The sequence below is a fragment of the Trinickia symbiotica genome (assembly GCF_003028655.1).
In the GTDB taxonomy this organism is placed as follows: Bacteria; Pseudomonadota; Gammaproteobacteria; order Burkholderiales; family Burkholderiaceae; genus Trinickia; species Trinickia symbiotica_A.
In genome coordinates this window covers 114,549-169,761 of record NZ_PYUC01000015.1, presented here as the reverse complement: position 1 = coordinate 169,761, position 55,213 = coordinate 114,549, and the positions used below count along the sequence as shown (strand labels likewise).

The 55,213-nt window shown below is 61.0% G+C and carries 58 protein-coding genes and 2 pseudogenes (2 of these 60 only partly in view); 30 read left to right on the top strand and 30 right to left on the bottom strand.

The window, feature by feature from the left end; genetic code table 11:
- Window positions 1–312, bottom strand: the start of a protein-coding gene (locus C9I57_RS26045; protein WP_107153468.1) for an MFS transporter. Its footprint begins 1,080 nt before the window's first position; only the first 312 of its 1,392 coding nucleotides appear in the window; it begins with the start codon at window positions 310–312; its stop codon lies beyond the left edge, outside the window.
- A gap of 127 nt (window positions 313–439) precedes the next feature.
- On the opposite strand from C9I57_RS26045, the gene C9I57_RS26040 reads away from it, so the two are divergent.
- From C9I57_RS26040 to C9I57_RS33375, 5 genes and pseudogenes are all read left to right on the top strand, one after another.
- Complete coding sequence (locus C9I57_RS26040; RefSeq protein ID WP_107153467.1) at window positions 440–1,360, top strand: LysR family transcriptional regulator; 921 nt, start codon at window positions 440–442, stop codon at window positions 1,358–1,360.
- A 73-nt stretch (window positions 1,361–1,433) separates the two neighbouring features.
- The gene (locus C9I57_RS26035) at window positions 1,434–2,018 is read left to right on the top strand and encodes an RNA polymerase sigma factor (protein ID WP_181321955.1); all 585 of its coding nucleotides are present in this window, start codon (window positions 1,434–1,436) and stop codon (window positions 2,016–2,018) included.
- A 12-nt stretch (window positions 2,019–2,030) separates the two neighbouring features.
- Complete coding sequence (locus tag C9I57_RS26030) at window positions 2,031–2,345, top strand: hypothetical protein (RefSeq protein WP_107153465.1); 315 nt, start codon at window positions 2,031–2,033, stop codon at window positions 2,343–2,345.
- A gap of 1 nt (window position 2,346) precedes the next feature.
- Window positions 2,347–2,643: a 4Fe-4S dicluster domain-containing protein gene (locus tag C9I57_RS26025; protein ID WP_107153464.1), complete on the top strand. Its 297-nt coding sequence runs from the start codon at window positions 2,347–2,349 to the stop codon at window positions 2,641–2,643.
- 22 nt (window positions 2,644–2,665) lie between these two features.
- Window positions 2,666–2,776 (top strand): annotated as a pseudogene (locus C9I57_RS33375) (transcriptional regulator); the annotation flags it as partial.
- A gap of 36 nt (window positions 2,777–2,812) precedes the next feature.
- Here C9I57_RS33375 and C9I57_RS26015 read toward each other — a convergent pair.
- A complete protein-coding gene (locus tag C9I57_RS26015; protein ID WP_107153463.1) occupies window positions 2,813–3,727 on the bottom strand; it encodes a LysR family transcriptional regulator in 915 nt (304 codons plus the stop codon).
- A 207-nt stretch (window positions 3,728–3,934) separates the two neighbouring features.
- Here C9I57_RS26015 and C9I57_RS26010 point away from each other — a divergent pair, with 207 nt between their 5' ends.
- The 3 genes from C9I57_RS26010 to C9I57_RS26000 all read left to right on the top strand — a co-directional run bounded on the left by C9I57_RS26010 (window position 3,935) and on the right by C9I57_RS26000 (window position 5,895).
- Window positions 3,935–4,813, top strand: coding sequence for an NmrA family NAD(P)-binding protein (locus C9I57_RS26010; RefSeq protein ID WP_107153462.1), 879 nt, complete (start codon window positions 3,935–3,937; stop codon window positions 4,811–4,813).
- 174 nt (window positions 4,814–4,987) lie between these two features.
- Complete coding sequence (locus C9I57_RS26005; RefSeq protein ID WP_219909912.1) at window positions 4,988–5,416, top strand: amino acid-binding protein; 429 nt, start codon at window positions 4,988–4,990, stop codon at window positions 5,414–5,416.
- The gene (locus C9I57_RS26000; RefSeq protein WP_107153461.1) at window positions 5,413–5,895 is read left to right on the top strand and encodes an OsmC family protein; all 483 of its coding nucleotides are present in this window, start codon (window positions 5,413–5,415) and stop codon (window positions 5,893–5,895) included. Before C9I57_RS26005 ends, C9I57_RS26000 begins: the two co-directional genes overlap by 4 nt.
- 70 nt (window positions 5,896–5,965) lie before the next feature.
- Here C9I57_RS26000 and C9I57_RS25995 read toward each other — a convergent pair whose 3' ends face one another.
- Window positions 5,966–6,655: a glutathione S-transferase gene (locus C9I57_RS25995; protein WP_107153485.1), complete on the bottom strand. Its 690-nt coding sequence runs from the start codon at window positions 6,653–6,655 to the stop codon at window positions 5,966–5,968.
- A 145-nt stretch (window positions 6,656–6,800) separates the two neighbouring features.
- Here C9I57_RS25995 and C9I57_RS25990 point away from each other — a divergent pair, with 145 nt between their 5' ends.
- The gene (locus C9I57_RS25990) at window positions 6,801–7,376 is read left to right on the top strand and encodes a TetR/AcrR family transcriptional regulator (RefSeq protein ID WP_107153460.1); all 576 of its coding nucleotides are present in this window, start codon (window positions 6,801–6,803) and stop codon (window positions 7,374–7,376) included.
- 95 nt (window positions 7,377–7,471) lie between these two features.
- Here C9I57_RS25990 and C9I57_RS25985 read toward each other — a convergent pair whose 3' ends face one another.
- From C9I57_RS25985 to C9I57_RS25975, 3 genes are all read right to left on the bottom strand, one after another.
- Entirely contained in the window at window positions 7,472–8,242 is a 771-nt protein-coding gene (locus C9I57_RS25985) for an ATP-binding cassette domain-containing protein (RefSeq protein WP_107153459.1), read from the bottom strand.
- 2 nt (window positions 8,243–8,244) lie between these two features.
- Entirely contained in the window at window positions 8,245–9,075 is an 831-nt protein-coding gene (locus C9I57_RS25980; protein WP_258187820.1) for an ABC transporter permease subunit, read from the bottom strand.
- 251 nt (window positions 9,076–9,326) lie between these two features.
- Complete coding sequence (locus tag C9I57_RS25975; RefSeq protein WP_107153457.1) at window positions 9,327–10,343, bottom strand: ABC transporter substrate-binding protein; 1,017 nt, start codon at window positions 10,341–10,343, stop codon at window positions 9,327–9,329.
- Between the two features lie 296 nt (window positions 10,344–10,639).
- Between C9I57_RS25975 and C9I57_RS25970 the strand changes: the two genes are divergently transcribed.
- Genes C9I57_RS25970 through C9I57_RS25960 form a run of 3 tightly spaced genes read left to right on the top strand, consistent with a single transcriptional unit; the run spans window position 10,640 to window position 13,698 of the window.
- The gene (locus tag C9I57_RS25970) at window positions 10,640–11,512 is read left to right on the top strand and encodes a phytanoyl-CoA dioxygenase family protein (protein WP_107153456.1); all 873 of its coding nucleotides are present in this window, start codon (window positions 10,640–10,642) and stop codon (window positions 11,510–11,512) included.
- A gap of 42 nt (window positions 11,513–11,554) precedes the next feature.
- Window positions 11,555–12,688 (top strand): LacI family DNA-binding transcriptional regulator, encoded by a 1,134-nt coding sequence (locus C9I57_RS25965; protein WP_107153455.1) that lies wholly within the window; start codon window positions 11,555–11,557, stop codon window positions 12,686–12,688.
- Entirely contained in the window at window positions 12,688–13,698 is a 1,011-nt protein-coding gene (locus tag C9I57_RS25960) for an aldo/keto reductase (RefSeq protein ID WP_308836375.1), read from the top strand. Before C9I57_RS25965 ends, C9I57_RS25960 begins: the two co-directional genes overlap by 1 nt.
- 183 nt (window positions 13,699–13,881) lie before the next feature.
- Here C9I57_RS25960 and C9I57_RS25955 read toward each other — a convergent pair whose 3' ends face one another.
- On the bottom strand, window positions 13,882–14,766 hold the full coding sequence (locus tag C9I57_RS25955; RefSeq protein WP_107153454.1) for an SDR family oxidoreductase: 885 nt from the start codon (window positions 14,764–14,766) through the stop codon (window positions 13,882–13,884).
- Between the two features lie 188 nt (window positions 14,767–14,954).
- Between C9I57_RS25955 and C9I57_RS25950 the strand changes: the two genes are divergently transcribed.
- Both C9I57_RS25950 and C9I57_RS25945 read left to right on the top strand, forming a co-directional pair.
- Window positions 14,955–15,806: a helix-turn-helix transcriptional regulator gene (locus C9I57_RS25950; protein WP_107153453.1), complete on the top strand. Its 852-nt coding sequence runs from the start codon at window positions 14,955–14,957 to the stop codon at window positions 15,804–15,806.
- Window positions 15,807–16,140: 334 nt separating this feature from the next.
- On the top strand, window positions 16,141–16,974 hold the full coding sequence (locus C9I57_RS25945) for an MFS transporter (protein ID WP_107153452.1): 834 nt from the start codon (window positions 16,141–16,143) through the stop codon (window positions 16,972–16,974).
- 243 nt (window positions 16,975–17,217) lie between these two features.
- On the opposite strand, the gene C9I57_RS25940 is transcribed toward C9I57_RS25945, so the two are convergent.
- Window positions 17,218–18,258 carry a GlxA family transcriptional regulator gene (locus tag C9I57_RS25940; RefSeq protein ID WP_107153451.1) on the bottom strand — a complete coding sequence of 347 codons (1,041 nt, stop codon included), beginning with the start codon at window positions 18,256–18,258 and terminating at the stop codon, window positions 17,218–17,220.
- A gap of 128 nt (window positions 18,259–18,386) precedes the next feature.
- Here C9I57_RS25940 and C9I57_RS25935 point away from each other — a divergent pair, with 128 nt between their 5' ends.
- The 3 genes from C9I57_RS25935 (at window position 18,387) to C9I57_RS25925 (ending at window position 20,351) form a co-directional block, all read left to right on the top strand.
- The gene (locus C9I57_RS25935) at window positions 18,387–18,806 is read left to right on the top strand and encodes a hypothetical protein (RefSeq protein ID WP_107153450.1); all 420 of its coding nucleotides are present in this window, start codon (window positions 18,387–18,389) and stop codon (window positions 18,804–18,806) included.
- A 59-nt stretch (window positions 18,807–18,865) separates the two neighbouring features.
- Complete coding sequence (locus C9I57_RS25930; protein ID WP_107153483.1) at window positions 18,866–19,204, top strand: hypothetical protein; 339 nt, start codon at window positions 18,866–18,868, stop codon at window positions 19,202–19,204.
- 172 nt (window positions 19,205–19,376) lie between these two features.
- Window positions 19,377–20,351, top strand: a complete 975-nt coding sequence (locus C9I57_RS25925; RefSeq protein WP_107153449.1) for an alpha/beta fold hydrolase — start codon at window positions 19,377–19,379, stop codon at window positions 20,349–20,351.
- Window positions 20,352–20,681: 330 nt separating this feature from the next.
- Here C9I57_RS25925 and C9I57_RS25915 read toward each other — a convergent pair whose 3' ends face one another.
- From C9I57_RS25915 to C9I57_RS25885, 7 genes are all read right to left on the bottom strand, one after another.
- Window positions 20,682–21,500: an acetoacetate decarboxylase gene (locus C9I57_RS25915; RefSeq protein ID WP_107153447.1), complete on the bottom strand. Its 819-nt coding sequence runs from the start codon at window positions 21,498–21,500 to the stop codon at window positions 20,682–20,684.
- A gap of 51 nt (window positions 21,501–21,551) precedes the next feature.
- On the bottom strand, window positions 21,552–22,967 hold the full coding sequence (locus C9I57_RS25910) for an NAD(P)/FAD-dependent oxidoreductase (RefSeq protein ID WP_107153446.1): 1,416 nt from the start codon (window positions 22,965–22,967) through the stop codon (window positions 21,552–21,554).
- 105 nt (window positions 22,968–23,072) lie between these two features.
- Window positions 23,073–24,416 (bottom strand): adenylate/guanylate cyclase domain-containing protein, encoded by a 1,344-nt coding sequence (locus C9I57_RS25905; RefSeq protein ID WP_107153445.1) that lies wholly within the window; start codon window positions 24,414–24,416, stop codon window positions 23,073–23,075.
- Between the two features lie 23 nt (window positions 24,417–24,439).
- Window positions 24,440–24,721 (bottom strand): BufA1 family periplasmic bufferin-type metallophore, encoded by a 282-nt coding sequence (gene bufA1, locus C9I57_RS25900; protein WP_107153444.1) that lies wholly within the window; start codon window positions 24,719–24,721, stop codon window positions 24,440–24,442.
- Between the two features lie 26 nt (window positions 24,722–24,747).
- Window positions 24,748–25,800, bottom strand: a complete 1,053-nt coding sequence (locus tag C9I57_RS25895) for a patatin-like phospholipase family protein (protein WP_107153443.1) — start codon at window positions 25,798–25,800, stop codon at window positions 24,748–24,750.
- 107 nt (window positions 25,801–25,907) lie between these two features.
- A complete protein-coding gene (locus tag C9I57_RS25890; RefSeq protein WP_107153442.1) occupies window positions 25,908–26,417 on the bottom strand; it encodes a DoxX family protein in 510 nt (169 codons plus the stop codon).
- A gap of 79 nt (window positions 26,418–26,496) precedes the next feature.
- On the bottom strand, window positions 26,497–26,784 hold the full coding sequence (locus C9I57_RS25885) for a BufA1 family periplasmic bufferin-type metallophore (RefSeq protein WP_107153441.1): 288 nt from the start codon (window positions 26,782–26,784) through the stop codon (window positions 26,497–26,499).
- A gap of 252 nt (window positions 26,785–27,036) precedes the next feature.
- Between C9I57_RS25885 and C9I57_RS25880 the strand changes: the two genes are divergently transcribed.
- A complete protein-coding gene (locus C9I57_RS25880; RefSeq protein WP_107153440.1) occupies window positions 27,037–27,744 on the top strand; it encodes a response regulator transcription factor in 708 nt (235 codons plus the stop codon).
- A gap of 7 nt (window positions 27,745–27,751) precedes the next feature.
- Window positions 27,752–28,822 carry a sensor histidine kinase gene (locus C9I57_RS25875; protein WP_107153439.1) on the top strand — a complete coding sequence of 357 codons (1,071 nt, stop codon included), beginning with the start codon at window positions 27,752–27,754 and terminating at the stop codon, window positions 28,820–28,822.
- A 46-nt stretch (window positions 28,823–28,868) separates the two neighbouring features.
- On the opposite strand, the gene C9I57_RS25870 is transcribed toward C9I57_RS25875, so the two are convergent.
- Together C9I57_RS25870 and bufB are read right to left on the bottom strand one after the other, a co-directional pair.
- Window positions 28,869–29,693 (bottom strand): HvfC/BufC N-terminal domain-containing protein, encoded by an 825-nt coding sequence (locus C9I57_RS25870; RefSeq protein ID WP_107153438.1) that lies wholly within the window; start codon window positions 29,691–29,693, stop codon window positions 28,869–28,871.
- On the bottom strand, window positions 29,677–30,537 hold the full coding sequence (bufB, locus tag C9I57_RS25865; RefSeq protein WP_107153437.1) for an MNIO family bufferin maturase: 861 nt from the start codon (window positions 30,535–30,537) through the stop codon (window positions 29,677–29,679). Before bufB ends, C9I57_RS25870 begins: the two co-directional genes overlap by 17 nt.
- A 305-nt stretch (window positions 30,538–30,842) precedes the next feature.
- On the opposite strand from bufB, the gene C9I57_RS25860 reads away from it, so the two are divergent.
- Both C9I57_RS25860 and C9I57_RS25855 read left to right on the top strand, forming a co-directional pair.
- A complete protein-coding gene (locus C9I57_RS25860) occupies window positions 30,843–32,030 on the top strand; it encodes a PAS domain-containing protein (RefSeq protein WP_258187819.1) in 1,188 nt (395 codons plus the stop codon).
- A gap of 162 nt (window positions 32,031–32,192) precedes the next feature.
- Window positions 32,193–32,498 (top strand): hypothetical protein, encoded by a 306-nt coding sequence (locus C9I57_RS25855; RefSeq protein WP_146166264.1) that lies wholly within the window; start codon window positions 32,193–32,195, stop codon window positions 32,496–32,498.
- 332 nt (window positions 32,499–32,830) lie between these two features.
- Here C9I57_RS25855 and C9I57_RS25850 read toward each other — a convergent pair whose 3' ends face one another.
- From C9I57_RS25850 to C9I57_RS25830, 5 genes and pseudogenes are all read right to left on the bottom strand, one after another.
- Window positions 32,831–33,883, bottom strand: a complete 1,053-nt coding sequence (locus tag C9I57_RS25850; protein ID WP_107153482.1) for a sensor domain-containing diguanylate cyclase — start codon at window positions 33,881–33,883, stop codon at window positions 32,831–32,833.
- 348 nt (window positions 33,884–34,231) lie between these two features.
- Window positions 34,232–34,771, bottom strand: coding sequence for a Cache 3/Cache 2 fusion domain-containing protein (locus C9I57_RS25845; protein ID WP_258187818.1), 540 nt, complete (start codon window positions 34,769–34,771; stop codon window positions 34,232–34,234).
- A 133-nt stretch (window positions 34,772–34,904) separates the two neighbouring features.
- Window positions 34,905–35,099: pseudogene (locus C9I57_RS25840) on the bottom strand (diguanylate cyclase); the annotation flags it as partial.
- Between the two features lie 157 nt (window positions 35,100–35,256).
- On the bottom strand, window positions 35,257–36,423 hold the full coding sequence (locus tag C9I57_RS25835) for a GGDEF domain-containing protein (protein ID WP_107153434.1): 1,167 nt from the start codon (window positions 36,421–36,423) through the stop codon (window positions 35,257–35,259).
- 208 nt (window positions 36,424–36,631) lie between these two features.
- Window positions 36,632–36,847, bottom strand: coding sequence for a DUF3820 family protein (locus C9I57_RS25830; protein WP_107153480.1), 216 nt, complete (start codon window positions 36,845–36,847; stop codon window positions 36,632–36,634).
- A gap of 150 nt (window positions 36,848–36,997) precedes the next feature.
- On the opposite strand from C9I57_RS25830, the gene C9I57_RS25825 reads away from it, so the two are divergent.
- Complete coding sequence (locus tag C9I57_RS25825; RefSeq protein ID WP_107153433.1) at window positions 36,998–37,396, top strand: polyketide cyclase; 399 nt, start codon at window positions 36,998–37,000, stop codon at window positions 37,394–37,396.
- Window positions 37,397–37,465: 69 nt separating this feature from the next.
- On the opposite strand, the gene C9I57_RS25820 is transcribed toward C9I57_RS25825, so the two are convergent.
- The 7 genes from C9I57_RS25820 to C9I57_RS25790 all read right to left on the bottom strand — a co-directional run bounded on the left by C9I57_RS25820 (window position 37,466) and on the right by C9I57_RS25790 (window position 46,244).
- Window positions 37,466–38,323 carry an IclR family transcriptional regulator gene (locus tag C9I57_RS25820; RefSeq protein WP_107153432.1) on the bottom strand — a complete coding sequence of 286 codons (858 nt, stop codon included), beginning with the start codon at window positions 38,321–38,323 and terminating at the stop codon, window positions 37,466–37,468.
- A 124-nt stretch (window positions 38,324–38,447) separates the two neighbouring features.
- Complete coding sequence (locus C9I57_RS25815) at window positions 38,448–39,983, bottom strand: AMP-binding protein (protein WP_107153431.1); 1,536 nt, start codon at window positions 39,981–39,983, stop codon at window positions 38,448–38,450.
- A 28-nt stretch (window positions 39,984–40,011) separates the two neighbouring features.
- A complete protein-coding gene (locus tag C9I57_RS25810; RefSeq protein WP_107153430.1) occupies window positions 40,012–41,784 on the bottom strand; it encodes an ABC transporter permease subunit in 1,773 nt (590 codons plus the stop codon).
- 9 nt (window positions 41,785–41,793) lie between these two features.
- Window positions 41,794–42,870 (bottom strand): ABC transporter ATP-binding protein, encoded by a 1,077-nt coding sequence (locus tag C9I57_RS25805; RefSeq protein WP_107153429.1) that lies wholly within the window; start codon window positions 42,868–42,870, stop codon window positions 41,794–41,796.
- Window positions 42,871–42,889: 19 nt separating this feature from the next.
- Entirely contained in the window at window positions 42,890–43,951 is a 1,062-nt protein-coding gene (locus tag C9I57_RS25800) for an ABC transporter substrate-binding protein (protein WP_107153428.1), read from the bottom strand.
- 55 nt (window positions 43,952–44,006) lie between these two features.
- On the bottom strand, window positions 44,007–44,768 hold the full coding sequence (locus tag C9I57_RS25795; protein ID WP_107153427.1) for an enoyl-CoA hydratase/isomerase family protein: 762 nt from the start codon (window positions 44,766–44,768) through the stop codon (window positions 44,007–44,009).
- 264 nt (window positions 44,769–45,032) lie between these two features.
- Window positions 45,033–46,244 (bottom strand): MFS transporter, encoded by a 1,212-nt coding sequence (locus C9I57_RS25790; RefSeq protein ID WP_107153426.1) that lies wholly within the window; start codon window positions 46,242–46,244, stop codon window positions 45,033–45,035.
- A 91-nt stretch (window positions 46,245–46,335) separates the two neighbouring features.
- Between C9I57_RS25790 and C9I57_RS25785 the strand changes: the two genes are divergently transcribed.
- Entirely contained in the window at window positions 46,336–46,740 is a 405-nt protein-coding gene (locus tag C9I57_RS25785; RefSeq protein ID WP_107153425.1) for a VOC family protein, read from the top strand.
- Window positions 46,741–46,782: 42 nt separating this feature from the next.
- Here the strand turns inward: C9I57_RS25785 and tam are convergent, their stop codons facing one another.
- On the bottom strand, window positions 46,783–47,562 hold the full coding sequence (gene tam, locus C9I57_RS25780) for a trans-aconitate 2-methyltransferase (protein WP_107153424.1): 780 nt from the start codon (window positions 47,560–47,562) through the stop codon (window positions 46,783–46,785).
- Window positions 47,563–47,733: 171 nt separating this feature from the next.
- Here tam and C9I57_RS25775 point away from each other — a divergent pair, with 171 nt between their 5' ends.
- The 7 genes from C9I57_RS25775 to C9I57_RS25745 form a co-directional block, all read left to right on the top strand.
- A complete protein-coding gene (locus C9I57_RS25775; RefSeq protein WP_107153423.1) occupies window positions 47,734–48,639 on the top strand; it encodes a LysR family transcriptional regulator in 906 nt (301 codons plus the stop codon).
- Between the two features lie 204 nt (window positions 48,640–48,843).
- Window positions 48,844–49,323: a carboxymuconolactone decarboxylase family protein gene (locus C9I57_RS25770; protein ID WP_107153422.1), complete on the top strand. Its 480-nt coding sequence runs from the start codon at window positions 48,844–48,846 to the stop codon at window positions 49,321–49,323.
- A 295-nt stretch (window positions 49,324–49,618) separates the two neighbouring features.
- Window positions 49,619–50,710 carry a LacI family DNA-binding transcriptional regulator gene (locus C9I57_RS25765; protein WP_107153421.1) on the top strand — a complete coding sequence of 364 codons (1,092 nt, stop codon included), beginning with the start codon at window positions 49,619–49,621 and terminating at the stop codon, window positions 50,708–50,710.
- Window positions 50,711–50,815: 105 nt separating this feature from the next.
- A complete protein-coding gene (locus tag C9I57_RS25760; protein ID WP_107153420.1) occupies window positions 50,816–51,796 on the top strand; it encodes a substrate-binding domain-containing protein in 981 nt (326 codons plus the stop codon).
- Between the two features lie 80 nt (window positions 51,797–51,876).
- Complete coding sequence (locus C9I57_RS25755; protein ID WP_107153419.1) at window positions 51,877–53,397, top strand: sugar ABC transporter ATP-binding protein; 1,521 nt, start codon at window positions 51,877–51,879, stop codon at window positions 53,395–53,397.
- A gap of 69 nt (window positions 53,398–53,466) precedes the next feature.
- Complete coding sequence (locus tag C9I57_RS25750) at window positions 53,467–54,711, top strand: ABC transporter permease (RefSeq protein WP_107153418.1); 1,245 nt, start codon at window positions 53,467–53,469, stop codon at window positions 54,709–54,711.
- Window positions 54,712–54,796: 85 nt separating this feature from the next.
- Window positions 54,797–55,213, top strand: partial view of a SulP family inorganic anion transporter gene (locus C9I57_RS25745; RefSeq protein ID WP_107153417.1) — the beginning only. 1,302 nt of this gene lie beyond the right edge of the window; 417 of the gene's 1,719 nt are visible here — the first part of the coding sequence; it begins with the start codon at window positions 54,797–54,799; its stop codon lies beyond the right edge, outside the window.

Below are 55,213 nucleotides of genomic sequence, written 5' to 3'. Positions count from 1 at the left end.
CAGCGCGCTCGCGTTGGGCGCGAAACCGCATGCTATCGATGCCAGCGTAAACAACGCAAAACCGCCGACGAAGACGCGCCGCGCACCGAGCCGATCTCCGAGCGCGCCCGCGCTGAGCAGAAGACTGGCGAAGGCGAGGGTGTAGGCGTTGAGTATCCACTCGAGCTCCGTGGCGCCGACGGATAAGGTTTCCTGGATGCGTTCGAGCGCGACGTTCACGACTGTGACGTCGAGACAAATGATCACGAAGCCAAGGCTGGCGGCAAGCAAGGCGAGGCGAGGCGATCGCGCGGATGCGAATTGTCTTTCCATGATGAGCCGTTTCGATTTGGCGCGATGCGAACGGGGCGTTCGATCGTTGGCCACGGCACAATTTAATTCCCCCGTTCTAATTGATAAAGCGGGTGCCGATTGGCGCAGAACCAACTATTATTGGGAAATGGACCTTCTTAAAGCAATGACCGCCTACGTGCAGGTAGTCGAGACCGGTAGCCTGACAGCCGCTGCACTTGCCTGCGACCTGTCGCCGACGATGGTCGGCAATTATCTGCAGGCGCTTGAAGCTCGGCTCGGCACCCGGCTCATACACCGCACGACGCGCAAGCAGCAGATCAGCGCATTCGGGCAGGTCTATTACGAGCGTTGTGTCGAAATTCTCAATCTCGTCAGCGACGCCGACAGGCTAGCTCTCGATCATCATGCGACGCCTCGCGGGCGTTTGCGCATCACTGCGCCGGTGATTTTCAACAACGAGTGCCTTGTTCCCGCCATCGCGGACTATTGCCAGCGCTACCCGGAGGTTCAGCTGGATGTCGTCGCGGCCGACGCCTTGTCGGATCTGATGGAGGATGGTTTCGAAGCAGCGATCAGGATCGGTACGCCCGGCAGCCCTGATCTGGTTGCACGCCCTTTACGGCCGTATCGCCTCGTTCTATGTGCGTCGCCTGCATACCTCGCCTCAGAGGGCCTACCGGCGACGCCGGAGGAACTTCAAGCTCACGAATGTCTCAGCTACGCCTATCCGCTGCGTTCCGAAATGCGCTCGTCGCAAGCGGAATGGGCGCTGTCCGGGCCAAACGGTCGCGTGAGCGTTCCGATTGCCGGACGCTTGAAGATCGACAATGCGGACGCGCTGCGCAGGGCCGCGCTCGCCGGCATGGGTATCGCGATGTTGCCGAGCCTACTTGTCGATGCGGATTTCAAGGCGGAGCGGCTTGTCAAGGTGCTCCCGGACTACGCGCCGCCTTCGCGGCCGCTCAACCTGCTTTATTTGCGCGATCGGCAGATGACGCCGAAGCTTCGGAGCTTCGTCGAGTTCGTCGTGGAGCGTTTTGGAGATTCGGTAAAGGCAGAGGAGTGAGCGCAACGACATCTCCAGAAAAAATTCCTCTCACCGTCCACAATATCCGCGCGCCCCATTCGTCTTCAAGCGCATGGACCCTCCATTCACTTCGGACGCGATGAACGAACGAGACCGCGACATGACCGCGACCATCGTGCGCGAGCGCACGAGGCTCGGGAATTTCATCCGGCGCCGTGTACGCGACCCGAGCGACGCCGAAGACATCCTGCAAGACGTGTTCCACGAGTTCGTGCAAGCCTACCGTTTGCCCGCGCCGATCGAGCAGGCAAGCGCATGGCTCTTTCGCGTCGCCCGCAATCGCATCATCGACGCTTTCCGCAAGAAGAAGGAACAGCCGCTCGTCGAGCTGTCCGACGGCGACGCCACCGCGGACGAAGACGACTACCGGCTGGATCTGGCGCTGCCCGCTCACGATGCCGGCCCCGAAGCGCTCTACGCACGCAGCGTCTTGCTGGAGGCGCTGCAAGCAGCGCTCGACGAGTTGCCCGCAAATCAGCGCGAGGTGTTTATCGCGCACGAGCTGGAAGGGCGAACTTTCAAGGACATGGCGGCGCAAAGCGGCGTGGCGATCAACACGCTGCTCGCACGCAAGCGCTACGCGGTGCTGCACCTGCGCGCGCGATTACAGGACACCTATGAGGAACTCGATATCTAACGGAGTCGATCGATGAATTACCGCAAAATCAGATGTGTCGGCAAGGCCGCGCTTGTACTCGTGGCGATCGGCGCGCTCGGATGGGGGGTCACGCTCCTTTGGAACTGGGTTATGCCCGCGCTCTTCGTCGGCGCGCGCACGATCGATTTTGCGCATGCGCTCGGCTTGCTCGTGCTGAGCCGGATTCTGTTCGGCGGATTTCGCGGCCACGGTGGCGGCTGGCGCCACAAGCGCCATTGGCGCAAGTGGGAAGCGATGACGCCCGAGGAGCGCGAGCGCTTCCGCTCGGCATGGCATGCGCGGCGCGAAGCGCCGAAAGGGGAATGAGATGCGCGATTCATCGACTACTGCCTGCAAGCAGCCGCCGGGCGTGATCGTGCCGGCTGTCGATCTGCGCCGATGTGAGGGTAAGGGCGATTGCCTCATAGTTTGCCCCGAGAACGTATTCGAGATCCGGCGCATCGACGAGGCCGATTACCGCGGCCTCGGCGTGCTTCATCGTTTCAAGCTGCGCGTGCACGGCATGCAGGTCGCCTACACGCCGAACGCCGACGCATGCCGTTCGTGCGGACTGTGCGTGACGGCCTGCCCCGAGCGCGCGATCAAGCTGACTCGGGCGAGCTGAACGCGCCTTCACGGAGGATTGCGGTCCTCGGCTCCCGTCGCGCAGCTATTGCACTTATGTCGCCGACGCGAAGGCTGGCGATCAACTCGTCGTGATGTTCCGTTCTTGGCTCGAGCGCGAGGGTATTGCCTCGCCAGTCCGCCGCGACAGCGCTAGCCTGCGCGAGGCGCTAGTGATTGCCCGTCAGTTCGACCATAAAGTTGACAAAAGCTCGGGTTTTTGCCGGCACATGATGCCGGGATGGGTAGTAGAGATATAAGGGATACCGTTCGTCTGCCCATTCGGGCAAGAGATTGATCAATCGGCCGTCAGCGATCAGTGGCGCGGCACCGAGCAGCAACATCTGCGCAATTCCGGAACCGGCAAGGCAGGCGTTGAGCAGGGCACCCGGATCATTGACCGTGAGACGTCCCCGAGTGTCAACCACAATGCGTTTTCGCTTGCGATGGAATTCCCACGGGAACGGCTTGCCTGTCTCCGGATTGCGAAATTCAAGGCATCTGTGCCTTCGACTTTCAAGATCCTCGGGTTTGGCTGGGCGCCCCCAGCGAGCAACGTAGGAGGGCGACGCGACCGTCACGATGCGGGTATCGAGCAGCTTTCTCGCGATCAGGGTAGACGCTTTGGGCTCGCCGAATCGCACGGCGAGGTCGAAGCCGTCCATGACGAGGTCGCCTAGGCTATCTCGCGCGATGAACTCGATTTCGAGTTCGGGGTGCGCATCCATGAACGCATCGAGTTGTGGCCCGAGAATGGCCCGGTAGACGACCGGATCCAGATTGACTCTGAGCTTTCCACGCACGGCGGAGGCGCCACCTGCTGCGACAGCGGCGGCTTCCTCCAGCCCGGCCAGATGGGGCATGACCTGCTCGTAAAAGCGGCGACCCTCTTCAGTCAGGGAGACGGAGCGCGTTGTGCGATTGAAGAGCCGGATGTTCAATCTTTTTTCGAGCCTCGCAATCGCCCGGCTGACACCTGGTGGCGTCATTCCGATTACTTCCGACGCGGCCGCAAACGTTCCTGCATCCACTACGGCGGCGAACACGCTGATGCTGCCGGAAAGCTTCTCGCTACTGGATCTCATCGTTGTTCGAGTCAATGCAGGGTGACAGATCGCGGCCGATCAACTGAAGGCCAACGCTGCGCCGTGCGGCGGTGCCGGGCATCTCCTTCAGCATGCCTGATTAGTGACAGCTTGTCACTTATCTAATTCCATCCATGTCATTTTGTTTGGACCGGTGTTTGTCCAAAATGCGTCTCACCGAGGCTATATCCACATGGAGAACGAGCAATGTATGCAATAACAGGAATCACCGGCAAGGTCGGCGGCGCACTGGCCCGCGAGCTGCTGGCCAATCGTCAGCCGGTGCGAGCGGTCGTGCGCGATGCGACGCGTGCAGAGGCGTGGGCAGAGCGAGGTTGCGCGATCGCCACGGCTTTCATGGAAGACGCTTCGTCGCTCGCCGCCGCGTTCGAAGGCGCGACGGGCGTTTTCATCCTCCCGCCTTCGGAGTTCGACCCGCAGCCAGGGTTTCCTGAAGCGCGGAAGGTGATCGAGGCCGTGTCCACGGCGCTCCTGAAGGCGCGGCCCGACAAGGTCGTTTGCCTGTCGACGATCGGTGCCCAGGCTGAGGAACTCAATCTGCTTACTCAACGCACGCTGATGGAGCAGGCACTGCGCGAGATGCCGATGCCGGTGACGTTCCTGCGGCCGGGCTGGTTCATGGAGAACGCCGCATGGGATGTTGCGTCTGCAAGCGACGATGGTGTCATTGCAAGTTACCTGCAGCCGCTCGACAAGCCCGTGCCGATGGTCGCTACCGCGGATGTAGGCCGCGTTGCAGCCGAACTGCTTCAGCAGACATGGAGTGGTGTGCGCGTCGTCGAGCTCGAAGGTCCACGCCGGGTGAGTCCTAACGATCTCGCATTGGCGTTCGCCCGCGCGCTGGGTCGTCCGGTACGTGCGGAAGTTGTCGAAAGGCGAACGTGGGAAGCGCTGTTCCGCAGGCAGGGGATGAAGCATCCTCTATTCCGCATGCGCATGCTGGACGGCTTCAACGAAGGCTGGATCGATTTCGAAAGCCATTCTGATGAAATCTTGTGCGGCAACGTCGAACTGGAGGCGGTTCTGGGCGAGCTGTGTCACGCCGAATCTGACCAAAGCCGATAGAGCACCGGCGACTTGTTTTTTGCTCGTCCGGACACTGCTCGAATTGATCGACGTTTCGTGTCGCGCTGAAACGTCGATCGCTGCCGCACCGCTAAAGTCGTCTCCACACCAGGCTCAGCCTGACAACCGCAACGGGGGCGAGCCCGCTACCGAAGACAACCAAGTGGAGAGCAAATGATGCAAGACGTTGCAATCGAACTCGATGATCAGCCGGGCGCGTTGGCGAGGATGGGCGAGATTTTGGGGCAGGCGGGCATAAGCGTCGAGGGTGGCGGCGTCTGGGTCGTGGATGGCCGAGGCGTTGCGCATTTCCTGTTTTCAGACGGGAAGGCTGCGCAGCTTGCACTTGAGTGCGCGGGTATTGCGGTGCGGGCCGTCAACGATGTCCTCGTGCAGCGCTTGCGCCAGGACGTGCCGGGGCAGCTCGGCAAAATCGCACGACAGATGGCCGAGGCCGATGTCAATATCGAAGTGATGTACAGCGATCACGATCATCGATTGATTCTCGTGGTCGATGACTATACGAAGGGGCAGGCCGTCTCAGAAGCTTGGGAGCGCGAGCGCGCGGCCGCCACTCGGTTCGTCACCGCGGCGGGCATATGACGCGCCATAGGTATGCGGTTACGATCGATTGGACCGGCGCGCGTGGAGTCGGGACGCGAAGCTATACGTCCTACGGCCGCGACCACGTGATCGCTGTAGCCGATAAACCGACTATCGACGGTTCAAGCGACGCGGCGTTTCGGGGGGATGCGTCACGCCACAATCCCGAAGACTTGCTCGTCGCGAGCCTCTCGGCCTGCCACATGCTTTGGTACCTGCACTTGTGCTCGCAGCAGGGATTGATCGTGACGGGCTATCACGACGACGCATCAGGCACGCTCGAGGTACGGCCCAATGGCGCGGGTGCATTCACGAACGTCGCGTTGAGGCCGCAGATCGTGCTCGACGCACGGCACGACGCGATCGACGTCGCGAAGGCGCACGAGCTCCACCAACTCGCGCATCGCCATTGCTTCATTGCGAACTCGATAAGTTTTGAGGTCGCCATTGAGCCAACTGTTCGCCGAGAGCCGGCTTAGGGCACGATAGATTGCTGAGTCCGCGCGTTTCGTCGCGGCGCTGATTCGTGCCGGTCAGTTGCGGCTCGGGTCAGGGGTTGGCGAACACCGGCTGATTCCTGACGCTCTGTCGCTGCAGCATTCTCGCGTACCAGGCGTGAAGCGCCTCACACTCCTCGGGCACCGGCAGCTTCACAAGCATCGCAAAGATCAAACCACCGATGACAGTGATGTCAGCCATCGAGAACGCCTCGCCCGCGACATACGGCTGTCTTTGCAGAACTGCATCAAAGTAGCGCATGCCCCTCAGTGCTTTGTCGCGTTGACGGAACCCCCACTCGGGGTTTTGATACGTCTCGACGGCGGGGCCCAGTCCCGGTGTGCCGTGATGGAAATAGACGCTGATGGCGTCGAGCAGCTCCAACTCGGCGCGCTTGCTCATCATGTGGATCATGCCTTTTTCGCGCGGTGTGTTTCCCGTGAGCGTGGGTACGCAATCGAGCGCGTCGAGGTATTCGGTAATGGCAGTGCACTCGGCAATACAGGTTCCGTCTTCGAGTTCAAGGACCGGCAGCGTGCCCGAATAGTTTTTGCCCGCGATGAACTCGGGCCTTTTATGCTCCCCCTTGTAAAGATCAACCATCACGAACTCGACGCGCGATTGCAGCCCTTTTTCGGCGAGGGCGATACGGACACGTGTTGGGTAGGGCCCTGTCGGGAAGTCGTAGACCTTCATCACTGGCAGTGATGCTGCATTGAAATTGGCGGTATTGGAAGTCATTGCGGGGCGCTCCATAGTCGGTTGCATCGGATAGGACAGCGTGAAGACATGCCACCCATTCATCTACCTAACGTTCGTTAGGTTAACGATATAAGGTACAATACGCGGTGTCAACACCCGTTTTCTGTTTGCGGAGGCTGAAGCAGTGCGAAATGACGCGAGCCCGAACTCGAGAGAGAGAATCCTCGTAGCCGCGACGAGGCTCGCGCAGACGCACGGCTACAGCGGGTTGAATTATCGTGATCTGGCGGACGAGGTGGGTATCAAGGCCGCGAGCATCTACCACCACTTCGAGAGCAAGGCCGATCTCGGCGCGGCCGTAGCGAGGCGTTACTGGGAAGAGTCAGCGGCGGCTCTGGATGACATGCTGGCTAAATCGCAGGACCCGCTGCAATGCCTGCGTCACTATCCAGATACATTCCGCAAGGCGCTCGAGACCGGCAACCGCATATGCCTTTGCAGCTTCATGGCCGCCGAAATCGACGACCTCCCGGAAGTCGTGATGAAAGAGGTCCGGACCTTCGCCGATGTCAATGTAGCGTGGCTGAGCAAGGTTCTGGCCGCAGCGGCAGTAGTCGGTTCTCGGGAGAGCAAACACCGGGCTCGAGCGATCTTTGCCGCCATCGCCGGCGCTCAGCTCATCGCAAGGAGCCGTTCCGACCTCTCCCTCTATGACGCACTGATCGAAAACTATCGCAAAGCGGGCCTCTTGCCCGTGTAGCAGTGAAGCACCACGAACGGGGCGATTCCCGTTTCAATGTCGACGGCCAAGACGTTCCGGCCTGAAGGGGGGAGCGTCGTGACTGCCGTTTTTTCTCAAGCAGCCGACTTCGTTGCCGCGTACTCGTCGCCGACCATCATTTTGACCACCGATTCGCCATCGGTTTCGGAAACACGTTTTTCTCCGACCGCCTCACCCCGCCGTAGCACGACGATTCGATCCGACACACTGAAAATATCGTGCAAATTATGTGAAATCAGGATGACGGAGACGCCTTTCTTCTTGAGCCCAAGGATCAGTTCCATCACTTTTCTCTGCTCGGGCACGCCAAGAGCGGCCGTGGGCTCGTCCATGATCAAGACCCGTGCGTTCCAGTAAATCGCGCGTCCGATGGCGATGGCTTGGCGCTGTCCGCCCGAGAGCATCTTGACGGGTCCATAGATCTTCTTTTCCGGTATCACAATGTCGAGCTGGTCCAGCACCTCGCGCGCCACCGCGGCCATGCGCGGCCGATCGATCGTGCTTACGCCAAACCGTCGGTTCAACGGCTCACGCCCCAGGAAGATGTTGCTGCCGACGTCGAGATTGTCGGCAAGCGCAAGATCCTGGTAGATCGTCTCGATGCCCTTCGCACGCGCGTCATGCGGATCGCGCATATCGAGTGGTTCGCCATCAAAATAGACTTGGCCTTCGCTGGGCTGATAAACGCCTGAGATGATCTTGATCAATGTCGACTTGCCCGCACCGTTGTCCCCGCACAGTGCGACCACCTCACCCGGATAGACCTCCATCGACACCTTCTTGAGCGCCTCGACGCCGCCGAAGCGAATCGACACATTCCGTACTTCAAGTAGAGGTTGGCTCATGATTAAACTCCGAGACGTTCCTTGTACTGGTCGATCAGCACCGAGACAATGATGACGACGCCCACCGCAATGAATTGCCAGAACGCATCGACGTTGATGAATACCAGCCCGAACTCGATCACGGCGATGATGAGTGCGCCGATTAACGTACCGACCAGATTGCCAGTGCCGCCGAACAAGCTTGCGCCCCCGATCACGACAGCGGCGATGGAGTTAAGCAACATCGGTTCCCCGGCGGTGGCCGAGCCTGCGGAAAATCTCGCCGTGTAGACGATGCCCCCGACCGCAGCGAAGGCCGCTGAAAGCATGTAAATCACAATCAGATGCCGACGCACATTGATGCCTGCGCGAGCGGCCGACTGTTCGTTGCCGCCGACCGCATAGGTGTATTGGCCGAAGCGGGTACGAGACAGAATGAAGTGCATCAAACCCAACAACACGCCTGTGACGATCACCGGGTTCCAGCCCGAGCCAAGCCATTGCAGTCCCGGGTTATCAACCGATACCGTCATACCGCTGCCGGCGGCGAGAAACCCAACGCCGCGGGCGATGCCATACATGCCCAGTGTTCCGATAAACGCGGGTACCCGATAACGTGCAACAAGAACGCCGTTAATCGCACCGGGAATGACGGACACGGCAATCGTTAGCGGAACCGAAAGGCAAAGCGACCAAGCCGATGCCCCGCCAAGCAGCGTGAACTGTGCCGCGCACACCGCGGCGAGGCCCATCACGAAGCCGACCGACAGATCGATGCCGGCGGTGACGATCACGAACGTCTGCCCAATCGCGAGAAGCATCGGTGCGCTCGCGGCGAGCGCGATCGACTGCAAGTTGTAGTCATTGACGAGAAACGATCTGTGCTGGGTGAGTTGTGTCCAGACTTCAAAGAAGAGACAGAGCGCCGCGAGAAAGAGCCAAGGCCAGAAGCGCCCGACAAGGTCTGCATAATCGATCCTCGCCGCCCACGGTAAGCGCGTTACGGATTGCAGGCCCGGAAGTGAAGGGGACTTTTGCATTGCAATGTCTCCGAATGCCTCAGTGCAAACACCGGACAGCGGTTTCGGGCCGCCGCCGGCGAATATCAGTTGGAATAGATGAATTGCTTGACGTTGGGATTATCGATGTTCGACTTATCCATAACGACGAAGCCCGTGTCTTTTTCCTTCGGGATCGGTTTGCCACGGATCGCGTCGACCGCGTACTTGACGCCGTAGTAACCCATGTCGGCTGGCCGTTGCGCGATGGCATAGTCGACAAGGCCACTCTTCAGGTCTTTGTCGATGCCCGGCACGGCGTCGAACACGATGAGCTTCACCTTGCCGCTTTTTCCCGCCATCTGTAATGCCTGCGAAACGCCTTTGCCTGAGAAGGTATTCGTTCCAAACACGCCGGAAAGTCCGGGCTCCCGTGCCAACACCCCCGACACATCGGAGACCGCCTTGTTCGCGTCGTCTTCGCTGTAGAGCGTCGGCAGAACCTTGATCTTCGGGTACTTTTTCATTTCGTCCTGGAAGCCCCGCACGCGTGCATCGGTACTCGACACGCCCGGCTTCAGGCTTTCGCAGAACACGACGCCTTTCTCGCCGATCGCCTTTGCCAGCGTTCGTGCCGCGATGCGTCCGCCTTCCTCGTTGTCAGACGCGATGAATGAGCGCGGAAAATCCGCGTTTCCGCTACCGGTCTGATACCGGCCGGTACCGATGAAGGTGTCCACAGTGATCACCTTGATTCCTGCATCCTTCGCCTCTGTCAGCGGTTCGATCAGTTGCTGCGCGTCGACAGGCGAAATCAGGATCGCATCAGGGTGCTTGGCGATGAACGCCTTGAGGATGGGCACCTGCTCGGTCGTATTCCAACTTTTCGGCAACTGAAACAGCAGTTGGACACCGTCTTCGGCCGCTGCTTTCTGCGCGCCGTGGTACATCGTGAAGTAGAACGGGTCAACCACGCCCGGCAACAGGGCGACAACGGGGTGGTCCTTCGTCGCATAAGCGGAAGGAGCGGCGATGACCGAGAGCATGAGGGCGCCGAATACGGCGCCTAGCGCGCGGCGGCGCGTGTGCAAAAAACGAACGGGAATCGAAGGCTTCTTGGCCATCACTGTCTCCTTGAATGCGTTTCCGAAGAGGTGCTGCGTGCCAGGGGCGCAGCTAAACGTTTAGCGAAACGTTTCGCCAACTGTAGGAAGCGTTGCAATACCTGTCAATGAACCGTCGGGTAAACATGGAGGCTGTTGCCTCAATCGACCCCTATGTCGCAGGTGGTTTCCGCGAGTTTTCGGTAAAAACCCGGATGTCTATGGACACGCACACTTGCTATAAAAGGCCCATCGAAACGTTTCGCTAAACGTTTCGCCGAATAGAGCAACGCAACGCCCAATGGAGACGCGACCTCATGTACACGAAACAAGCGATACGGGAGCTCGGAGTCAGCGACGCGCTCACGTGTGACCAGTTGCGAGACCTAGACGAAAAAGGTTACTTCCTCGTCGAGGATCTTCTGAGCCCAGACGAATGTCGCTCGATGGCCAGGGAATTCGAGCGACTCCATCAAATCGAGCGCCTGACAGGGGGGCATGAAGTGCACGTTGAGCCCGGTGCACGTCGCATATCGAACATCTTCAACAAGAGCGCGGCGTTCGATCAATGCCTGGAGCTTCAGCCGGTGTTGGCCGCGGCGCACCACCTACTCGGCGAGATCAAGGTGCATGGAGCCAACTTGCGGGATCCGATAAAAGGGTTCGGCCATCAACAGCTGCACGTTGACGTGCCCAAGTATTTCGCTGACGACTGGTGGGTGGTCAACGCCGTCGTTCTCTTTGACGACATGACGCTGGAAAACGGACCGACCCGAGTCGTGCCGGGTTCCCATAAATGGGCGCCGATCAATGTGCCCGTTGTCAACCAAGGCGACTGGGAGCCGGGTCCCATTTCGGAAGAGGACCGCGAGCGAATTCCCGCGGACCTCGACGCGCCGTATCCGGGCGAAGTTCATCTGACCGGTCGCGCAGGCAGCGTCTTCGTCATGAACGCGTCGGGCTGGCACAGTGGCACGCTGAAAAAGAACGATGCGAACCGCCGGGTGCTGCATCTGACGTACACTCGACGCGATCTTCCCCAACAACTCGTTCAGATTGACCACCTGACGTCCCAGCTCTATGAGCGCATGCCGCCGGCGCATCGGTTCCTGCTCGAGATTGAGCCACCCCGTACCCCGGATGGCGTTCTTCGGCAGCCGAAGCGCGAGCACGCCGGGTGGTGGAACTGAACGAGTGAGAAGCCCAGCGCACCACTTCATGGAACAAGAATCATGGCAACAATGAAGGATGTGGCACGCCTCGCGGAAGTCAGCGTGGCGACCGTCTCGGCGGTTTTGTCCGGCTCGACATATGTGAGCCCGGATCTGACGGCGCGTGTTCGCTCCGCAGTCAAGACGTTGGGATATGCCCCGAATACGATCGCGAGCAGCCTGAAGAAAGGCACGACCAAGCTTCTAGGTCTTGTCGTGCCGGATATCACGAACCCGTTCTTCACCGAGTTAGTCCACTGTATCCAGAAACGCGCGCATGCGCTGGGCTACTCGGTCCTCTTGTTCGACAGCGATCGGGATTTCGAACAGGAGCGTGCCTACTTGCGCATGCTGCGCGCGCATCTGGCCGTCGGCACAATCCTCTGTGCTTCGGCACCTGAACGTTCGTATGACGAGCTCCGCTCCGACTCCGGCTTCATGCCGATCGTGGTAGTCGACCATGTGGTGCTCTCCAATGAGTGGGACTCGGTCGCGCTCGACAACATGGGCGCCGCACGCCTTGCTGTCGAACATATTCTGAAATTCGGCCACACGCGCATTGCGATCATCGCCGGGCCTCCGTATCTCGTGCCCGGTCGCGACCGCTTGCGCGGCTTCGAGCATGCGCTGACAGCCGCAAACCTGCCGGTCGTGCCCGAGTATGTTCGTCAAGGCGCATTCGGCGAGCCGGAAGCCTACCAAGCCGCGCTTGAGCTCATGGATTTGCCGGAGCCGCCGTCCGCTATTTTTGTTGCGAACAACCAGATGCTGATCGGCACAATGCGAGCACTGGCTGAAAAGCGCGTCGCTTGTCCTGAGGACGTATCGGTTACCGCAATTGACGATTTTCCATGGGCAAGCGCCTTTTCCCCTGCGCTGACGACCGTACGTCAGCCGGTCGACTCAATGGCCCAAGCCGCTCTCCGGATGCTGATCGAGCGCATCAATGGAGACGACCGCAGCCCCCGACACATGGTCTTTTCGCCGGAGCTCGTCGTGCGTCAGTCATGCAAAAGTCCACCCTCGAGGCGCGATTCGGTGGCCAGTTCGGCAGGTCCCATGGTCTCTGTAACCGCGGGCCAGCAGTCGCGGAAAAAGTCGCGCTCTAAAAATGCCAGCGCCGCCGAGCAGTTGCTCGCGGAAAGGAATACATAGTGGAAAGCCAAATAGAAGCGGTGCAGCCCACAAGCGGCGTCACGATTCCCGGACCGATCGGGTTTGGGGGTGCGCCTCTGGGCAACTTGTTTTCGCCCGTATCCGAAGAGCTCGCTGCGCAGACGATATGGGCGGCATGGAAAAGCGGCGTTCGGTATTTCGACACCGCGCCGTTTTACGGTACGGGCCTATCCGAACAACGCCTGGGCCAAATACTCCGCGAATTGCCGCGGCAGGATTTCGTGCTGTCCACTAAGGTTGGCCGAATCCTTGTTTCAGACGATTCAGTGCCGTCTGCCCAGAATGGCTATGTCTTCGGTCTGCCTTTCCGCGTCGAGTACGACTATTCATCGGACGGCGCATATCGCTCCATCGAGGACAGCCTGGAGCGCCTCGGTATCGATCGGATCGATGTTGTCTATATCCACGATGCTGCGGAAGACACGCATGGCGCCGATTGGGAAACTCAGTATCGCACCGCAATGGACGGCGCGGCGCGAGCGCTCTCCGACCTGCGCGCGCAGGGCGTGATCAAATCATGGGGCTTGGGCGTCAACCGAGTGGAACCCTGCATCAGGGCGCTAATTGATTCGGACCCGGATGTGTTCCTGCTTGCGGGTCGATATACGTTGCTCGATACGTCGGCGCTTGACAGCCTGATTCCCGCATGCGAACAGCGCGGAGCAAAACTGGTAGTCGGCGGCCCCTACAACTCGGGACTTCTCGCAGGGGGTACGACGTTCGAGTATTCGACGGCGCCCGTTGAAATGGTTGAAAAGGCTGCTCTGATCGGAGCGCGCTGTGCTCAGTTCGGCGTAAGCCTAAAGGCCGCAGCGTTGCAGTTTTGCAGCGCTCCGGAGGCGGTTTGCGCTGTCATCGCCGGGGCACGGAACCCGGACGAGGTTCGCGAAAACGTGAAAGAGATGTCAGCGCAGATTCCAGCCGACCTCTGGCGGATGCTGAAGGCTGATGGGCTAATCCCGGCACACGCGCCGGAGCCCATTCGTTGATAGGGCTTCGGGGCGCGACGACCAAGGAAGGGTCATTGCCCACATTCTGGTGCTCGAATGGATCGACATTTCGTGTTGCGCCGGCAACCCCACTTCGGGTTTTGATACGTCTCGAGGTGGGGCCTAGTCCCGGCGTGCCGTGATCGAAATAGACGCTGATGGCGCCACCATGCGAGTGCGCTGCTACGAGAAATAGGCTGGGTGGTCAAAATCCGCGATGAGCCCTGGTTGTTGCGGCTTCCAGCCGAGCAGGGACCGGGTTCGCTCGCTCGACGCCGGGATGTCCATCATGGCGAACCTGAACCAGCCGAAATGCTCCGCCGCCTCTTCAGGCGATTTCGAAACGATCGGGACGTTCAGGCGTCGGCCGATTACTTCGGCGATTGCCTTGAAGGGCACGCCCTCTTCGGCGATGGCATGGAAAGGCCCCCCTTGCGCGCCGTGTTCGAGCGCAAGCCGGAAGACGCGCGCCGCGTCAAGGCGATGCACTGCGGCCCAGCGATTAGAACCATCGCCGACATAGACAGAGACGCCTTTTTCCCGCGCGATGTTGATCAGCATCGGCACGAAGGCGTGCTCGCCGTGACCATGCACCGTCGGAGGAAGGCGCACCGCCGAGGCGCGCACCCCGCGCGCCGCCAGAGCGATGGCGGCCTCTTCAGAAGCGCGAGGCCATGCAGGATCGAAACCCTGCACCATGTCCTCGGTCACGAGACGACCCGGCGCCAGCAGCCCAGTGCCGCTCGTCACGAGCAACGGACGGTCCGAACCTTCGAGCACGCCGCCGATCGTCTCGATGGCGAGCTTGTCCACCAAGCAGTTCTCTGCGAACTTCGAGAAATCGTGGTTGAAGCCGGTGTGAATCACGCCGTCCGCAGCCGCGGCGCCGCGACGCAAGGAGTCGAGATCTTCCAGCGTGCCGCGCAGGACTTCGGCGCCTGTGGCGGCCAGCGCTGCCGCCTTCTCTTCCGAACGGCAAAGGCCGATCACTTGATGGCCAGCGGCGATGAGGTCGTTCACGACGGCCGAGCCGACCCAGCCGGTTGCCCCAGTTACAAATACACGCATGATCAAAATCTCCTTGTGTCATTGCGGAAATAACTTGCCTACCCCGAGAATGGGAATACGCAGAGATGGGAACAGGCACGAAAGTATGGAAAGCACCCATCCCGATCGAAAGTAGACCGGGGCTAACTCTCGGCTCATAATGTATCCGGGTAAAGCAGTTAACTCATACAGGTATAGTTCCTAACCGGATGAGCACGCCAGCCACGAATGAGAACGCCCTTGGGGCCTATTTGAAAGATCGCCGCACCAGGCTCGATCCAGCTGCCTTCGGGATTGCCGGCGGGCGCCGACGCACGCCCGGTTTGCGTCGGGAGGAAGTGGCCCAGCGGGCCAACATCAGCGTGACCTGGTACACCTGGCTCGAACGCGGGCGCGGCGGACCGCCGTCCGCCGCGGTGCTGGACCGGATCGCGAGCGCGCTGATGCTGACGGATGCCGAGCGCGAGCATCTTTTCCTGCTTGCCTTGGGGCGACCGCCGGAAGTCCGTTATCAGCAAACCGAAAGCATTTCGCCCCGCATTCAGCGCGTGCTCGATGCGCTGGTCTATAGCCCGGCCTATGTGAAGACGCTGACCTGGGATCTCGTTGCCTGGAATCACGCCGCAGGGGTCGTGTTCAACTACGATGAGCTGGAACCGTCACAGCGCAACATCCTTCGGCGCATCTTCTGCGATCCACAAGTCCGAGACTTTCAGTCCGACTGGGACAGCGTTGCGCGGCTCCTGGTATCGGTCTTCCGGGCCGATGCAGCACGGGCGGCAGCGACCGACGCGGCTCCGAGCGTGGCGGCGCTGGTAGAGGAGCTTAGCCGTGCCAGTCCAGAGTTCGCGATGCTGTGGAAGACCCATGACGTTCGCTCCTTCGGTGAAGGCACTAAACAACTCCTGCATCCACAGGGCGGACCGCTCGTGTTCGAGCATTCGTCCTTCGTCATCGATGGCCGACCCGACCTCAGCATGGTCGTCTACTCCCCAGCGACGCCCGCCGACACAGAAGTGGTTCGCTCGCTGATCGAAAAGCATCAAAAGGCATCCCGCTGACCGGCCCAGCGGAAAAGCCTATCGGATGTTGCAACCGACAGTACCCGCCAGCGATATAGCTAACGCTGCATTGCGGAGTCGGCGCAGCCGATCCGCGACCCTCCCAATACGCGCATAGCGCAAGGCGTGCTTCTTGAGAATAAATCCGCCGCAAGATCGATCAGTTCCTCGCTTGCGGCTATCTCCACCTCGACCTCGGGATTGGCATGGCCTGACTGTGAACTTCTGCTTCATAGCCCGTCAACATTGCGATGAATAGTCGTTCGCGCGAGACGATGGTACACCTAACGTGCAAATCAGGAGTGCAAGACCCGAGTTCACTTGGAGAACCGCGATGACCGCCGTCCCTGTTTCCGCTGGTGTCCCGCCGCGTCCCGCTTCGCGCAGTCTGCTTTGGATCGTCCCGCTGACAGTCATGTGGATCGTATTGATCTACTGGCAGCCGATTATTCAGGCCAGCGGCGTTCCGACAACGGCCCATCAGCTGGTGGCCCATGGGCTTATCGCGGTCGGTTTGTGGCTCGGCCTCGAAAGCACTGCCCTGACGCCGGGCCAACGCCGCGCGACCTGGCTGGCGATCATGGTCCCAGACACGGTTTGGTTCGCGCTCGCCTGGAGCGCGGCGATCAATGGCGCCTTTCGCGCAGGCTCCTCACCATCATCGGTGCCGTGGCTGCCGTTGGCGATCTTTCTGCCGGTAATCATCGGCGCGACGCTGTTACTGTTGTCGAACCGGATCGGGCAGGTGCTCGATGTGATGCCGGCGGGCTGGCTCGTCGCTCTTCAGCTTTACCGCGTATTCGGCAGCTTCGCTCTCGCTGCCTGGCTGCGTGGGGCGCTGCCCGGCGAGTTCGCATTGCCGGCGGGAATTGGCGATGTGCTGACTGGCATGTTTGCGGTGCCGGTGGCATTCACCTTGGCGACCAGTACAGCTCAAAGCCGAAAGGCGGCGATCGCCTGGAATATCTTCGGCCTCGCCGATTTCGCCGTCGCAATTACCTTGGGGTTGATCACCTCGCCCGGCCGGTTCCAGTTGATTGTTCCGAATGTGCCGAGCATTGGCGCCGGCGCCTATCCGGATGTGCTGACGCCTGCTTTCGTGGTGCCAAGCTCGATTCTGCTGCACGCCCTCTCGTTGCGCCAGCTGATCCGACGACGCGTTAGCTGATCCGCTGGCAGCATTATCCCGGCGTCACTTTCGAAATTTTGCTCGTACACGTGAGCCACCCGATACGTAACGATCGAGAGTCGAATAGTGGTTCGGCCATCAGCATGCCGTCAGGAGAGACGATCGTCGTGAAGCAGCCGCCCGAGATCGGACAGTCTGTTTGCAGATACGTTGGGATACAACAGGAAGATGCGGGGCGTGAGGGAGGAAATGACGAGGGCGGTGACGTGATGTCGCAAAGCCTCAGCCGCCGTTGCTGCCTGGCTCCACTTCTACGCTCTCCGCCGCCGCGGCACGCGAAAACCGCATCTGATATTCACTCGGCGACAATCCCGTCTTACGTTTGAACAATTGCCGAAACGTGCTGATATCGCCATAGCCGACACGCTGGCTAACCGATTCGAGCCCAATCGGACGCGTTTCCAGTAACCGTTTCGCGACCTCGATGCGCAGATTCTGCAGATACGTCAACGGTGCGAGCCCGACGGCTTCCTTGAAACGGCGATTGAGCGTGCGTTCGCTGACAGCAAGCGATGCGGCTAGCTCACTCAATCGAAATCCCTGCTGCAACGTAGCCTCCATCTGCTGCTGGGCGCGCGCGACGAGCGTGTCGGTGTGCCCATGTTCACCTACAAGCGTTGCATAGGAAGCCTGCGAAGTCCGGTTCATGTCGATCAACAGTGCCTTTGCAGTCATCGTGGCCAGCGATTCTCCAGCGAATGTCTCGACGAGTCGCACCGCGAGATTCAGATACGACGTCACGGAACCGCCCGAGATGATGCCGTCTTGCTCGATCAGCAGTTCCTGTGCGCGAACTTCGACGCGCGGATAGCGACGCGCGAAGTCCGCGGCTCTCGCCCAGTGCGTCGTTGCGGCGCGGCCATCCAACAGGCCGGCCTCGGCGAGCAGATAATTGGCCGTGCAATAAGCGGCCAGCACAGCGCCTGCCTTACGTTGGCGCCTCAGCGCGGCAGACAGTTCGCTCAACTGCTCGCGGCGCCCGATGAACTCGTCGATGGTCGAGAAGAACGGTGCCGTCAGCAGAACGGCGTCGGCCCGTTTGCGCGGGTCGATCTTGCCGTCGACGTGAATCGTCTGGCCTGACGCCGCCGTGACGGGCCGCCCGTCAAGCGATTCCACGCGCCAGATGAACACGGGCGCGGAGGTCGAGCCTGGGGCAGCCTTGCGCGCATGGAACTGATTGGCTGCGCTGAACACGTCAACAGGACCCGCGACGCCGGACGCGAGAATTCCGTCATAAACCCAGATGCGGATGATAGCCATTGCGTGTCTGAAATTCCTTGAATAATGGCGATACTGCCACTCCCGGGCGCACGAGTAAACCCCGATCATGGGCGCATCTGATGAACCGAGGACGGGCATCACGAACAAACTGTAAGGGAGCACCCAGCATGAAATTCAACGATACAGCCCCTGTGATGGCACCCACTGGCGGTCTGCCACTCTGGCTGGCGAGCCTCACTGCAAACGCGACGCTCGAAGCCACTGTCCTGAAGCGTCCGATCGAGGGACGGGACGATATTCTCTCGGTGATTAAACACGCGGTCTCGCTCTACGAATTCCAGCATCACAGCTACAAGGGCGTGATTGGCGACGGTTTGTATATGGAGTCGTATCGCTCTCAGATTCAGGGCGTGCCGATCGAGACGGTGGTCGTCGCGCACCTTAACGAACGGGGCGAGACGGATTCCGTGGTCATCAATCATCGTCCGCTCAACGCAGCGCTGCTGTTTTCGAAACTGATGTGGGAGCGCGTCGATGAGCGCTTTCGCGATTGCTATCTGACGGGACCCGAATCCGCGGCGCTATGAAACGCCTTATTCTTAATTTGACAATAGCGTCCGTGATGGTCGCTTCTACTGGAGTCTCCATGGCACACACCGCTCCCATGCCAACCACGCCAACCACGAAGATATTGGCGATTGGCACTTTTCCTCCGGGCACGGACATGCAGCTTGTCCAGCACATCCTTCCGGCCGAAGTTCGCGAGACAGCGCAGCTCTACCTCGAGGGCAACATTGATCAGTGGTATTCACTGCAAGACCAGGCTGGGGTGGCGTTCATCCTGAACGTTACCGATGTGGGTCAAGCGCATGAAATGCTTGAGGCACTTCCCTTGGGGAAAGCGCACTTGATGACATTCTCACTCATCCCGATAGGCCCACTCAAGCCGTTGAGCAAGCTTGTGAATCCCACTTCACCCCAGTAGAAAGCACAGGGGGTACGGTCGCATACAGCAGAGCGTCCGCAATCCTGAAACATGGAAGTGCAATTTAGTTAACGCAATTTCTCTAGAGCATATGGTGTATCTACACTACATTGCCTCTTATCATGCATATGCACTGCATCTGTCACGCGAGCACTAGACGAGAATCACGATCATGTCCAAACGTTTAACGAAGGCGACGGCCCTCTCCACAGTAGCGATGAGCCTTTCCGCAGGCACACGTCCGCCTGCGTCATCCTCATCGGCGCCGAAGATTGAAGTTGGCGAGGTGCAGGTCAATTCTGACATCAAGCTGCGTCATATGGTCTATCTGCCTGCGCATCCCAAGGGCACGGTACTGTTCCTGCACGGTTTTCCGGAGACGATGTATGCGTGGAAGCCGATTGCCGAATCCCTATCCAGCGACTACGCGGTGCATGCGTTTGACTGGCCGGGCTACGGACAGTCCTCGCGTCCTGAGGCCGATCGCTTCTCCTATGCGCCGAAGGATTATGCCCATGTCCTGGAAGACTATATCCGGACGTCTGGCATCGACAGTTCGAGGCTGGTGATCTATGCCACCGATATCGGGGCACTACCGGCGCTGTTGGCAGCTTTGGAGCAACCGAATATCGCCCGGGAGATCATCGTTGGCGACTTTGCCCCGTTCAACCGCCCACAGTACATGTACGAAAGCCTGCAGGGCCTGAAGTCCAAGCCGTCGTCTGACGCCGTGCATGCAGCCATGAACAAGAACCGTGACGAAATCCTGGCAAACACATTCTTCCGAGGCATGCCGGCGGAGGAGCATTACGGGTTGTCCCAGGAGTTCAGGGACGATATGGCGAAAGGTTGGGGCAGTGAGTTCACGTCGGCAGACGCCTTCTACCACTACTATTCCTATTTCACCCGCGACCAGGACTACTTCGAAGCCAATATGGCAAAGCTGAAGGTCCCCGTAAAAGTGGTGTGGGGCGAGCGGGATATCTACATCAACAAGGAAATGGGCGTTGAGTACGCGAACCGGAACGGTGTGAAGCTTACGATTCTCCGTAACGTCGGCCATTATCCGCATTTGCAAGCGCCTAAACAGACGGTGGACGACGTTCGGGCCGCGTTTAGCGCGGGCGGCACTCCCGAGAGGGACTGAGCCAGTGCGCCGGCGTTGGCTGTCGCAAAACCCGATGGCTGCTCCACTTCGGAAGCCGGCATCGGGATTGCGCTAGAACGAACGGCGAAAGAGGGTCGGTTATGCCGAACATCGCAAGATTCAAAGCCAACGCGACGCGCAACGTCTTCCGTTCCTTGTCCGTCTGCGCCCGCGCCCCGCTGCACGCACACCCCATGTAGATCCTCCTCCATCACCGTACAAACTCTGATCGTAGCGCAAGAAGTCGCTGACCCTCGCACGCATGCCGGACGGCATCTGGTCACTGTCCGGCCGGTTTCGGTCGGTTGGGTCTGGCAGGCGGTTGACCGCTTACAGGTCTGTTGCGACCTCCACAAGTCGCTTCGCGATTGACGTTAGTGTATCGGCCTTGTAGTCGTACAGCACCTGTCCGTATGGCAATGTCAGATCGGCAATGAAGTGAACTGCGCCGATGACACGCTTTACGGGCAAGTCGGCCACTGGCGCATTGACGTGTGGCAGCAGAGCGAGCCGCGCCGGACCCGACCAGGCCCCTTTGACCTCGATATCGGTCAGCTTGTAGCCGACTAGCTGGGCAATCGCCGGTACGCCATCGACGCCTGGTACGATCTTCAGATTGACCTGTGTCGTCCGCATCTTGTCGATGATCGAATCGGACGAACACGCCCGCCTGCCTTCGACGTCGTAAAGCAGGTGTTGATGTTTGTAGCCCATGGTGCCGACCGCAACCTGGATGCTGCCGTATTCGAGTGTCCCTGTCAGCGTATCCTGGACGACGGCGAGTTTCGGCCTACCGTGCTTCTTCGGGAAACCCCAGATTTCGCGTCCGCCCGCGATCGGTGGTTCGTCGTCGAGGTACATCTGCGCCGTAAAGTTAACGTGTTCGCCCTCCAGTTTCGCTGGGATCACGATGCCGGATTCCGTATAGTCACCGAATCCTGCTGAATCAGGCATCCGGATGAACTCATAGAACGCAGTGTTGCTCCCGTCCGGTTGCAGCGGCTCCGGCAACGCATCGCGTATCGCATCCGCATCGGTCTCATACGTAATGATCAGGTACTCGCGATCGATGAACCGATAGGGTCCTCGAGGGTACGACGGCGATGCGGCGGGCATCGAAGGCAGACCCATAATAGCTTCTAGTTTCATGACTGGCTCCGTTTGGGGCATATACCGCAGTGGGATGACAGAGACTATGTGTCAGGTACGGACGCCGACGCCTGGCATCGCTTCGGGCGCTCGCCCGACTGGCGGGGCGACGTCCATCCCGGCAACACCATCACCAATGGAATGCACTTGCGTGCGAGGTGAAGCCGCAGGTGTATCGCGATGTGCGCCGTCCGCTTCATTCGAACGCGTAAAGCGCAAATGCGTGATGTCGGTCGAGAAGAACATGCTCCAGGTCCATTCGACGAAAATCCGCAGCTTGCGCCCAAGCGTCGGTATGCGCGAAAGATAGAAGGCGCGCCATAGCAGCCAGGCCGGCAGCCCTGCCACGGATATGCCATAGATCTGCGCGACGCCCTTCATGTGCCCGATTGTGGCCATCATCCCCCTTGCGACAAACGAGAACGCGCGTGTGTCGCGTCCGGCGAGCTGGCGCAGCAGGTTGTTCGCGAGTTGTCGAGCCTGCGCGACCGCATATTGGGCCGTCGGCGGGGATGGTTGGCCCGTTGCCGCGTTGCACACCAGCGCGCAATCGCCCATGGCCCAGACACAGGGCATACCGCGCACGCTCATGTCGGCCTCGGTTTCGATGCGCCCGCGCTGGGTGGGTAAGGGCAGGCGTACGCCGAGCCGTTCGACGAGCGGATTGGGTTTCGTTCCGATCGTGCAGATCACTGTCGATGCAGCAATGAACTCGCCGCCCTCCAGCGTGATGCCGTCCGCGTCGACTCGGGCAGCGCGCGTCTCAAGACGGACGTCGATACCACGGTCGGTCATTGCCTGGGCAGCCATGCGCCCGAGTGCTTCGGGCAATTCGAGTAGCAGACGGTTCGCGTCCTGCAAGAGGGTAACCGCCAGTTCGTCGTCGTGCACGAGCTCGTAGTAGTGCTTCACGCTGTGAATATAGTCAGCCAGCTCTCCTGCTACCTCGACACCGGAAAACCCGCCGCCGACGACGACAAAGTGACCGAGGCGGCGCCGGAGCGCCGGATCTGCTTCGAGTTCGATGCATGCCAGCCGGCGCAGCACCTGGTTGCGGATGAACATCGCATCTCCGACGAGTTTGAGCGGCATTGCGTGCTCTGACATGCCAGGTACCAGGGAGAGATTCGCGCGGGTACCGAATGCGAAGATCAGATGCTCGAACGCAATCTTGCGTGGACCCGCCAGCGTGGTGGCATGAATCTCGCGCCGTTCATAGTCGACGTCATAAACGGTCGCCATGATGAACCGGGATTGCCTGAGTATCTGACGAATGGGGACGATGACCTGCTCGGGAAACACTGAGGCACCCACGACCTCGGCGAGCATCGGATTGAAAGTGGAGTAGCTCTCGTCACTCACGAGCACCACGCGGTATGGCGCAGGCAACGCCTTCTCCAGCGCTTGCGCGAGCGTCGTGCCGGCAAAGCCGCCGCCGACGATCACGATGTTCTTTTCGGCATCCATATATCGACTCCTTGTGTACGCCCGGCAACCGGAGTGGCTTGCGGGTCCGTCATCCAGTGTGTGAGACGAAGCTCACGCACGCATCGTCCAGAGATCAATTTTTTGTCACAGCCCGCAGACGATGACGAGGCCGAGCCGATCGGACACACCCGCGACGAGCCGCGCGGGCGTGACCGGCTTCGTGCCTGCGTAGCCTTGCGCCAGGGCTTGTGCGTACGTCGTCTCTGCAGCTAGGGCACGCGTGCTTTCCACCTTGTTATGCTTTTCGAGCTTGGCGGCGAGATTCACCGTGTCGCCGATAACGGTGTATTCGAGGCGCCTCATGTCGCCGACGATACCGAACAGCACTGGACCGCTCGCAATACCTGCGCCGACATCCGGGGCCGGTCGGTTCGACGCCGCGCGCGCTTGGCGCCATCGGGCGATGGCGGCCATGACCTCATCGACTGCAGTGAGCGCATGGGCCGCATGACGTTCATCGGGCGCCACCGCGCCAAAGCTGGCGAGAATGCCGTCACCGAGGAACTTGTCGATACTGCCGTGGTGCGACCGGATGATTGGCACGACGAGACGCTGATATTCGCGCAGCAACTCGATCAATGCGGCCGGGGATAGCGCGCGGGATGCGGCAGTGAAGCCGCGCATGTCGAAGAATACGATGGTGGCGTCGCGCACGTCCGCCTGTGTCGGCATGTCTGCCAGGTCCGAGCGGGTGATTCGATGGACCACCGGGTCGTCGAAAAACATCGAAAGATCGGTGACGGCCTGCTGTCCCGACAGCGCCTTGATGACGAAACTGCGGGCGCGTCCGAGCGCGAGGGAAAGCACCCCGGTCGTCGCAACGATGGCCAGCACCTTGTCGAACTCGCCGCCGTAGTGGATCTGTGTCGAGCGCAGCGATGTCACATAGTCCCATGTTACCGGGTTGCCCGTACCGTGCGATAACGCATAGCCGAGGAGCAGCAGCCATCCCACAGCGGCAGTGAGTCCGGACAGCAGGACCCATACCGGCTCGAAACGCAGCGCACGCAACGCGATCAGGATGAACACATACGCGAATTCGGTGCACTTCAGATAGAACGGCGCAGGTTGCTCATATTGCAGGTGATATGCCCAGATGACCGACAGCAACAACGCCATCTCGATCACCACCGTGGCGCCCACCATCCATCGCGCGAGCTGGCCGGTCACCGCAAGATAGAGCCGCACTAGGGTTGTGACGGCGAAGATCGTGAGTCCGAGTGGCACCGCGCGAATCGGTGCGTCCGGCGAAAAACCGGGCGGCGTGATCGCATAGAGAATGGCGAGCAGCACCGCGACCAGCAACTGGACTGCGGTGACGATAAGCTCGCTGCGATGTTGCTCGCGTTCAAGCTCGCGCTGTACGCGCGGCGGCCAGTTCGTGATCGTCCCGCGGCCGTTCAGCATCGATAACGCCCTCTGGGTCATGCTCGACACGGTGGCCCTCGCTGTCAGGGCACGGGGTTAATGGTGCCGCCGACAATCTTTGCGCACGTGCCTGCCGGCAGCAGCCATTCGTCGCTGGCCGCGTCGCGTGGCGCGCGTCCAGCGCATGCGTGCTTCGCCGTTCCGCAGTCGTTCTTGCCCGCGCGCACTATCCCGAAACAGCGTTCGCGATTGAACTTGAATGGAGCCACGGTATGCTCGGTCAGGTGCGTATTGCGGTCGATCGATAGCGCGATCGCGCTGATCGCGCCAATGACCACGAACGCGTTGCTAATGCGATGGTTCATACGGCCTCCGGCAACATCCGTCGACGCTACAGGAACTCCTTGCGAATATCGACGCTCGAGCGTGCGCCGAGCGCCTCGTAGTTTTCTTGCAACCACGCTTCGGCTCGGGCGCGGCCCGCATCGCGCAGGTAACAGAGAAACGTCCAGTCCGCATTGAACTTGCTGGAGACGCCAAGAGCTGTCATGGTTTCGTCGGAACGGATCGAGTGAATCAGCATCTCCTTCATGTTGGCGGGATCGACCTTGCCGCCGCGAATCAACGACGTCACGAAGGCGATCGCGCGCAGTTCGCGCATCAGCGACGAGTTGAAGCTCACTTCGTTGATGCGGTTCATGATTTCCGCGGCGGTCTTAGGTACGCCCCGCCGTACGATCGGGTTGATATGCACGATGACGACATCTCGCGTGCCACAGTGGTAGATAAGCGGAAAGATGGCGGGATTGCCCATGTAGCCGCCGTCCCAGTAATGCTCGCCATCGATCTCCACGGCCTGGAAGAGGAACGGCAGGCAAGCCGACGCAAGCACCGCCTGCGCGGTCACTTCGTTACCTGAGAACACGCGTACCTTACCGCTCTCAACATTGGTTGCGCAGAGATACAGATGAATTGGACACGCGGCGCGAAGCGCCTCAAAGTTCACGTGACGCTCGAGCGCGTCGCGCAGTGGATTGATGTTCAGCGGATTGAACTGATACGGCGAGAACACTCGTAGCATCAGGTCGGTCATGAGGTACAGCGGCGAGTACTCGAGCGTATCGCCATTTTGCAGCAGCGTTTCCCACGGCAGCTTGCGAAAAGGGCTGGTGTACTGCGCCGCGTGGGCAATGTCGCGCCAGAAGTCGTAGAGCGCTGTGCGCGCGCGGGCCGGGCCGCCGAGCTGGAGGCCATAGGCGAGCACGGCGGCGTTCATCGCGCCCGCACTGGTGGCGCTGACCCCTTCGATCGCAATCCTGCCATCTTCGAGGAGCCGGTCGATTACGCCCCAGGCAAAGGCGCCATGCGCGCCACCGCCCTGCAACGCAAGCGTGATCGGTTTCGTGCCGGCGCGCGCCGATTCTGCGATTTTCGTCCGATTCATGAAGGACCTCTCAGTGCTGCGTCCAGCCGCCATCGACCGCGAGCGCTGTCGCGGTGATCGATGCGGCGGCGTCGGTGCTCAGAAATACGAACTTGGACGCGCTGCCGTTATCTGCGTGTATTGCCGTGTCCAAGCCAGTGGGAGATCAGATAGTCGAGCGAGAGCTTGCCGGGACCATGTAACAGCGTGACGAGCAGAAACAGACCCCAATACTGGTGATCCTTCAAGCCGACCGCACTGAGGTCCGGATATGAAATCACCGCGACGATGTTGAAGATGAATAGCCCGAACGCCGCGTAACGGCTGCCGAGGCCCAGGATGAGAAAGACTGGAAAGCCGACCTCCGCGGCCGTGCCCATCCATGCAGCCAAAGTGGGCGGGAGCAGCGGCACCGAATACTCGCCGTGAAAAAGCGCAAGCGTGGTCGACCAGCTCGCGAGCTTCGTCAGCCCCGACTGGACGAAGACAAGGCCGATCAAAATGCGAATGCCGAGGTCGAGCGCGGGCGTGACGAATGCGAATACCCGCAGGGCCACACGGTGCAGTCCGAGTGCCTTTTGGAGGGGACCGGATGGCGGCAAGGCTTGTGTCGTCGAGAGTTGCGATGAGGGCTTCATGAACAAGCCTCCGTTCGTCGATTGAACAAAAAGGAAGGTGAGCGCCGCATGACGACGCGGCGCCTGCGTGCCGCGAGCGTCAGCCGGCCTTGCCGCCGTGCCTTGCGAATTCGGAAAGCTGCAGGTGTCCGCCGGCGATCTTGCTGCAAGTTCCTTTCGGAACCAGGACCCACGCTTCCGCGTCGCGATCCACCTTCACCGTGGCCGCACAGGAGTTAGTGCTGGTCCCGCAGTCGTTCTTGCCCGCCTTTGCGATACCTGCGCATTTTTCGGTGTCGCCGGCGGCGATAGCATGCGTGCTGGCCGCCCCGATGCCCAGCGCGAGCAGGCTCGCGATCGCGCCTTGAATGATTCGTTCGCTCTTCATGATGTTTCCTCCAGAGTGGTCGTGAGGACAGGCGCAATTGCCTGTCACCCGGAGGAAGTGTGCGCAACGCGGCTCACGGGTCTGTTGCCCAATGATCAAATTTCTGTCACGGCGCACGGCACAAGGGGACTGCGTCGCTGCAAGCGCTAGACACGCGCGCATCGCGAAGTAGAATGGTTGAAGGCAAAGCGTACGTTGTACTAACCGCACGACGCAGCGTAGACGCCTGGCGGTCGAATGAAGGTGGGAGCCATGTCAAGGAATGTGCTGGTAATCGAAGACGACAACGATATAGCGCAGCTGGTCCGCATGCAGCTGGCCGGGCTTGCATGCGAGACCACTGTGGTGAACGACGGCAGAGCGGGTCTGGCTGAGTCCCTCGCGCGGCCTTACGACCTGGTGGTGCTCGATTTGATGCTTCCCGGCATCGATGGTCTCGAGATCTGCAAGCGCCTGCGTGCTGAACGCCGCTATACTCCGATCCTCATGCTGACCGCGCGCTCGACCGAGCTCGACCGTGTGCTGGGGCTCGAGCTAGGGGCGGACGACTACCTCGCCAAGCCGTTCAGCGTCCTCGAGTTCGTTGCGCGCGTGAAGGCGATCTTCCGCCTCGTCGATATGCTTGCAAGCCCGGATTCGAGCGAGCACGCGCTGATCGAATCGAAGGACCTGAAGATCGACGTCGAGAAGCGGGTGGTGACCGTGCGTGGCGCATCGGTGGAGCTGACTGCCAAGGAGTTTCAGCTTTTGGTGCATTTCGCGCGCAACCCCGGGCGTGTCTATACGCGCGGGCAGTTACTCGACCAAGTGTGGGGATACAGTCATAGCGGTTATGAGCACACCGTGAACTCGCACATCAACCGCCTGCGAGCGAAGATCGAGATCGACCCGAACTCGCCCGAATACATCCAGACAGTATGGGGCGTCGGATATAAGTTCTGCAATGCATCAGGCAGCTGACAGGCGTATGTTCGCCACCCTCTACAGCCGTCTTGCCGCTGCGCTAATGACGGTTTTTATCGCGATCGGCGCGATCATGATCCTCGCGTCGCAACGCATGCTCGAGACACAGCGTCTGTTCGAGCTCGCGACTGACCTCATCGTGGGTACGGTGCTGTTCAGCTTGATCGCTGCTCTCGTCGTGTTCCGCTTTCTGACGATCCGCCTGCGCAGGCTCGCTGCTGCCATCGAAGCGTTTCGCGCCAGCGGTTTTGCCACGCCGGCGCGGATCGAACAGGCGGGCGGGTCCGACGACGAGATCGGGCAGCTCGTTGCTGCGTTTCAGGAAATGTCGGAACGAATTGCCATGCAGCTCGCGCAACTCTCGCGTGTGGACCATGAGCGTCGCGAGCTGCTTGCCAACGTGTCGCATGATCTGAGGACGCCACTCGCGTCGATGCAGGGCTACCTCGAGACCATGCTGATCAAGGCGAATGGGCTCTCGCCCGAAGACCGGATGCGTTACCTCCAGATTGCGGTGAAGCAGTGCGAACGACTTGGCCGACTGGTGCGAGACCTGTTCGATTTGACCAAGCTTGAAGCCAACGAGGTCAGGCCTAAGGTCGAAGCGTTTCCGCTTGGCGAGCTCGCCCAGGACGTGGTGCAGAAACTGGCACTGAGCGCGCAAAGGCGTGGCCAGATGCTGAGCGCGGATGTCAGTACTGAGTGCCCGATTCGCGCCGACATCGGCATGATGGAGCGCGTCCTCGAAAACCTGATCGAGAATGCAATGCGGTATACGCCGGAGGGCGGGAAGATCAATGTCAGCGTGCGAGCCGCCGGCGAGCGGGTGGCAATGCAGGTTACCGACAGCGGGCGGGGAATCCATCCGGAGGACCTTGGCAGCGTTTTCGATCGCTACTATCGCGCCAATCGCGGACAATCCGGCGACACCGGCAACGCCGGTCTCGGCCTCGCCATCGCGCGGCGCATTGTGGAGTTGCACGGGGGGCAAATCCGTGTCGAGAGCACGCTGGGCCAAGGGACGACGTTTACCGTCGAACTGTCGGCAGCCTCGGCGGATCAGCCGGCTGGCTAGTGCTGCCCGGCGCCGAACGCGCCGCTGGATCCCAGCGCTGTCAGCTTCATGGCGATACGCGCCCGTGAGCCGTGCGGCGCCGACTTTCCATTTCGCTCGCACCAGGACCAACAGAAAAGTCCACGAGCGTGGCATCGACGATACGGCGCTGGATGAATTCGCCGAGGTGGAAATCGTGATCCGCCTGCAGCGCGAACCCGTACGCGTCGTCCACGCCGGCGCCGTCGAACAGGGCCTGAAGCATCGCGAACTCTCCACGCTCAAGGGGCTCGACTTCAACTGCGAGGCCCGGGCGCCGGATGAGCAGAAGCTCGCCTCCCGCCTGCGCATCGACGGTTTCGTCTATGCCGAGATCCGGCTGGTTGACTTGCCAGATCTTCAGAACGGGGAAGTCCGAGGCGAGCAGACGGCATGCGGGATGAAGACGAAACCTCAACATCGAGCAGTCCGTTTCGGTCAGGATCGCCAACTGGGACAGCGACAGCGGCGAATGATCCGCGGCGTGGAAAACCTCATGCATGCACCATTCGAGCGCGGCGGTGTCGGGCAGGTAACCGAGCGCCGACGAGGGAGGGAAGCTCGCCAGAAAAGCCGGAAATGAGGCCCCGAAGCACTGTATGTCCCCCCTCGGTGACGGCGTGTCATGAATGTACCGGCTCGCGGCGTGAGCAAAAAAGCGCTCGCCGACCAGGCGTTCAACCACCGGATAGACCGCCCGCAGCGCTTCGAGGAAATTGCGATACACGTTGTTGTAATAGACCGCGAGCCGTTCGCCGCTGTCGGTGCCGACGATAAGGCCCTCGGCCCGTGACGGGTCCTGCTCAAATATCGCGGCAGCAAATGCGGCCTGGATGTCATAGAGGGAAGGCATCGCAATTCTCCAGGATCGCCGTCGCTTTGCCGGCTTCTTTCATCAGCACGTCGAAGGCCGGAATGTCAGTGTCCCACTCGATCAACGTTGCGATGGGGCCAAGACGTTCGATCGTGTAGCGATAGAGCGACCATACGGGCTCGGCAACGCGTGTGCCGTGCGTGTCGATCAACAATGTGCCCGCACGGTGGTGGCCGGCCAAATGGATCTCCGTCACGGCCCCAGCGGGCAGCCCGTCGATGTAGGCGAACGGATCGACGCCGTGATTCGAGCTGTTCACATACAGGTTATTGACATCCAGCAGGATGCCGCATCCGGTGCGCCTGGCGACGAGCGAGACGAACTCGCTTTCCGGCATCGTCGAATGCCGGAACTCGACATACGTCGAAATGTTCTCGATCAGGATCTGCCTGCGCAAACGTTCCTGCACCTCGTCGATGTGGTCGCATACGACGGCGAGCGCTTCTTCGGTGAAAGGCAACGGCAGCAGATCGTTCAGAAACCGCTGCTGAACGCGTCCCCAGCTCAGGTGTTCGGAGATGAGACCCGGCTCGATCTGACGCACGAGATTGTCGAGGCGCCGCAGATGCGCCTGGTCCAGGGTCCCGGTCGAACCCAGGCAAAGCCCGACGCCGTGCAGGCTCAGCGGGTAGGCGTGGCGAACGCGCTCGAGGTAATAGAGCGGTTGCCCGCCCGCGCCGAAGTAGTTTTCGCTATGCACTTCAAACCATGCGATGGCCGGGCGTTCGGTCAGTATCCGCTGATAGTGTACGGTGCGTAATCCGACGCCCGCCGCTGCGGGAACGGACTGAGGCGACATACAGCGGGAAGGTGGAGCATGCATGGAGAAACTCGACGGGTGGCTGATGAGCGTCAGTTTCGCGCCGAGAAATCACGAAGCCGTCACGATTGCATGAACTGTTTGTCCCCGCGTACGGCGTCCAGCGCGGACGGCTGGTGCAGCGCGGGATGATGGCGTATCGTCGAAGGACTGAATCTATTCGACACGCTCACGTAGCGTGGGGGGCACTCCGTATGAGCCTCAAATCGAAGCTGGTTCTGCCGGCCGCCGCGGGTGGCCTACTGCTGCTCGCATGGCTGGCTGTCGGATGGGTGCCTGGCGTCCCTGCGGGATACGCGCGTATCGGGTTGCTCGCCGATGTCGCGACCGGTCTTGCGCTGGTGCTTGCGGCGGTCAGTGTGACGATCGATATTTTCTTGCGGCAACCGCTTCGCAACATTCTGCAGACGTATCGTTCACGGGCGGACCACGGCGAGCTCGATACCGAGAAGGATGAGATTGACGCCGTGCGAAAAGCGCTCGAGCGCGCGAGCGGCACGGTCGACGCGCTCGGCGAGGCGGTTCAGATTGCCAACGACAAAAGCAGCGAACTGGAAGCCGCGCTGCAGTACAGCGAGGAGCGCTACGTGCTGGCCATGCGGATTTCAGACGACGGCGCATGGGAATGGAACCTGCAAACTGGTCAGTTCATACTGTCGCCACGCTGGAAATGCATGCTCGGTTACACCGAGGATGACTTCCCCGATTCACTTCAGGCCTGGCGGGAGCATGTCCATCCGCTCGACCTCGCAGCCGTGGACGCGACGTTGAATTGCCGGCTGGAATCGCACGTCACCCAGTTCGAGCAACAGTTCAGGCTTCTGCATCAGGATGGGCGGTACCGGTGGGTAAGTTCGCTGGGCACGATTATCCGTCATGCCAACGGCAAGGCGTTGCGCATCGTCGCGCTGGATACGGATATCACGCGCGTCAAGCAAATCGAAAGCGTGTTGCACCACATTGTCGAGGGCACTTCAGGCACAGGCGGGGAAGCATTCTTTCGAGCGATGGTGCGCAATTTTGCCGCTGCGCTGGAAGTCCCTTGCGCTTTCGTCACCGAGTGCATAGGTTGGCCCCCAAAGCGCGTCCAGACACTTGCATACTGGCGGCGCGGCGACTTCGTAGACAACATCGAGTTCGAACTGGCCGGCACGCCTTGTGAGGCGATCTTCGATGAGGGTCGTCCTGTTTTTTATTCATCGCGCGTTCGCGAGTTGTTCCCGCGCGAAAAGGACTATGAGAGCTATTACGGTATCCCGATATTCGGCAGCCGAGGCCACATCATTGGGCATATGGCGTTCTTCAACGACGAGGTAATGAGACAGGAGGACGTTCTGACCGACGCCGTGTATCAGATATTCACGGCACGCGCGGCTGCTGAAATCGAGCGCAAGGCTGCGCTCGATCGTCTAACGCGCTTCGACGCAGCCGAGATCGCATCTCCAATGCGTGAAAGCGAGAAGACGCCAGCGACTCCACCCGTGACCAATATGTGATCTTTCATTGATGTGCGCGTGAAGTCCGCTCACGAGAATGGCTTCCAGAGGTCCAGGCTGGAGAATAAGCGCCGCGCGAGAATCGCGGGCAGTCGCTCCAGTGCTGCACCTCGAAGCGATTCGACCGCCAGCATGGGGTCGCACTTTCTCGATGGAGCAGACATGAAAACCGTTCGCAAAGCAGTTCTCTGCGCTTTGGTACCTTTGATGTGTGCGGTAGGTACGGCACACGCGCAGGGTGGTGGTATCGGACACAACGGAAGCTACGGGCCGTGGTGGGATACCCCAGTTACGATGTCGATGGACAAACTGACGCCGCAGCAGAGAGACCAGGTGATCCAGATCAAGAGCAAGATGATGCAGACCGCGATGGAGCACGAGCAGGCGATGGAAAAATCGGACAACGACTTCATGCAATCCATGATGGAGATGCAAAAGCAGCTACTCGAGCTGTTTCGAGGGCATTGATGTCAGCGGGCCTGCTCCGCCGGCAATGCGGGTGACCGTATGGTAATGCGGCAACAGGCCATGCCGAAATCTTCCTCGTCGTCGCGCTCCCTGAGAACTTTGGGGGGCGCGACGGCGATGTTCGCTTATTCTGCGTTTGCCGCACGCGTCGGCGCGGCGACCTGGTTGCCTGGACCAACTACCTGGCCGATGCGGGGACGCGGCCGCCAAGGGCTGGCCAGTTCTCATTCGGCGGAAACACATACCAGTCATCATCAATGATCGGCTTCGGGTTCGGCCAGTAGGGGACGGTCGACAGGACTGCTTCGATCTCCTTCTCGCTATCAAAGGGATCAGCGCGACTGCAGCTTGAACCCTGCGCCGCCGATACCTGCCAGGTCCACCGCCGAAATGCGATTGCGTCCCTGCTCCTTGGCCTGATAGAGCTGCGCATCTGTCAGATTGATGAACGCAGTGACGTCAATACCTTCGTTCGGCGCAACGGTGCCCACTCCGAAGCTCGCTGTGACTCGCTGACCGTGCGGCGAGCGCAGATGGGCGATGGCCTCATCCGCAATCAGATTGCGGCAACGCTCCGCGACGCGCACGGCCTCGTCGGCATCGGTTTCCGCGAGCACGAGCACGAATTCCTCGCCGCCATAGCGGCCCAGGAACGCGTTTGGACCAGCAGCTTCGCCGAGCACGCGAGCAATGCGCTTGAGACATTCGTCGCCCTGCACGTGACCGTAATAGTCGTTGTAGGACTTGAAGAAATCGATGTCGATCATGACGAGCGAAAGCGGCTTGCCTGATGCCGCTGCGCTCGCCCATTCGCGCGCGATGACCATATCGAACATGCGGCGGTTGCCGACGCCCGTCAAACTGTCAGACAGCGACAGGCGTTCCAGTTCGCGCTGGAGCTCCGCGAGCCGTTGCTCCGTGCGCTTGCGTTCGCTGATGTCGAACATGAAGCCGATCAGTGCCTCAACGTCGCCGTTTTCTTTGCGCACGACGTGGACAACGTCGCGAATCCAAACGTAGCCGCCGTCGGCCGTAAGTGCGCGATAGTCAGCTTCGTGATCGGTGCCCGCCTGCGACTGCGCGACGCAAAAATTCACCACGGACTCTCGGTCGTCCGGATGCATGCGCGCGGCCCAGTCCTCGACCGTTTTCCAGGTGGACGGCGCGTAGCCGAGCAGGGCCTCGATCTGCGGGCCGATATAGGCGAACTGCATCGTCGCCCAGTCGATTTTCCAGGGGATCGCCCGGGTGGATTCGAGCAGCGCGCGATAAACGGCCGGGTTGTCCTCCCCGGGCAGGCGCCCAGGCGGTACAAGGCTGTCCTCGTGGCGCAGGAATGCGGCCTGAAGTGGGCTGCCGGCCAAATCTTTGTTTTCGTGGCTCATCATGATCGTCCAATAACGCGTAAGTGCGTTATCGGCCGGTAGCAGCGGCGCCTTGAATGCGGCACGGAAGATCGGTCGCCAAAACCTGATACTGCGCGGCTTGCTGACCATAGGATCGACGAGTTCGTTGCACAGCGTCCACACCCTGGGTCGCGTGCTGCCCCTTGCGTCCGGCGGCCACGAACCGCCGTTCGGCCGCCGGTTCGTTGGGACGGTCAAACGGCAGCTGTGCCTTGGCGAGCGGTCAAAGTCCCCATCATTTTTTATCCTTGACCGCCTTTGTTCGTCGGACGGGCGCAGGCGCCCCATGGACTTTACGCTGTGAAGCGCGATGTCGTTCACCGTGATTCATTGCGCTTTGAGATAGCCAACGTAGTAGATGCCGATCACGGCCCCATTGGAGTCGCGAATGGGTTCATAGCCCGTTATATAGGGCTTCCCCAAGATGTTGGCCTCACCATAGTAGGCACGACCGCCGCGAATCGCCGCGATGGCCTTTCCATTCGGATCAAGGACAGTGCCGATTGCCCTTGAGCCATCATCTTTCTGCACGTTCGTTGCCACACGAACGTAGTCATCGCCGCTCTTTACAAACAACGTGGCAGTCCCGCCCATCTCCTTCTTAACCTCGTCGACTACCGCGAAGTTGTTGTTCATTTTCGTCGTACCGAAGTACAACGCCGGAACCTGCTTACCGGCAACAGCGTCCTCTCCTTTGATCCCCGGTGGCCCCAACTTGGCTGTTTTATCCTTCAGCAGAGCCATAGCTTGCTTCACGTTCTCCGGTGTCTGTGCACGGCTCATGGTTTGGGGAACAAGTGACATTGCAATTGCATACGCCGCTAGCGCCAAAAAGCGCCCGATGAAGCCCACGTTTCTTGGCATCATGTCGGTCTCCAATCCGTGTTGCCGATGGGGTGGGGCGGCAGCGTCCCCCGGACGATGGAGCGACTACTCCGATATCCTGTTTGAGTATAGCGAGTGCATTACGCGGCACTAACGAATTTATTTCAAAATCATTTCAGTAGGCGACCCAATATTCCCGGCTTCCCTCGCGCACCGTGAGAACAATGTGGCGTGCAGCTTCGCCGAGCACGCGTGCAATGCGCTTAAGACATTCGTCGCCCTGCAGGTAACCGTAATAGTCGTTGCACGATTTGAAGAAATCGATGTCGATCATGACGAGCGAAAGCGGCTTGCCGGATGCCGCCGCGCTCGCCCATTCGCGCGCCTCGGTGAGGTGGGAGAAGCCTCAGCGTTTTTAGTCCAGATAGCGCGCAGATCGGCGTCGGATCGCCGGCGCTGCTGGTTGGCGGTTACGCACTAATACGAGTACTTTCCCCATCAAGTGCAGTGCGGATCGCCAGATCCGCTCAGTCCGGCTCCACGACGTCGCACTCCTCGACTTCTGGCGCCGTTACGACGCGGTTGCGTCCTGTCGCCTTCGCCATATAAAGCGCCGCGTCGGCCCGCGCCAGGACGCCCTCCAGCGTATCACCCGACGTAACGCATTCAACCCCCGCGCTAAACGTGCAGCGCAGACCTTGATTGGGCGATCGTTCGACCGCAAGGCGCAGGTCATTCGTCAACCCCGCTGCGTCAGCCTTTCCCGCGTTGACGAACACAATCGCGAACTCCTCCCCGCCCAGCCGCCCAAAAAGGTCGCACGACCGCAGTCGCGTGGACACAGCCGATGTCACGTGCCTAAGGATTCGATCGCCGGCGGCATGGCCAAAGCCGTCGTTGACAGCTTTGAACTTATCGATGTCTAGAATGGCGATCGACAGCGGCTTGCCCGATACCAGCGCTTCGCGAAGCAAGATGTTCGCCCTCGCCATGAACGCGCGCCGCATGAGTGCGCCCGTCAGCTCATCGATACTCGCGAGCTGTTCCATCCTTCGGGTGAGCTGATCGTGCGCGAGCATCACCATGCCGGTCGACATACACGGCAACGTGACAATCGCAAGGCCGAGAAACAGAACGTTCCAGGGGGAGGGTTGCAGAAATGCCATCTGCGGCATGCCGAAGGCCACCGCGGCGGCTCGCGTGGCGTGGAATAAAGCGCCTAGATAAGCGGCCGCGGCGACGAATCGATAGGGGTAGCGCGCGCCGTCAGGCGGCGCGTGAAGCAGAGCCAAGGTACCTACAGCGATCCGTGCATAGGTGAGGAAGATGGATATGAGCGTGACTCTTGCATCGATGTTCGGAGACACGTACGTAAAGTACACCAACGCAAGGGAGACGATGACGAACGCCGCCGACTCTTCGTGGCGCGCGGAACCCTTACCAAAAAACTGACGCATACCCTGCACGAGCAACAGCACCGCCATCAACGTAATGAGCGAAGCGCCGATCATCACGAACTGTCCTGACTGAGCGCCCGCGATCAACACCCACGACGATGCAGCGGCCAATAGCGCGTGAGCCACGCACCAGCGGCCGATACCCGGCACCGCAGTCCGAAGCAGCGAACCAAGGATGGCCACGCTCATCAGGCAAGAGACAATCACGATACCTAGCAGAGCGAGGGGGCTGAGCATGAGACAGAGTAGGCGAAAGAAAGAAGACCGAAGCAGGATAAACGAGACCGCATCCTAGTCTAGGAATGAAAGAAAAACGAAATCTAATCAAGGCTCTCGCATCGCTGCGGCGGCCAGCGGTTATCTTATCTCGTGCGCGTGTCGGGAAAATGCGCGGCGAACCGCGCCGGCGTTGCCATCGCTGCTGTGGTGATATTCACGTAATGGCTCATCCGCGTTTGCGCAGCGGCTCCAGCAAGCCCCTTAGGCCGTTATGGTCCATTTCGTGCATCAGCGCGAGCAGCCGGCCCAACTCGCCCCGCGGGAACCCTTCGCGAGCCAGCCAATTCAGGTAATGCCCGGGCAGGTCGGCGATGATTCGGCCTTTATATTTGCCGAATGGCATACTGAGGGTGACAAGGCGTTCGAGGTCGGGGATTTGCATAGCGGTATTGTGCACGGCTTTCTTACGTGGGCGGCACTCGATCACAAAAAGGAGCCGTTCGGCGTCCAGCCCTGAATCGTCGACAATCTGCGGCCGGTAACAGCAGGTCCGTTGCTTGATGTCCAACCTGGGAGTCTCCCTACGATGCCAATGGCTGAATCGAAAACAATCAGTGTATCGATCCAACGAAGCCAGCAAGCCGTGTACGACTTTACGTCGCGACCTGCCTCGTTCGCACAATGGGCCTCGGGCCTCGGAAAGCTTGTCGGCAACGATGGCCCCGTATGGCGATTCGAAGGGGAGAGTGGCCCGGTGAAGATTCGCTTCACCGAACCCAATGGATACGGTGTGCTCGATCACTACGTCGAACTGCCCGATGGCACCGAGATCTATGTACCAATGCGCGTGATTTCGAATGGCAGCACGGGCGCCGAAGTGCAATTCACGCTTTTCCGCGTCCCAGGGATGACTGACGAAAAGTTTGCCGCCGACGGGGAATGGGTCATGCGCGACTTGATGAGACTTAAGGAATTGCTCGAAGCCGAGTGATCCCGTAGTTCGGGCTCGATCACGTTGCTCTTACCTGAGCGGGTACGAGACCCATCCTTATATCAAACCTCACGGCACCACCTGCGCAGACACCCGCCTCGACGAGATTGCCGACGCCGTCGAAATCACGAGATCCGCAAAGCGCTTCTCGTCCCGGGTCGCGTCCCACCTCGGCCGAGCGACGGCGATGTTGACCGCCCCGATCGCGCGGCCATGGGCATTGACGATCGCGGCGGCGGTCGAAATGTCGCTGATGAAGTATTCGTCCTCCGCATGCGCATAGCCTTGTTTGCGAATCTGCACGATGCGCTTTTTGATCCGCTGCGGTTCGTATACCGTCGACGAGGTATAGGCGATGAGACGCGAGCGGGAAAGGATGTCCTCTATTTCGCCGTCACTGAACGTTGCGAGCATCGCAAGGCCCGGCGCCGTGCAGTACGCCGGCAACCGGGAGCCCGTGATCACATGCGCGTTGAACACGTTGCGGCTCACGATGCGCAGGACAAAGACGATATCCGTATCGTCGAGCACGGTCAGATTGGTGGCTTCCTCCGTTTCCGCGCCGAGTTGCTGCAAATACGGCGTCGCGCGGCTGACGAGCTCGTTCGACGTCAGATAGTGATAGGTGAAATCGAGCAACTTCGGCGAGAGCTCATACTTGCGGCTATCGGGATCCTTGCGCAGGTAGCCGAGCACGGCGAGCGTGTACGTGAAGCGCTGCGTGGCGCTCATATCGAAGCCAGTCAACGCGGCGATTTCGGACAACGAGAGTTGCCGCTTACTGCCGTCGAATGCGGTCAATACGGACATTGCCTTCTCGACGGACTGCACGAAGAGCGGCGATGAGTTGGGATCAGCGACAACCTGCGCCGGCTGTCCCTTCGCTGCCTTCTTTCTTGATGTGTCTTTAGTGGAAGCGGTAGCCACGTTCGTCCTGAAAAGCGTGAAATACGCACATTATCGCAATCTATAAAACGATCAATCTATCCGACGCGTCGTTGCGACCATGAGCCTGTTCTTCCCCTTAGCGGCAAAAGCTCGGCCCCCAGCGCTATTTGAGTGTTCCGGAATCCCAGACGTCGCGCAGATCGCGCGAGAGCATGTGTTTCCTCACTCGCTCGCTCGGTGTCATATCGAACTGCGCGATGGCGCGGTAGTAGCGCGGCAACTGATAGCTCGCGAGCTGCTTGCGGGCCCATGCATGGAGAGACGGCCAGTCGACCGGTTCGTCCTTGAACTGGACGTTGAGCAGAATGTCCTGTTCTCCGATCGGTGACGGCACGCCGATCGCGGCGCTTGCGCGGATTGCCGGGTGCGACGCGAAGATGCGTTCGATCTCCCAAGCGGACACGTTTTCGCCGCGCACCCGCATGCTATCGGTACGGCGCCCCACGAAAAACAAATCGCCTTCGGCATCGCGCCGCGCCCAATCTCCTGTATGCAGCCGGCCTTCTCGCAAAGCGGCGCGCGTGGCTTCCTCGTTGTCGAGGTAGCAGGGCAGCAAAGCCCCTTCGACGCGGCTCGTCAACACGATTTCGCCCGGCTCACCTGGCGCTACGGGCTTGCCGTGCTCGTCGAGCAGGTCGACGTCGAGCCACGGCAAAGGTCGGCCGATCGAACCGGGCTTGTCCGTGCGGTTGAGTGTCGCGAAGCTCGAGCATTCCGTCATTCCATAGCACTCGCGCAGTCGCACGTGCAGCCGCTCTTCGATGGCGCGCCAGTTCGTTGCACCAATGCCGGCGCCCCAGGCAACACGCAGCGTATGGTTGCGCGGCTGCGCCTCCTCGGGCAACTGCATCAGAATGTCGAGCACACCGCCGAGGTAATGCAAGTGGGTTGCGCGCGCACGCGCGACGTCGTCCCAGAACCGCGATGCCGAAAAGCGGGGCACCACGTGAAGCTCGATGTCTTCGAGAAAAGGTAGCAGCAATATCTGCGCGCCGCCGATGTGACACAACGGCTCCCACAGCAGCAGGCGGTCGCCGCCGCGCACGTCGGCGACCTGTAGCACGGCCTCGCCGGCAATGCGCATCATCCTGTGTGTGAATACGACGCCCTTCGGTGCACCGGTCGTTCCCGACGTATAGATGATGCATAGCGTGTGCTCGGGCTCGAGGTTGGGTGCATCGAGCGTAATGTCTTCCTCCGACGCGTGGAACGAAGGCAGCCGTTCGCGGCGTATGCCGCGGAGGCCTGCCGCATCGACGGCGCCGGCGAATTCCTCGTCCGCGACGAGTAACGCCGGCCTCGAATGCTCGATCAGATAGGCGAGCCCGGCACCGCGGAGTCGTGTGTTGACCGGGACCCACACGATCCCGCTGACGATCAATGCATAGATGAGATGGATATGATCGACGTGATTGCCGCACATCACTGCAACGTGATCGCCCGTTTGCAGGCCCATGTCGTAAAGCCAGCGACGAAGCTGCGCAATGCGCTGAACGGTCTCGCTGCGGCTGACCGGCACGCCTTCGATGAAAAGACGCGGGCCAGCTTGCGCGTTGATGAGGCTTCTCGCGATCAGCGGCGCGCAGTCGAGCTTGTCTTCGGGATGACGTTGTGGGAACCAGTCGGGGTAGGCGTGCATGAGATTTGTAACGGCTAGTCGATGTCGTTCAGCGCGGCTCGCGCTTCAGGAATGACGAAATCCAGACGATCAGCGCGATCAGCGCGACGAGCGTCGTCGAGACGGCGGCGAGCGTCGGCGTGACGGCGAGCTGGATGTCGTCCCACATCTGCTTGGGCAATGTCGTGTTGATGCCGCCGCTCACGAAAATCGCGATGGTCAGATCGTCGAAAGAGACCAGGAATGCAAACAGCAGGGCCGCGGTCACGCTCGGTGCAATGAGCGGGATGAGAATCGTTGCCACTCGCTGTGGCGCCGATGCCCCCATGATGCGTGCCGCATCGTCGAGGCGCCAGTCGAACTGCCGGAGGCCGGCCGCCAGCGTTACCACGACGTAGGGAATGGCAAGCACTGTGTGTCCCACGATCAGACCCGCGTTCGTGCCCGTCAATCCGAGACGCGCAAGCAGGTAGAGGAGTCCGATCGCGATCACGATGCGCGGCACGATCAACGGAGCGACGAGCAACGCGAAGAGCGGCTTGCTCGCGCGCTGCCGCATTCTGGTCAGGGCCAGCGTCGCACCGAAGCCGAGCGCGAGGGAGAGCACCGCGGTGCCGATTCCGACCTCGAACGAACGCAAGACCGCGCTGCGCCAGACGGGGGACGCCGCAAATGTCGAGAACCAGCGCAAGCTGAAAAGCCGCGGCGGAAAGGCGATGTAGTCTGCCCGCGTGAATGCATAGGGGATGACCGACAGCACGGGTGCGACGAGAGCCGCCAGCACGACGAGCGTGTACGCGTGCAGCGCGCCGAAGCGCGGCGCTCGTATGCCGGATGCTTTACCTCGCTTTCGCTTCGGAATCAGCCGCCCAAGCGTGAACAGCGCACCGAATGCCCAGCTGCGCATGAGCGAGCCGCGAGCGCGCTCGGTGATTTCGCCTGTCAAAGACGAAAGACCGACGATACGGTCATACGCGATGAAAATCACGATCGAGCACAGCAGCAGTACAGTCGAGAGCGCGCCGGCGAATCGCATGTCGAACGTTTCGAGCACGGATGAGATCACGAGCTGCGCGATCATCGTCTGTGCCGGGGTGCCGAGCAACGCGGGCACGATAAAGAAGCCGAGGCTGGTGATGAACACGAGCAATCCCGCGGCCGCGACGCCGGGAGCCGACAACGGCACGAACACCGTCAGGAAGCTCACGCTGCGATCGGCGCCGAGCGTCTCGGCCGCCTGTGCGTAACGTGTATCGATGCCGCGCATGACGGGCAGCATCGTCATGACCGCGAGCGGCAGCATCGCATGCACCATACCGATCAACACGCCCGTCAGCGAAGGAACCGCGACGCCGGGATGCGAGCCGAGCCCGATCGAGTGGCCGAGGGTGGCGACGACGCCCGTCCGCGAGAGCAGGAGCATCCATGCGTAAGTCTTCACGAGATAGCTGGTCCAGAACGGAAGCATGATCCAGAGCAACCATCGTTCGCGCGAGCGTCCAGGCATTCGGCTCAGCAGATACGCGACCGGATAGCCGAGGATCACCGATAGTGCCGCCGTCGTCAGGGCGATCGAGAATGTCGTCCAGAGGACCTTCGCGTAGACCGGCGTTTGCGCGATGCGCCCGAACTGCGCGAGTCCGAATCGGCCATTCGCATCGAAGAGTCCGCCCTGCAGAATCTCACCTACCGGCACGAGAAAAAAGACCGCGAGAAACACGAGCGCTGGGACGATCGGCCAGAAGCGCAACGCACGCGCGACTAGCGACCGGCGGGGACGTTCCTGCCCGCTCATGCGGGACGCGTAGGAGAGCGTGGTCATTTCTCGAGCCTACGCATCGAGCAGCGTCGTACGCTGCGGATCCCACAGTAATCCGACGCGCTCGCCGATGCGCGGCTTCTCGTTGCGCGCGCATCGGACGTTGAAGAGGGAGCCGTCGCTCATCGTCAATTGGACGCGCGTATCGCTGCCGAAGAACACAATGTCGGAGATGACACCGGCCGAGAACCCGGCATCGGGGTCGACGAGCCGTATTGTCTCCGGCCGAACGAGCAGACAACCGCGCGCGCCGGCCATCGCCGCGCACGCATCGTGCGGCAGCGGCGCACGGCCGCCGGCTGCAAGCCGCAGCGCCGCGGACGGTGCGGCTGTGCCGGTGTCGGCCTCGGCCTCGAAAGTTCCATCGAGCAGGTTCGAGTGACCGATGAAACCGGCAACGAAACGCGTCGCGGGTCGATCGTAGAGATCGGCCGGCGTTCCGACCTGCTCGACGCGCGCCTGGTTCATGAGGCAGATCCTGTCCGACAACGTAAGCGCTTCGTCCTGATCGTGCGTGACGTAGATGAACGTCGCCCCCAGTTCCTGGTGCAGCCGCCGTATCTCGCCTTGCATGTGCTCCCGCAGTTTCTTGTCGAGCGCTCCGAGCGGCTCGTCGAGCAAGATGACGGACGGGCGATAGGCGAAGCAACGCGCGAGCGCGACGCGCTGTTGCTGACCGCCCGACAGTTCCCGCGGATAACGCCTCGCATACTCGTTCATGCGAACCATCGTCAGGGCCGCGTCGACAGCGAGGCGCAGGTCGCGCCGCGCCGTACGGCGCATTCTGAGGCCGTAAGCGACGTTGTCCCAGACCGTCATGTGCGGAAAGAGCGCATAGCTCTGAAAGACCAGACCGATGTCTCGCTTGCCCGGCACGACGTAAGTGACGTCGCGGCCGTCGATCTCGATGCGCCCTTCGGTCGGTTCAACCAGCCCGCTGATCATTTGCAGCATCGTGGTCTTGCCCGAGCCGGACGGGCCTAGCAGCGTGAGAAACTCGCCGGCCTGCACGCTGAGCTCTGTCGGCTCTAACGCTGTCGTGTCGCCGTAGCGCTTTGCGATACCGATCGTCTGAACCTTCGCGATCATCCTCGACTCCTTCGCGCCTTCAGCCGATGATCCAGCTGTTGAAGCGTTCCGTCACGCGCGCGCGGTTGTCGGCCCACCATTGCGGGCTCGGCAGGCGCATATCGCGCACGTTGGCTGGCGCGGTCGGCAGCATCGCCGCGCGTGCCGGCGGTATGCTGGCAAAAGAATCGCGGTTCGTTGGCCCGTAAGCGAGCGTTTTCGTGAGCGTCGCCTGGTCTTTCGCGTTCGCGCAAAAGCGCACGAACTGCTTGGCGTATTCAGCGTGCGGCGTTCCTTTCGGAATCGCCCATCCCTCGATTGAATAAAGCCCCTGATTCCAGACAATCTTGACCGGCGCTCCCGCATCGATCGCGGCTTGCGCGCGGCCGTTCCACGTCGACATCATGTCGACTTCGCCGCTCTGGATCGCCTGCATCGCCTGCGCGCCCGATGTCCACCATAGGTTCACGTGAGCTTTGATTCGGTCGAGGCTTTTGAACGCGCGATCTACGTCCAGCGGATAGAGCTTGTCGAGCGACACACCGTCCGCGAGCAGGGCCTGCTCGAGGGTATCGATGGGGTTGCGTCGCAAAGAGCGGCGCCCAGGGAAGCGCTTGACGTCCCAGAAGTCTGCCCACGATTGCGGGCCGCTCTGAGCGAACTTGTCGGTCCGGTACGCGAGCACCGTCGAATAGACGTCGACGCCGAGCCAATCCGACGTGATCGCCTCGGGCATCAGCGCGGGAAAATCGGACGCCTTGAGCCCGATCGGCTCCAGGAATCCTTTCGACTCGAGATAGGGGATGTCTTGCGACAACGTCAACGTGGTCACGTCCCAGATGAAGTTCTTCGTCTGCACCATCGCGGCGAACTGCGCGACGGGTTGCGATTCGCGCGCCACGCTGACGACCTTGATGCCGGTGGCCTTCTCGAACGGATCGTAGAAAGCGGCTCTATACGCGGTCGTATAGGGGCCTCCTGGATCCGATACGACGATCTGCTTCAATTCCGCGCCAGCCCAGCGGGGCAATGCGGCCGCGGCGGCCAATGCTCCCGCCCGCTGCAAGACGCGGCGGCGTATCGGATTGAATTCATGCGTCATCTTCGGTCTCCCGCCTGATTATCGAAAGGAATGCAAGCGTTCGTTGCGCCTGCACCTATTTGGCGCGGCGACGAAAAAACTCTTCCATCATGCGTGCCGGCTCACCGGAGTCGTAGGCTTCCCTCTGAATGCGCTGACCGGCTGCGATGCAATCGCGAAAGCCAGCTTCGGTCATTTCTCGGAAGCGCTGCTTGTCGAGTCGCATCGCCACAGGTGGCTTCGCAGCCAGCTCGTTTGCGATTTCGAGCGCTTTGGTGAACACCTGATCGGCGGGCACCAGGTGATGGATCAGGCCGATGCGCTCACATTCGGACGCGTCCATCAGTCGACCCGTCAGTGTCAACTCGATCGTGCGCGACATGCCGAGCATCGCATTCATGATCCAGGGGCCCGTCGTGCTCGCGATGCCAGCGTTGATCTCGGGCTGTCCCATGCGCACGCCCGGGTGGCCCACTCGAATGTCGCCCAGCAGCGCGACCTGGAACGCAGATCCGGCCGCCGTGCCGTTCAGTGCCATCACGAGCGGCTTGCTCAGGCTGCGCAATGCATCGTAATAGCGCTCCCACTCGCGTACCCAGGCCACCGCACGCTCGCCATCGAAGTCATGCGCTTCGGCCAGGTCCTGGCCGGCCGAAAACGCGCGATCGCCGGCGCCCGTCATGATGATTGCGCGGACCTCTTCGTCGCCATCGAAGCGGTGAAGCGCTTCGATGATCCGTTCACGCATAGGCGTGGTCCACGCATTCAGGCGGTCGGGACGGTTCAATGTGATCACCGCAACGCGGCCGTGATTCGACAGCAGAATGTCGTCGCTCATGGGTTATTGCATAGAAATAGTGAAATGGTGTATCCCAATATATGCCTCCGAAACGATGGCCGCAAGCGGAATGGGATACGGGTTTACGTGACGGGGACATGCCGCCGATCGGCAACTGCGGGGACGTTGAGGTGCCGCGGAACCTCGCATCGCGGGATGAACCGCGGGTGCGAGGAATCCGGCGCCAGAAAGACGATGTCTTCTTGTGGCGGTTTCGCGGCTAGCCGGATTGCCGCGCAAGGACTGGCCCGCGTTCGGGACCCGTCACGTAGTCCGGTGGACGTGGCGGGCACCGACTGCCAGAGCGATGAACGCGAGCACTACCGACACGGCGGCGAAGGTAACGTTGGCCCATAGATGCCCGACGCTGCGCGAGAGCAGGGCGACGCCGACAGCCGGCAGCGAATTGCCGGTGTAGCAACAGAGCAGGTACGCCGACAACAACTCGGCACGTCTCTCGGCAGGCGCGATTCGATTGGCTTCTTGCAGGCTTCCACGAAAGCCGAGCGCGGTCGAGACCCCGCAGAGCGCGGTTGCGACGACCAGCAGTGTGACCGAGCCGGCGATCTGTGCCCACAGCAACAGCGCGAGGCTTGGGGGAAGCAGCCACAAGCCCGCGAACATGGCGACATGCGCGGCGAGCATCGGTGTCACGATGACCGTGATCGCGCTCGCGGCGAACAGCTCGGCAACGATCGCGCCACTGAGTGCGGGGCTATGCATATGCATGCTGTCTCCGAGCAGATTCGGCAAAAGAGCGGCGTAGAACCCGAGCAACGCAAAGGTCGCGAATGCCGTGACGGCCGGGGCGATGAACGCCGTACGCCGTTCCGGCGGAACACCGATGCGCGGCTCGATCGAAAGTTCGGCAGCCGAATGAATTCGTTGCTTGATGGTTTCGCGCGACAACGCAGTCAGCACCGCGGTGGCGATGAGAACCGCCAGATAGACGACGTACACCGTGCGCAGCGGCCACGGAACGAATTGCGCAAGCAAGCCCGCGATCACTGCACCGCCAGCGAGGCCGGCGAGATTGACCGCCGCGGCTAGGCGGCTTGCGGCCGCCTTGTCGGCCGAGGGGTGGAGTTCCGCGATCCATGCCGTTGCCGTGGCGGCGCCCACTCCGATTGCGAGGCCGCTCGCCGCGCGGGCGACAAAAAGCCATGCGGGGTGCGTGGCGAGCAGGAACAGCAGCGTGCTGACAATCGCCACGGCGAGCACGGCCAGACTGACGGGCCGCCGGCCAGCCCCATCGGACACCCGGCCGAAAAGGAATAGCGCGCTAAGGTTGCCGATCACGTAAGAGGCGTAGACGAGCGTGATGGTCAGCTCGGACAGGCCGAAACTACGCTGATACAGGGGATACAGTGGCGTGACTAACGGACTGCCTGCATAAAGCACGCCGAGCACGGCGGCGCTGACGATGAGCGATGGGCGTTGTTCGAGCGTCGCTTGCCGTCGCAAAGCCTGAAGCATAGGCTTCTCCTTGGGTTCGCGTACCGTCGGACGAAGCAAGCAATCTACGTTCCGCAAGGGCAGGCCGGTCACCGCCAAACGGAGCGAAATTATGAACGTCTTGATCAATATCGACGTAGACGACCTGAGCAAGGCGATTCGCTTTTACAGCACAGCATTCAGTCTCGAAGTCGGCCGTCGTTTCGGTGACGGCGGCGTCGAACTGATCGGCAGTTCCGCGCCGATCTACCTGCTCGTCAAAGAAGCCGGGACGCCATCCTCGAGTACGGCGTTCGACGCTCGCAGATATGACCGCCATTGGACCCCCGTCCATTTGGACCTCGTCGTCGATGACATTGAGTCGGCCGTCAAGCGCGCTGTTGAAGCGGGTGCCCGGATCGAGAGCGCGATCTCTACGCACAAGTGGGAAAGGCTGGCCTTAATGGCCGACCCGTTCGGTCATGGCTTTTGCTTCGTCCAGTTCCTCGGAGCCGGCTACGACGAAATTGCAACCTAGATTGCGCCATAAAACGGAATCGCTACTCGATAATCGCAGGCCTCATACGCGCGTCGCAACGATGAACAACCGTGGAAACGGCAGTAAAACGCTGCCGTCGCTCAGGGCCGGATACGCCTCGGCAATCGCGTCGCGATAACGCGCAAGGAACCCAGCCTGCTCGGTTTGATCGAGTGGCGACAGGAAAGGACGTAATCCTGTGCCCTTGAGCCATTCGACTACGGCGTCGGCTCCACCCGCGAGCGGATGATAGTAAATCGTTCGCCAAGCATCGACGCGGCTACAAAGCGGCTTCAACAACGTGTAGTACCACTGCGCCGTATGCCGAATGCCGAGTCGCACATCTTCGAGCTTCGCCGCCCACGGACCCGACGCTGCGACTTCCCGCATCAGGCGGTGCGTCGGCTCGTCCAGATTGTCGGGCACCTGGAAGGCCAACGTGCCGCCCGCGGCGAGCTTGCCGAGCAGTTTCGGAAGCAGCGTTTCATGGCTAGGCACCCACTGCAGCACGGCATTCGCAAGAATCAGGTCGTATGGCCCGGTGTCCTCCCACGTCGTGATATCGGCAACAGCGAACCTCAAGTCCGGCAGGCGCTTGCGAGCCGCATCGATCATGTCGGGCGAGCTATCGATTCCGCTGATCGTCGCCGCCGGCGCGAGCTCGCGCAGCACTTCCGTCGAATTGCCGGGCCCGCAGCCGATATCGATCGCGACGCGAACCTGCTCCATCGGTACGGCGGCCACCAGGTCCTTCACCGGCCGCGTACGCTCCTTCTCGAACAGCATGTATTGTCGTGCACTCCAATCGGTCTTGGTTTCCACGCTTCCTGCCTCCTCATTCAATGATCCGAATTGAGCGCCCCGCGAGGGCGCGCTACCGCTATCGCCGCGATATTGCTTCTTCGACGATGGACCAATTCTGGATGCGCGGGCGCACCGAGTAAAATGAATTTATAACTGGCATTGATTCATTTTTCTGATGGGCGCAAGCCGATGAAAATCGACACTCTTGGCGTGCAGGCGTTCGTTGCCATTGCCGATGAAGGCAGCTTTCAGGGCGCGGCGGACGCGCTCCATGTCACACAGACAGCGATCACGCAGCGCTTGCGCAAGCTCGAGGACTTTCTCGGGGTCACGCTGATCGAGCGTACGACCCGCTCGTTGGCGCTTACGGAAATCGGCCGCAACTTTCTGCCCCAAGCGCGGCGCTTACTCGCCGAGCTCTCGGACGCGCTCGCCGAAATCCGCGAGACGGGTGTCGCTCGGCGCGGCGACGTTTCCATCGCGTGCGTGCCGACGGTGGGCATTCAGTATTTGCCGCGCATCCTGCAGGCCTACTCGGCACGCCATCCGCACAATCGCATCCGGATTCTCGATCATGCGTCGTCGGCCGTCGCCCAAGCCGTGTTGCGGCGCGAAGTCGAGTTCGGCATCAACATTGGTGGCGAACATTACCCGGAGCTTACAAGTGTTCCGTTGACGGTCGATCGGTTCGTGTTGATTTGTCGGGATGATCACCCTTTGGCCGAGCGTCGACGCATCGGTTGGCGGCAATTACAAGCGTATCCGTTGATCTTCGCGGGCGAAGTAAGCGGCAACCGCGCGTTGCTCGACTTAGCGCTCGAGGCAAGCCAGGTGGCGTTGCGTTCGTTCTATGAGGTGCAGCGCAGCTCGACGGCGGTCGGTCTCGTCGCCGAAGGCGTCGGCGCCGCCATCGTGCCGCGGCTCGCGATTCAGAAGGGCGCCTATCCTACGGTCCGCGTCGTGGAACTCACGCATCCGGTCATCTCGCGAACGCTCGTGCTCGTGAAGCGTAAGGCGGCTCATCTGTCGCCCGCGGCTGAGGCGCTCTACGAGATGATTCGCGGCAATAGCGATCGTCAAGGCGGCAGCGCGTAGGCCGAGCGGCCTACACAAGCGTTTTCTCGGTGCTTGCGCGACTCAAGTCACCGATTGGTGTCCGAAGTGCAACACCGTGAGTCCGTTCGCATGTCTACCGCACGTCGGCGCGTCCTCCTATGATGAGTCCATGCAGGCGGCACACTGCCGCCGACGGAGTCCGCCAAAGTGGCGGATGTGTGCTCATTGTCGCCAGGAGAAATCATGACGCAGCGTATCAACTACGTTAAGCAATCGCCGGAACTCTTCAGGAAGTTTCTGGAGGTCAACAACCAGCTGAAGGAAAGCGCAGTCGAAGAATCGATCCTCGACCTCGTCTCGCTGCGCGCATCGCAGATGAATGGCTGCGCTTTTTGCGTCGACATGCACGTCAAAGAAGCGCGTATTCACGGTGAACGTGAGTTGCGTCTGCACCATGTCGCGATCTGGCGCGAATCGACCCTCTTCTCGGCACGCGAACGCGCCGCGCTCACATGGACGGAAGTGCTGACGAAGCTTCCCGAACATGGCGTGCCCGACGACGTCTACGAGCACGTGCGGACCCAGTTCTCGGAAAAAGAGCTGTCCGACCTGACATTCGCGGTAATGATGATCAACGGATGGAACCGGGCGAGCATCGCGTTCAGAGTCGTGCCGGGTTCGTCCGACAAGGCATACGGCCTGGATAAAGCGAACCTCGCTTGAATATTCGGGATCGTCGGCCCGCGCGTGCGGGCTTTACACAATTCCGCCTTGATCCCCCGACCGCCTTCGAGTGCACGATCGGTAGCCAGATCAGCGACAGGTCAGTCACGACCGACACCGCCGGGCAGAGCCTTATCGACCTGTCCGGCGGCCCTTCCAGGTCAAAGCCAGCGAGATGTGCTCTGGCGGTCCATGTCCGCGTCTCCGTATAAATCCTTACTTGAACCGCGCAATCCGGATACTTAAGCTGTGAAACGTTTCATTTCCGCCCCTTAAAAATTCGGCGAAGCGCGACGTGGACGAACGCAAAAAGACGACCAGCACGTTGAAGGACGTGGCGAATGCCGCGGGCGTTTCGCTCGGCACGGCGTCGAAGGTTCTTGCCGGCGCCGCCAACGTCAGTGAGGCGCGTCGCAGGCTCGTATGGGAAGCCGCGCGGCGGCTCGGCTATCGCCGCAATACGCTCGCGGCGGAATTGCGCAGCAACCGGCCCACATCGATCGGCCTCGTCGTGCCCGATCTGACGAACTCGTTTTTCATCGAGCTGGTCTGCGCCCTGGAAGACCACGCCGAGAAGGCCGGCTATCGGCTCGTTCTCGCGCACGCGCAGGAGGACCCGGAGCGCGAAGCGGAGCGAATCCGCTTCGTGCTGTCGCGCCAGGTCGCCGGCATGATTCTGATTCCGTGCCATGGATACCAGCATGCCGTCGACGAGCTGCGTGAATGCGACGTGCCGCTCGTGATGGCCGATCGCGTGGACAACACCTTTCCGGCGAATACGGTCACGACGGACAGCCGCCGCGCGGCGATCGACGGCACCAGGCATCTTGTGGCGCTCGGGCACAAGCGCATCGCCTTCGTCGTCAACGCGCTCGATCTCGTCAACAGCCGCGAGCGTGTGGACGGATACCTCGAGGCGATGCGGCGGGCCGATCTCGAGCAGCACGCTCGCGTGGTCGTCTGCGGCATGACCGACGCGGAGAGCCACGCGGCGACGCTGAGCCTCTTGTCGGAGCGCGAACGGCCGACGGCTCTCTTCACCGGGGCGAACGTTGCGACGCTCGGCGCTTTGCGGGCGATTCGCGATGCCGAGTTGCGCCTGCCCGACGATATCTCGCTGCTCTCGTTCGACGATGCGCCATGGATGTCGGTGCTGCGCCCCGGCATCAGCTCGATCCATCAACCGGTGGAGGCGATCGGTCGGGCGATCTGGAATCTGCTGCACAAGCAATTGAATGGCGAGACGACGGAAATCGTGCATTTGCGCATGCGCGCCGACCTTCGCCTGCGAGAAAGCACCGGCGTAGCACGTGAGCCGGAGCAGATCGACACCGCTTCTGAATCCGAATCAGCGCCGGCTTCCGCAGTGCCGGCCGTGCGCGCATGAGAGAGGTATCGAAGGGACTGGCGCTGTAACGTTCCATTTTTTGCATGCAGGCCCACAAAATCGAGCCGTCTGGCCCGAGATTACAAAAGGAAAGGAGACAGGCAAATGGATAAGCAACGACGCATCATCTTGGCGGGTCTTGCCGCCGCACCGCTAGCGGGCGCGGCGGGCGCGATTGGGGCGCTTATCAGCCAACCCGTATTCGCTCAGACCGCTGGGAAAAAATATCGCTTCGGCTTTTCGCAGGTCACGACGGTCGAGCCCTGGCGTGTTCAATTCAACAAAGATATGAAAGCGGAAGCCGCCAAGCATCCGGGAGTCGATCTCATCATTGCCGACGCGGGGGATCGGACCGACAAGCAGAACGCGGACATGGAGAACTTCATCGCGCAGAAGATGGACGCGATCTTCATTTCACCGAAAGAATCGGCAGGGCTCACGGGCGTCGTGGAGAAGGCCTACAAGGCCGGCATTCCGGTGTTCGTGCTGGATCGCAAGGTCAATGGCGATGCCTATACGCAGTTCATCGGCGGCGACAACGTACAGATCGGCCAAAAGGCCGGAGAATTCATCGTCAAGCTGATGGGCGGTCCGGGAGCGGCCAAAGGCAATCTCGTCGAGATCTGGGGCGGCTTCGGCGCGCAGCCGGCGCATGACCGGCACGACGGGGCCTTCTCCGTGATCGGCAAGCAATCGGGCATCAAGCTCGTGGGCGAACGCGTCGATTGCGACTGGAAGCAGGACAAGGCCTACGAGTACATGAAAACCGTGCTGCGCATGAATCCGAAGATCGACGTCGTCTACGGCCACAACGATCCGATGGCCTACGGCGCGTATCTTGCGGCGAAGGACGCGGGTCGCGAAAAGAACATCAAGTTCGTCGGCATCGACGGCTTACCGCAAGAGGGTGCTACGTGGGTCGAGCAGGGATTGCTGGCCGGCACGTTCATGTATCCGACGCCAGGGGCCGAAGGTATTCGTCAAGCGTTGAAACTGCTGAGCGGCGAAAAGATTCCGAAAGAGGTGACCCTGGCCACGCAGGGCATCTTCCCCGATAACGCAAAGACCTACATCGCCAGCCACTGAGCGTCACTGAGCGTCACTGAGTGTTCCCCGAGGCGCGGCACGCAGACGGTCGCGCCTCATGGATTGCACGAGGAGCCTGAATGCAAGCAGTCGAGACGACGGCGCTGATCGAAGCAACCGGTCTTTCAATCTCATTCAACGGCAGTACCGTACTCTCGGACGTCGATTTCGGCGTGGCGGCGGGCGAGGTGCATGCACTCGTCGGCGAGAACGGCGCGGGCAAGTCGAGCTTGATGAAAATGCTCGGCGGACTCTATACGCCCGATCGCGGCACGATTCGCGTGCGCGGCGTTCCGGCGCGTCTCGCCGGCGCCAAAGACGCCATCGATGCCGGGATCGCGCTGATTCATCAAGAACTGAACCTCGTCGATACGCTGTCCGTCGTCGACAACATCTTTCTCGGCAAGGAGATCCGCACGCGGTTCGGCTTTCCCGATCGCGCCGCGATGCGTGCGTCGGCGCGCCGCGCGCTCGATCAGCTTGGCTTCCATGCGCACCCCGACACGCTCGTCGGCACGTTGCGGGTGGGCGAGAAGCAGCTCGTCGAGATCGCGAAATCGCTCGTTGCCGATGCGAGAGTGCTGATCATGGACGAGCCGACTTCGGCACTCTCCGATACTGAAACACATGCGCTGCTCGGGCTGGTCCGTCGTCTGCGCGAGCGTGGCATGGGCATCGTGCTGATCAGCCATCGGCTCAGCGAGATCTTCGAGGTGGCGGACCGCGTGACCGTGCTGCGCGACGGCCGCCGGATCTCGACACTGAGAACCGCACAGATCGAATCGTCGACGGCGCTCGTTTCGATGATGATCGGCAAGGACTTCGCGCCGCCTGAGCGCGACGCGGACGCCGCACCGCGATCGCGGAACACGGTGGTGGACGTCAGCAATCTCACGCTGCGGGCGCCGGCGAGGACGATGGTACGCGAGGTCTCGTTCTCGGTGTTCGAGGGAGAGGTGTTCGGGCTTTCCGGCTTGCTTGGCGCAGGCAAGACCGAGTTGCTCGAGGCGATTTTCGGCACGTCCGCCTATGCGCTGGAAGGAGCCGTTGCCGTGTCGGGGCATCGTCGGCCCTTCCGCTCGCCGAGCGAGGCGGCCGCAGCCGGACTGGCATTCGTGACCGAAGACCGCAAGAAGGACGGGCTCATGCTCGACCACTCGCTCGAAGCCAATTTATTGTTGCCGTCGCTGCCGCGCGTGCCGGGCTTTCCGTTCTATCGACGTGGCCGGCTCCGCGCATGGGCAGCCGAGCGGGCCCGCGCTTCGCGCGTCAAGCATCGAAGCCTCGCTCAGCCGGCAAGGACGTTGTCGGGCGGCAATCAGCAGAAGCTCATCATCGGCAAATGGCTGATGACGCGGCCGCGAATCTTGCTGCTCGACGAACCGACACGCGGCGTCGACGTCGCGGCGAAAGCCGAAATCTATCGGCAGATATTGGAGGCAGCGAGCTCGGGCGTGACCGTGATCGTTGCAAGCTCGGAGATCGACGAACTGATGCTGCTTTGCGATCGCATCCTCGTGCTGTGCGAGGGGCAGGCGAAGGGCATTCTGCCGCGCGGCGAGTTTTCGGCGGACGTCCTCATCCGCCTCGCGTCGCCATGAGCCGAGCTGGCTCGGCTCGGCTCGATCGAATCCGTCGAAACCAACGCAGCCTCGAAACGGAGAATCATCATGCTGCAAGCGCAGGACCATGCCGTCGAACAGGCTTCGCCGACGCGCACCCGTCATCTCAGCGTCCTGATGACGCACCTCAAGTACTACCTCGGGCTCATCGTGCTGCTCGTGGTCGGCGCGCTGACGTCGCCGCATGCGGGCGACGGTAGCAACATCTTCTTGTCGAGCGCCAACATCTCCGACGTGTTCCGCCAGGTGGCGAACGTCGGCGTGATGTCGATCGGCATGACGCTCGTGATCATTACCGCCGGCATCGACCTTTCCGTCGGCGCGATCATGGGTCTCGGCAGTGTGCTGACCGCGATGCTGCTGACCACGGAAGGATGGAGTCGGGCCACCAGCGCTTCGCTCGTGCTCGATGCAATCGCCGCAGCATCGGTCATCTTCATGGTGTCGCGTGCGTGGCTCGCCCGTGTTCCCGCGCAAGGCAAACGCGCGTCGGCCGCGCATGCGGTCCCCGCCGCGATCGCGCTCGTCTGCGCGGCCCTTGTCTGTGTGTACATCGCTTCGCATGCCGCGCACCGGATGCCGCTTCTCGCGGTGCTGTGGATCGTGCCGCTCGCGGGCTTCACCGTCGGCGGCATCAACGGCTGGGTCATCACGCGTGGCCGCATGCAGCCGTTCATCGTGACGCTTGCCGCGATGGTCGGCGTGCTGGGCGCCGCGCGGCTCATCGCCGGGCAGGATACCGCCGTTTATTCGATCTACAGCGGGACCAACGCATCGACCGACATCGAGGGTCTGCGCGCGCTGTTGTTCAACCTCGTACCGGTGCCTGCGCTTTTCTTTCTCGTCATAGCGCTCGTTTTCGGTTTCATCATGAACCGGACCGTCTTCGGCAAGTACCTGTACGCGATCGGCGGAAACGAAACCTGCGCGACCGTCTCGGGCCTCGACGTCAATCGCCAGAAGATGATCGCCTATGCGATCTCCGGCATGCTCTCGGCGCTCGTCGGCGTGCTCTACGCGGCACAGTACAGACAAGGCAAGGCCGACGCCGGCATGGGGTGGGAGCTCGATGCGATCGCGGCGGTGGTGATCGGCGGGACCAGTCTGATGGGAGGCATGGGGCGCATCTCGGGTACGGTCGTCGGCGTGCTGATCTTCGGCTTTCTCGGCAATATCCTCTTGCTGAACGACATCGACAGCAACACGCAATTGGTTCTCAAAGGATTGATCATCGTCATCGCTGTCTTCCTGCAGCAGACGGATATCGGGCGCATCCGCTGGATGAAACGCTAGGGCGACATGACGGGGGGGGGGCTTGCCATAGCGAGCTGATTCGGGGCACGATGCGCGGATCGTTTCGTCCCCTCACGGTTTACGCATGCCCCAATCGAATGGAAGCTCGTCGGCCAGGTTCAGTCTTCTGAAAGGCATTTTCCCGATCGGCCGCGCCGCGGCATTCCGCGATGTCCTCGCCGGAATATCGCTCGCATCGATGGATATTCCGCAAGTCCTCGGTTATGCGCGCATCGCGGGCATGCCGGCCGTGACGGGGCTCTATACGGTCTTTCTTCCGCTCGTCGCGTTCGCCTTCTTCGGCGCATCCCGTCATTTGGTGGTCGCGGCCGATTCCGCAACCGCCACCATTTTCGCAAGCCGCGTTTCGGCGATGGCGCCGATGGGAAGTGCCGAATACATCACGCTCGCAAGCTCGGTCGCGCTTATGACCGCGGCACTGTTGCTGCTTGCCCGCATTTTCAAGCTCGGCTTTCTTGCCGATTTTCTTTCCCGCACCGTG

What these genes read in the sequence shown, in the direction of transcription:
- C9I57_RS25880 (WP_107153440.1), top strand. Translation starts at nt 27,037, where the DNA reads ATGTCAAGGAATGTGCTGGTAATCGAAGACGACAACGATATAGCGCAG.
- C9I57_RS25755 (WP_107153419.1), top strand. Translation starts at nt 51,877, where the DNA reads ATGCAAGCAGTCGAGACGACGGCGCTGATCGAAGCAACCGGTCTTTCA.
- C9I57_RS25970 (WP_107153456.1), top strand. Translation starts at nt 10,640, where the DNA reads ATGTACACGAAACAAGCGATACGGGAGCTCGGAGTCAGCGACGCGCTC.
- C9I57_RS25985 (WP_107153459.1), bottom strand. Translation starts at nt 8,242, where the DNA reads ATGAGCCAACCTCTACTTGAAGTACGGAATGTGTCGATTCGCTTCGGC.
- C9I57_RS25850 (WP_107153482.1), bottom strand. Translation starts at nt 33,883, where the DNA reads ATGAGCCACGAAAACAAAGATTTGGCCGGCAGCCCACTTCAGGCCGCA.
- C9I57_RS25885 (WP_107153441.1), bottom strand. Translation starts at nt 26,784, where the DNA reads ATGAAGAGCGAACGAATCATTCAAGGCGCGATCGCGAGCCTGCTCGCG.
- C9I57_RS25875 (WP_107153439.1), top strand. Translation starts at nt 27,752, where the DNA reads ATGTTCGCCACCCTCTACAGCCGTCTTGCCGCTGCGCTAATGACGGTT.
- C9I57_RS25950 (WP_107153453.1), top strand. Translation starts at nt 14,955, where the DNA reads ATGAGCACGCCAGCCACGAATGAGAACGCCCTTGGGGCCTATTTGAAA.
- C9I57_RS25800 (WP_107153428.1), bottom strand. Translation starts at nt 43,951, where the DNA reads ATGACGCATGAATTCAATCCGATACGCCGCCGCGTCTTGCAGCGGGCG.
- C9I57_RS25930 (WP_107153483.1), top strand. Translation starts at nt 18,866, where the DNA reads ATGGCACACACCGCTCCCATGCCAACCACGCCAACCACGAAGATATTG.
- C9I57_RS25835 (WP_107153434.1), bottom strand. Translation starts at nt 36,423, where the DNA reads ATGCTCAGCCCCCTCGCTCTGCTAGGTATCGTGATTGTCTCTTGCCTG.
- C9I57_RS25795 (WP_107153427.1), bottom strand. Translation starts at nt 44,768, where the DNA reads ATGAGCGACGACATTCTGCTGTCGAATCACGGCCGCGTTGCGGTGATC.
- C9I57_RS25925 (WP_107153449.1), top strand. Translation starts at nt 19,377, where the DNA reads ATGTCCAAACGTTTAACGAAGGCGACGGCCCTCTCCACAGTAGCGATG.
- C9I57_RS25945 (WP_107153452.1), top strand. Translation starts at nt 16,141, where the DNA reads ATGACCGCCGTCCCTGTTTCCGCTGGTGTCCCGCCGCGTCCCGCTTCG.
- C9I57_RS25995 (WP_107153485.1), bottom strand. Translation starts at nt 6,655, where the DNA reads ATGACTTCCAATACCGCCAATTTCAATGCAGCATCACTGCCAGTGATG.
- C9I57_RS25785 (WP_107153425.1), top strand. Translation starts at nt 46,336, where the DNA reads ATGAACGTCTTGATCAATATCGACGTAGACGACCTGAGCAAGGCGATT.
- bufA1 (WP_107153444.1), bottom strand. Translation starts at nt 24,721, where the DNA reads ATGAACCATCGCATTAGCAACGCGTTCGTGGTCATTGGCGCGATCAGC.
- C9I57_RS26005 (WP_219909912.1), top strand. Translation starts at nt 4,988, where the DNA reads ATGATGCAAGACGTTGCAATCGAACTCGATGATCAGCCGGGCGCGTTG.
- C9I57_RS25975 (WP_107153457.1), bottom strand. Translation starts at nt 10,343, where the DNA reads ATGGCCAAGAAGCCTTCGATTCCCGTTCGTTTTTTGCACACGCGCCGC.
- C9I57_RS26015 (WP_107153463.1), bottom strand. Translation starts at nt 3,727, where the DNA reads ATGAGATCCAGTAGCGAGAAGCTTTCCGGCAGCATCAGCGTGTTCGCC.
- C9I57_RS25770 (WP_107153422.1), top strand. Translation starts at nt 48,844, where the DNA reads ATGACGCAGCGTATCAACTACGTTAAGCAATCGCCGGAACTCTTCAGG.
- C9I57_RS25905 (WP_107153445.1), bottom strand. Translation starts at nt 24,416, where the DNA reads ATGACCCAGAGGGCGTTATCGATGCTGAACGGCCGCGGGACGATCACG.
- C9I57_RS26040 (WP_107153467.1), top strand. Translation starts at nt 440, where the DNA reads ATGGACCTTCTTAAAGCAATGACCGCCTACGTGCAGGTAGTCGAGACC.
- C9I57_RS25890 (WP_107153442.1), bottom strand. Translation starts at nt 26,417, where the DNA reads ATGAAGCCCTCATCGCAACTCTCGACGACACAAGCCTTGCCGCCATCC.
- C9I57_RS25830 (WP_107153480.1), bottom strand. Translation starts at nt 36,847, where the DNA reads ATGCAAATCCCCGACCTCGAACGCCTTGTCACCCTCAGTATGCCATTC.
- C9I57_RS25775 (WP_107153423.1), top strand. Translation starts at nt 47,734, where the DNA reads ATGAAAATCGACACTCTTGGCGTGCAGGCGTTCGTTGCCATTGCCGAT.
- C9I57_RS25805 (WP_107153429.1), bottom strand. Translation starts at nt 42,870, where the DNA reads ATGATCGCGAAGGTTCAGACGATCGGTATCGCAAAGCGCTACGGCGAC.
- C9I57_RS25855 (WP_146166264.1), top strand. Translation starts at nt 32,193, where the DNA reads ATGAAAACCGTTCGCAAAGCAGTTCTCTGCGCTTTGGTACCTTTGATG.
- C9I57_RS25790 (WP_107153426.1), bottom strand. Translation starts at nt 46,244, where the DNA reads ATGCTTCAGGCTTTGCGACGGCAAGCGACGCTCGAACAACGCCCATCG.
- C9I57_RS25915 (WP_107153447.1), bottom strand. Translation starts at nt 21,500, where the DNA reads ATGAAACTAGAAGCTATTATGGGTCTGCCTTCGATGCCCGCCGCATCG.
- C9I57_RS25810 (WP_107153430.1), bottom strand. Translation starts at nt 41,784, where the DNA reads ATGACCACGCTCTCCTACGCGTCCCGCATGAGCGGGCAGGAACGTCCC.
- C9I57_RS25845 (WP_258187818.1), bottom strand. Translation starts at nt 34,771, where the DNA reads ATGATGCCAAGAAACGTGGGCTTCATCGGGCGCTTTTTGGCGCTAGCG.
- C9I57_RS25955 (WP_107153454.1), bottom strand. Translation starts at nt 14,766, where the DNA reads ATGCGTGTATTTGTAACTGGGGCAACCGGCTGGGTCGGCTCGGCCGTC.
- C9I57_RS26000 (WP_107153461.1), top strand. Translation starts at nt 5,413, where the DNA reads ATGACGCGCCATAGGTATGCGGTTACGATCGATTGGACCGGCGCGCGT.
- C9I57_RS25895 (WP_107153443.1), bottom strand. Translation starts at nt 25,800, where the DNA reads ATGAATCGGACGAAAATCGCAGAATCGGCGCGCGCCGGCACGAAACCG.
- C9I57_RS26010 (WP_107153462.1), top strand. Translation starts at nt 3,935, where the DNA reads ATGTATGCAATAACAGGAATCACCGGCAAGGTCGGCGGCGCACTGGCC.
- C9I57_RS25760 (WP_107153420.1), top strand. Translation starts at nt 50,816, where the DNA reads ATGGATAAGCAACGACGCATCATCTTGGCGGGTCTTGCCGCCGCACCG.
- C9I57_RS25870 (WP_107153438.1), bottom strand. Translation starts at nt 29,693, where the DNA reads ATGCCTTCCCTCTATGACATCCAGGCCGCATTTGCTGCCGCGATATTT.
- C9I57_RS25825 (WP_107153433.1), top strand. Translation starts at nt 36,998, where the DNA reads ATGGCTGAATCGAAAACAATCAGTGTATCGATCCAACGAAGCCAGCAA.
- C9I57_RS25940 (WP_107153451.1), bottom strand. Translation starts at nt 18,258, where the DNA reads ATGGCTATCATCCGCATCTGGGTTTATGACGGAATTCTCGCGTCCGGC.
- C9I57_RS25910 (WP_107153446.1), bottom strand. Translation starts at nt 22,967, where the DNA reads ATGGATGCCGAAAAGAACATCGTGATCGTCGGCGGCGGCTTTGCCGGC.
- bufB (WP_107153437.1), bottom strand. Translation starts at nt 30,537, where the DNA reads ATGCATGCTCCACCTTCCCGCTGTATGTCGCCTCAGTCCGTTCCCGCA.
- C9I57_RS25965 (WP_107153455.1), top strand. Translation starts at nt 11,555, where the DNA reads ATGGCAACAATGAAGGATGTGGCACGCCTCGCGGAAGTCAGCGTGGCG.
- C9I57_RS25815 (WP_107153431.1), bottom strand. Translation starts at nt 39,983, where the DNA reads ATGCACGCCTACCCCGACTGGTTCCCACAACGTCATCCCGAAGACAAG.
- C9I57_RS25750 (WP_107153418.1), top strand. Translation starts at nt 53,467, where the DNA reads ATGCTGCAAGCGCAGGACCATGCCGTCGAACAGGCTTCGCCGACGCGC.
- C9I57_RS26030 (WP_107153465.1), top strand. Translation starts at nt 2,031, where the DNA reads ATGAATTACCGCAAAATCAGATGTGTCGGCAAGGCCGCGCTTGTACTC.
- C9I57_RS25935 (WP_107153450.1), top strand. Translation starts at nt 18,387, where the DNA reads ATGAAATTCAACGATACAGCCCCTGTGATGGCACCCACTGGCGGTCTG.
- C9I57_RS26035 (WP_181321955.1), top strand. Translation starts at nt 1,434, where the DNA reads ATGGACCCTCCATTCACTTCGGACGCGATGAACGAACGAGACCGCGAC.
- C9I57_RS26025 (WP_107153464.1), top strand. Translation starts at nt 2,347, where the DNA reads ATGCGCGATTCATCGACTACTGCCTGCAAGCAGCCGCCGGGCGTGATC.